Source organism: Paenibacillus barcinonensis (genome assembly GCF_003217495.1).
GTDB lineage: Bacteria > Bacillota > Bacilli > Paenibacillales > Paenibacillaceae > Paenibacillus > Paenibacillus barcinonensis.
Genome location: NZ_QJSW01000024.1, coordinates 34,457 through 82,098, shown reverse-complemented (window position 1 = coordinate 82,098; position 47,642 = coordinate 34,457). Strand labels below are relative to the sequence as shown.

The following is a 47,642-nucleotide window of genomic DNA, read 5'->3' as shown; positions in this document are numbered from 1 at the left end:
AGCTACCGTTTCCGGTAGTTGTCCCAAGCTTGAGGGCAGGTTGCCTACGTGTTACTCACCCGTCCGCCGCTAACCATCAGAGAAGCAAGCTTCTCTTCAAGTCCGCTCGACTTGCATGTATTAGGCATGCCGCCAGCGTTCGTCCTGAGCCAGGATCAAACTCTCCAATAAAGATGAATTCCGCAGCGTCGTTCAACGCTGTGCAACTCATCGGTGTATCGAAAAGAGCGATAAGCTCATTTTGAATCTGACGAGATTGTTAATCTCATTGTTGTTCCAGTTTTCATACAGCCAGATGGCTTGTATCAAAAACCTTCACGTTCATTCTGCAAGCAGAATGATTACTCACTCGTTGTTCAGTTTTCAAAGATCAAACTTCGTTCCGTTACTGATTCTCGTTCGTTTCAGCAACTTTTATATCATATCATTTCCGAACCAACTTTGCAAGCTCTTTTTTCAAGCTTCTTTGGAAGCTTTCTTATTAAGCTGCTTGCCGCACCGTGTAAACCGTGTTTTCTTGGCCGGAAATAGAATATATCACGAATCACATTCGTTTGTAAAGCATTATTTATTAGACATCCAATTCCCCATTTATCAGCAATTCATCACTACATAAAACATATGCCCCTCTCTATGCTTAACTATAATTATATAAGTTGAACTATTTATTTACACGTGAACGGAAAGGACAGAAAAAACTGAAAAAGCGGATCGGTCGCCTGAAAGCTTTCTGCAAGAAAGCTACATCAGAAGTATACGCTGTTCACTGGATTCCCCCTTTGGAAAAGGAATCAGAAAAATCTGGGGATAACAGCTGCTCTCCAGGTTATTCATTCATCGGAGTGGATTGTATAAATCTTTAGTTCAATCTTATATAGTAAGAATCCGATGAGATACAAACTTACGCAATAGAGAAAGACCCCTTACAGTCCTAATTAGCGGCTGTAAGGGGCATCTACATTCAAATATACCTTATCGTTAACAAAAACTCACTTACGTTCTACCTTATATCCCTTATCTTCAAGCAGTTTCACAATCCCGTGATCACCCAAATAGTGTGCTGCTCCAACCACGATAAAGTATTCTTCACCTTTACCATTTTTCAGATAACCATCAATTTTGTCAGCCATGCCGATATTACGGTCAATCAACATCGCTTTATTGTACTCCTCGTCATCCGAGAAGCTGTTTGTCAGCTCCAGCAATTGCTCATCATTACCTGTTTTCCACATCTCAGCCATCTGATTCACCGTGTTATCGAGTACTTCGAAGTTGTCGATTGTAGAGCGCAGCGTTTTTTCCTGCAGTTCTTTCGAGAATGTATCAAACATTCCTAGTTGAGATTGGTAAGACTCGAGTTCAATAACCGGGATTTTCCGTTCTATTGCTTTTTGAATAAAATACAAATCTATACCGGATGCTGCTTCCAGTCCAGCTGTTGATGTTTTCAGACTTCCCAGTGTGCTTTCCACCACCCAAGGCTTGAATGCGTCCAGCGCGTTAGGCTCTAACCCGTTTTTCTTCAAAATATCCCCAAGCTTGCTGTACGTCTCACTCGAAATATGATCCTTCAAGGTCGTACCATCCTGATATGATCCCAGGCTTAACACCAGCTTCTGCTGTTCCTCGTCCGCTGCTTTGCTGATGTCCACCTCTACACCGAGATAGTCGGCTTCCGCAAAGGCTTCTTCAAATTCTGGGCGTAGCGGGTAAAAGCTCTTGTCCGCCACATGCATCGAACCTACCAGATAAACGGTGTTGCCGTTAGACTGCACTTCCCACATAAAGCCACGCCCACCGGTTTGCGAGGTTCCGACCGTCCCGTCGCCTTTGGATACCAGCAGCACGGTACGTGTAGCTTTATCCCAGCGAACCTCGTATCCGGCAGCATCGCCGACAATACGAATAGGTGCATAGGTAACACCGTTGATGCGTACAAGTTTGCTTTTCAGGGTAATCGTCTTGCCATTGACAATTGCCGTAATGCTATCATCGCTCGTTCCCGCCAATTTCACATCCATAGCATCCAGCGTTGTACGCAACGGAACCAAAGTTGTTCCTTTCTGCATAATTGGTGCTCCAGTTGTATATTCAACCGCCTGATTATCGACCTTGACAGCCGTTCCCTGCGGAGCAGCCATTGCGGGTACTGCTGATGATAGCAAGCCTGCCGAGATCGTAAGCGATAAGAGTACGCGTTTCCATTGCTTCATATAATATGTAATCTCCTTTATCGTATAAAAAATTAAGCACTAGACTTGTATCAAACCGTTATGTGCTCTTCTAGTATACGGTCAAAGGTGGTTATCGTTCCATATTTTATAAACTCAAACAAATAAAAAGAGCCCTGGCTCGCGCCGGGACTTCTAGATCAATTCAGGCTATGTAATCGTTGATGGTCACGATTGTTTTTGGGTCTGATAAGCATGCATGGCCGCCTGAAATTGATTCAGCGCTTCCTGATATTCAAGGCGATCCTTGTCATTAGAGGCAAGCTGCTTACGCATCTTCAGGTCATCCTGCAATCGCTGTACCAGATCTTTGATCTGATCATTCGGATTCGAATGAGCTGGCTGGGGCAAAGCCTCCGTTCCAGTCTGCACAGTCAGTTCTCCTGTACTATCCACTTGACCAATCGCTACCTGATCCAATGTGATGTTAAGCTTGCGAAGTTCTTTTTTTACCCAATCCTCACTTACTCCAGCATCCTGAAGAGATTCGGGCAAAATATTTCCATCCATGATAATCGTTCGCGGCTCCTTTTCCGATGAAAGACGATACCCCAGCAAATCAGCGGTAAGCGGCTGATATTCCTTTTTTAACATGACACTGATATCCCCGCTCTGCTCCATTATAGCAAATTCCACATCGGCAACCCGGAACACATCTTTTTTGCGAAGCTGCTCCAGAAATTCATCAATGGTCAGCCGTTCTTTCTTCAGATTTTTTTGGATTACGGCTCCATTTTCAATAAGTATCGTTGATTTTCCATCCACAATATCTCGGAATTTTTTACTTTTCATCGTCAGAAACTCCGCGCCTGTGGAGACAGCAACCCAAACAAATACGGCCAGAAAGCCCAGATACCAGCTTGTATCTGTATCCAGTGATATGTAACCAACGAGATTCCCCAAGGTGATGCCCGTAATATACTCAAACAAAGAAAGTTCTGATATCTGCCGTTTGCCTAATATTTTGGTAATGAAAAACAACATCGTTACTGCAGAAAGTGTTCGTATCATAACCTCTAACCATTCTGGCACGCTGCATCTTCCTTTCCTGTGAGCCTTTTATTCTGATAAGGCACCATTAATGAAGGTTATAATTACCACGAACGGCAGATTGTATGCATCGAATGTTCTGCAGTAAGCCTCACTACTATTTGAAAGCAACCTTTAGGATTAGTAGCATTGTTTCAGTAGCATTTTTTAATAAATGTATATGATACCTTTTTATTACTGATTCAGTAATCGAACTATCGGTGATGGAGCTATTGTTAATATCTTAAACTAGTTGCAAGACTAAAAATTAAGCGAAAGTCTTATGTAGTGACTTATAGTTTGGTCATAGCCTTGTCAAGTAGGCAATAAAAAGAGATTCAATTAAATTCTATTAAGCAGCGACTTTTTCCCGAAATTCAATTGAGGAAAGGTCGCTCAGTTTGTTATAAACTTTTTTAATAGTGACCCTCTTCCTTAGTAAGCCCTTCGAGTGTTGCAGCAATGAGTTCTCTTGTGAAGCTGTACGGTTCATGGAAAAGCGGACCATCTGTCACAAAAAGCACAAATATGGTTACCTATACTAATAATTGGTTGACAGAGGACAATTATCGTTCTTCTGTTCCTATTAAGGTTAGCAGCACAAAACGAACAAAAATCAGCGCCACTTTGGGGTTCTCAGGCTCAATAGAAGTAAAGAATAAATTTGGTTTCAGTGGAAGCTTTACAGCTGAGCAGGAGACAACGGTATCTCAAGGAGCAGATGTTCCAGGGTGGACAGCTTGGGGCTACCGACCATATATTCGGTGGAGACACAACAGAAACAGGTGTCAATAAACGCCTGTCTGTGAAATCTAACGAGTATTGGTCAGTTGTTAACACTAATAAAAGTACAAGTGCTTCGACACCTTTGCCTCCATCCGGTGCTCCTAAATAATACAATATAATTTCGTTTCTACCTTTTTTTTGAAACGAAACAAAGGATTTGATTGTTATTAAGAAAATCATAATGGTTCTGTATATCTTATTTATCATTGTTTTTGGTTTTTTGCTTGTGCCGTTTCATTCAATATGGGGACCAGAAAAATCTATTGATTCCGCGGTATTCGCTCCTATATGGATGCTAATTGACTCAAATAGAGAAATCAATGGATTTAATCCAATATACCAACTTGATACCCAAGGTTGCTGATTATCATTTTAAACCTATCCATTGTGTTCACTGTTTCATATTTTCTTACAGGGTTTAAAAGAAAATGATTTGCACAAAAAAGCCCCTTTCTTATGGGGTCAGATTGTCGAAGAACCCTGTACTTTTTTCAAAGTATGGGGTTTCTCATATTTTAAGGGCCGGTTCAAAACGGAAACAGGGGAGATTATCCCGTTTTTCCAGGCGATCCAGGTAGATTGCTATCTTCTTCATGTTCTGCACGTTGCCTTCATCAGGGCCTGTTCCCTGACGTTTTGCAGTCCGTTCAAACGGCAATAACGAAACCCTTGGAGCCTTTGGCATCCGCGAGGCTTCGCTCAATCGTCTCTTTTCGTTTTCGGTAGAGATACATCCCTGATCAACTCAATCGTTTGCCTCTCCTTGCTTGTCCTCCCAGACCACTTTTTCTCATTCCCAATATAATTCAAAGGAATACGTATGGGTACGTAAAAACGGATGCTGATTTTGGGGATATCTTCAAAGTTATAACACATCAAAAAGACTGCAATCTAATATAAAATTGCAGTCTCATTTTAAATCTTATTTCGTTTAGCATTTCTAATAGTCTACTACTGAAACAGAATCCTTAGAACTCAGACTTAATATCATACTTAGATTGAAGCTTCTTATTTTTTCATAATACTGGCTAATTAAGTTTACAACAAATTGCTTGTTGTTTATTTTATATCTTGTATGCCTTCATCGCTTTGAACAGCTCTTTGAAGGTTGGGCGTTTACCGTACATCAGTACGCCCGTACGATAGATTTTGGCTGCCAGCCAGCCAAAGATCAGGATGGATACGACCAGAATGGCAAGAGAGAGCAGAATCTCCCAGGTTGGTGCGACCCCTGCCCCAATCCGTACCAGAATCGCCGTTGGCGAGGTGAACGGAATGAAGCTTGCGATTTTTAACAACAAAATATTCGGTGTCGAGATGCTGAAAATCGCAATATAGAAGGACACCAGCGAAAGCATTGTGATGGGCAGCACCGCCTGACCAAGCTCTTCCGTCCGGCTTACCATCGAGCCGATGGCGGCAAACATAACGGCATATAGGAAGTAACCCAGGATGTAGAAAATGAGTCCATACACGATCACTGCCATATTAATGTCGTTCACACTCATATTCAGATCACCCAGCACTGCACGGTTGTGCGGCAGCATGATGTTACCGGCTACAACGGCTCCGAAGATACCGATCTGCAACAGACCAACCATGAAGATACCGATGATTTTGCCGAACATCTGACTGAGCGGAGATACACTCGTAATCAGAATTTCCATGATGCGCGAGCTTTTCTCAGCTGTAATCTCGGAGGCAATCATATTACCTGTCATCATCGTGGATGTGAACAGCAGAATGATTAACAGATAGACCACGATATAATTGATAGGACTCATCGCTTTTTCCGAGCCTGCTCCAGCTTCTCCTTCATCCGCGCTTAAACTCTGAGCAGTCAGCTTCACAGGTGTGGTAATCAGCGCCTTTTGCTCAGCGGTCAGCACATCCTTAGCAACCACATCCAGCTTCACACTCTGCAAAGCCGCTTCAAGCGAAGTCACAATCTGCGGTGAAATATCGTCCGAGGAATAAAGCACAGGCTGCGGGAATTCCTGTCCTTGTACCGTTGCAAGCTTCAAATAACCGTCGATTACACCCTTCTTCACGTCCTCTTTCAGCGCCGCTTCATCCTTATCTCCACCCATAACCAGACGATAAACCTGATTCCCCTGTGCAGAAGAGAAGGCCTCCAGCTTCTGTGCCACGTCCTGCTGCTCTGTTGTCAGAATTCCAATGTTTACGGGATTACTGCTAGAACCTCCGCCACCAATAGAGCCACCATTAAATAAAGTAATGAAATATGGAACATTGAGTCCAATCGTAATTAAAAGTGCAAGTACAATGGTCGTGACCATAAACGACTTTGTTTTTACTTTGTTTTTGAACGTAAAGCCTGTAATTGTGCCCATTTTATTCATTCGACTCACCTACCTCACGAATAAAGATTTGGTTAAGCGTTGGTTCCTTGATCTCAAAATGCTCTACGGTCGTCTGACTCATCGCCGTCTTCAGAATTTCCTGAGCCGCCTCGGCCTGATTAATATGGATCAGATATCCGCGTTCGTTGTGCTCCACGTGTTTTACACCTGCCAGCTGATCCAGACCCTCCACCTGTCCAATCGTGCTGAGATACACCTGTTCACGCGGATAACGGCTTTTAATTTCCTTGATTTCACCTTGCACCACTGTGTTAGAGCGATGCAGTATTGTGATCTGACGACACAGCTCCTCAACATGCTCCATTCGGTGTGTAGAGAACAGGATCGCCGTACCTTCATCACGCAATTCCTTCACCGTAGATTTAAGCAGCTCGACGTTAACCGGATCAAGTCCGCTAAACGCCTCATCCAGAATCAGAATCTGAGGTCTGTGCACCACTGCTGCAATAAAACCCATCTTCTGCTGGTTCCCTTTGGATAACTCTTCAATCTTTTTGTCGTAATACTCAGGTACCTCAAACCGCTTTAACCAGTATTTCAAGCTCTCATCGGCATCTTTGGCTTTCATACCGCGCAGGCGTGCCAGATAATTAATCTGTTCACTCACCTTTACTTTTGGATACAACCCTCGTTCTTCAGGAAGATACCCCATGATCTGCTGCAGCTCCGTGTTATAAGGCTTGCCGTTGTAGAGAATGTTTCCGCCATCCGGGTGAATCAGGCCGAGCACCATGCGCATTGTAGTTGTTTTGCCAGCACCATTAGCTCCGAGCAGCCCGTAAATCTCCCCTTCTTTTACATTGAGCGTGACTCCATTCACGGCTGTTTTGTCTGCATATTGCTTGACGACTTGCTTCAATTCCAATCGGTTCATCATTTATCGTCTCCCTTCGGTTATCTCCACTGTACGGGTGCATACCCGGCAATCCAGTATTCCAGCACTTCACCTAACTCCAAATTACGAATCTGAAGCACCCGATGATTGGACAGCTCCAGTCTTTCCTGCGCCTCACTCACCCGGGTAGTTATAACACGAATCAGGCCATTCTCTTCCCGAAAAGACTCCACCACCCCTGGAATACTCTCGGGGCGCAGCTCCCCTTCATACCAGATTTCCTTCCACTGTTCGAGCACGAGGTCTTTCTCCGCCATGCCCAGCACTTGCCCGCGGTGCATCAATACAATATAGTCCGCGAGCCGCTTCACTTCATCTGCAATATGTGTGGCAATCAGTATGGTCGTATCCCCGCCTTCCATATAGTCGCGGAACTGTTCAACCATGACCTTCCATGCAAAAGGATCAAGACCGGATGAAGGTTCATCCAGAAGCAAGATCTTCGGACGGGCCGCGAGCGCTGCGGCAATCTCGAATTTCCTCCGCTCTCCCTTGGACATCTTGGTCAGCTTCACATCACTTGGTACATCCATGTCTTCCATTAGCTGTCGGAACAGCTTCATATCCCACCTCGGGTACCAATGTGATCGAAAATCAGCTGCCTCCTGTGGTGTCATCCGGTTCTCCTCTAGCCCACTGTCATCGGCCACAAAGCCAATCTGTTGCCTCAGCTCAATTGGAAGCAGTCCCGAATGCTCCTGTCCAAACCATATGATCTCTCCGCTGTCCGGCAGTACAATTTGCTGCAGCATGTTCAACAGTGTGCTTTTGCCAGAGCCGTTATGCCCCAGAATCGCCACCACATACCCCTCCGGGATGGTCAGATCAATCGGTCCGATGACCCTGCGCTTACGCATCTTGGATACCCCATTTAACTGAATCGCTATCGGTTCTGCCATATGATTGCCTCCCTCCTTTAATTGGAATAGATCGCTCTCAGCGCTTCCCGGAACAAGCTTTCCATCTCTTCTTCTGTACATCCAACAGCTTTGCCGGACTGAACGGCAGCCTGCATTGCTTCCTCCGCCGCCTTCAGCCTGTAATGTTCCCGATCTCCTGCCTCAACCTGGGCCACAAATGTACCTGTCCCCTGCTTCGTACGAAGCAAACCTTCATTCTCCAGATCCTGATAGACCCGTCTAACCGTAATTACACTGCAATTCAGTGCCCCGGCAAATTCACGAATGGACGGCAAATGTGTCCCCTCCCCCAATTGACCCGTTATAATTAACGACCTTAACTGATTCTCAATCTGGTGATACAAAGGTTCAGCGCTATTTTCATTGATTTGAATGGGTATTTTCACAATATGCACCTCGCCCTCCGGTACACTTCATTCACTTACCTGAATGTGCCGGCTTCATCCATATTCTTCTCTTAATTCAATTCATCCCAACTGTCTCTAATTCAGATCCCTTACGCTCAGCTTCCTCAGTGTTAATCGACTGAATCCCCACAACACTGCCAATCCCGCAACCATTGCAATCCACATCATCGGAGATAACAAGCCCCAGGCTTTACTATAGTGAATGACATACCAGAATCCATAGTTGCCCGACATACGAATCACCAAGGATATAACAATCGTCATTGGCAGAAACAAAAAGCTGAGAAGCAAATATTTTTTTCCACTAAACAAAAACTCCCCGTAAATATACAAGCCCGTAATCAACAGCCCATATCCTGTGCAGCTTAGCGCAAAGGCTAAATACTGATCCCATGTGAAGTTCTCCGTATGCAGTCTGACAGCATATAGTGATCCGTAGAAAAAGAATCCATTGTACGCAAAGGCAATCAGAGATTGCTGCAGTCTTGACCACATCACTGTCTCATTCGGGATCGGAAGTCTGCGGTAATAGGCCAGCATCTGTGTGTAAGAGTCCTCCTGTATATATCGGAAGGAACGTCTGCTAAAGAGAAATCCTTGAAACGGCAGCATAATCAAAAAAAACGCATCCACCACCGGATTAAAAAGATTGCTTTCCTGTTGCCCAATCAACATTACACCACTCATACTGCCCGTATAAATCATAAATATGGCGGACCATAACCACTGCAGCTTATCCTTCTTGAACTCATTGCGGGTCAGCCACCACGACTGCTTCCATGCATCCATATACATGCCCCTGCCTTTCAACTGTCTTACATTATGTTCATTGCTCTACTGTGCTTTTAATTGTTTCACTGTGCCTACTGTATATATCAATATACACAGTATACAGACCTAACCTGAATTTCGTCAACCTCTTTTTTCCTGAATCAGGAAAGCGGGATAGGAAAAGCAAGCATTCTGCGATAAAATAAACATAGCAATTTAGATGAGAGGAATGATCCCCTATGGGGTGGCTAATTGAGCCCATACTTGTTTTTATTTTTATCATTGCAATGATCTGGCTTATCATCCGAAGTGATTCTGATCGGGATCACACCCAAGGAAACAAACGACCCTCTAAACAGAACAACCGTCATTCAGATGCCGCTGCATCCTCTTCGATGATCGCTTCTGACTCTTCGACAGACGCTCATCATCCCAGGCATACTCACGATCATCGACATCATCATCACCATGATCACCAACATCACGATACGAATTCTTCATCGGGGTCTCATCACCATTCCAGCAGTGATCATGGAAGCAGCGACAGCGGCGGGGACAGCGGTGGCGGAGGAGATAGTGGCGGAGGTGGAGGGGATTAACGCACCTGTTGCAGCCAGAAAAGAGCCATACCCTGTACTGTGAATGAATCACAAAGGGTATGGCTCTTTTGCTTTTTCATGGTTCTAACAATCCGATCATCTTATCGCAGAAGAGGCTTGGGTTTTATACGAGTGTGTGGCCTGTGGGTAGGCTGCGGTTATGACGGATGGCCCGAATCTCGGCCAGCGTGAGACGCTCGTTGGTGGAGATCAACGATTCTACATCATTCCCGCGGATCAAGTCATCCAAATCTCTCAGGTTCGTGTTCCCTCGTAGACTCGGAAGCTCCCCTGAAAATTCGGACGTGTAAACAGCACAAGCGTGGCATTGGAACTCGTTGAAAAGAAGCGCAGACTCTCCACCCCGTCCAAAATGTTGTCCAGGTTGCGAAGGCCTGTATTACCAAGGTAAATATGGCTTCTTCCTCTGTAGTTCTCTTCCGCTTACACGGTAAGTCGAGGAACCGTTTGGCTGATGCTCCCCGCTTGTTTCATTCGTTGTTTCCCTCCTCTCAAACTCATTCTATGAATGAATAAGAGAGAACGTATGGACCAATCATCTGCAAGAATCGTCTATTTCATATGTTCACCGCAAGAAGAGCGTTACACCGTCCTCTCACCCTTACACCCCAAGAATCGCTTCCCACACCGGACGTGTATGTCCACCCGGATATAGAATGTATAACAGCACATACACCACAACCCCTGTCAGAGCTGAACCGAACCAGATCATAGATGTAAATCGGCCCCAGCGACGATGTGTTTTGAATTTCTTTTTGAAGCCAAGCACCAGAGTTGAGATACCAAATACAGCGGCCACCGTCGCCAGAACAATATGAAAGATTAGAAAAATCCGGTAAAAAATCTCCATATCGGGGTCTCCACCCCAAGCTGTATTGCCTACAAATACCGTGCGGGACGTGTAAATTACAAAAAAGATCAGAGCCGCAATCGCTCCCGCTACCATAGCAGACTGGTGTGCCTCACGTTTGCCCCGTATGATCAAAGCCCAACCAATTGCCACAAGTACCGCACTAATCACAATGAAAGAAGTACTGATCGTAGGCAGCCAAAAATACATATCCATCGTGTGTTCCCCCTTTTGTCATCACATTGTGCTCACGATACATTTACGATTTTGCAGCCGGATTGAGCGGATTCCGTTCTTCATTGCCAGAAGGCACAAGATCATCATCCTCTTCCTGTCTCTCCTTCCGATACCACTGTGCAAATACATAGGCCAGCATCGAGACAAATATCCCCTCCTGGATAAATTTCATCAGGATTCCCCCCACCTGCTGATCCTCCTTCGCAGAAGACAGAAAGTTAAAGAAGGCTGGCCCACCAAACGAACGAAGAAGCGTCGAGGAGTCGCCGGATACACAGTATCTCATCGCCTCAGCCCATGCAGCCGGATTACTGTAAGTCTGATACAGTGGTTCGGAGGCAAAAATAATTAATCCGCATGCAGGTGTCAAGAGCACCATATTCAAAAAGATAAAACCAACCTTCGACAAGCCCGATGCTTGTCTGCCTTCTGGCAAAGGATTGAGCAGCGTCCACCACATCAGCATGGATGTAATAAACAGCACGATATAGTACAACCGATGAACGGTAAAATTCAACATGACATAATCATGCACAACCGGCAGATGGTACAGAGAAAACAATCCGTTAAACAGCACAGCCGCTACAATCGGATGTGCCAGAAACGAAAGTCGGCGCCTCGGAAGCCAGCGCACAATACTGCGCCACACCCAGACAGGCAAACCCTTCATCATCAAAGGCGGCGCAACAAGGTAAGACAGGGCCATGCTCACCATATGGAAGCTGAACATCACATGCCCTAACAGATTGAAAGGCCCAGCCTGAGCCAGATAGAGGAAGGTCAGACCTGAGAGAAACGTGATCTTCTGCCCGGCTGTAGCCGGCACAGCCCCCTGCACTCTTTCACTGAACGGTCCTACCAGCACCAGATAAGCTGCCGCGATAATCAGAAACAGCGCAAGCACAAGCGGACTCCATAAATCATCGAAACTAAAATACTGCAACCCGAGCATACGGGAAACCTCCCCGTGAACCTGTTTTGGTGAATATTGATATCAATCATTGTACTGTGTTCATATAAAAGGGGAAAAGACGGCGGCAATTCGCCGCCGCCATCTCTCTTACCACCAGACCCAGTAAAGAGCCATAATAATACCTGTAAAAGCTACGAAAAACCCAAAGGCCATAAACAAGATTGGTATCAAGTGACCTTTGTCTTTCAAGTGCATCCAGTAACCGAGCTGCACAAATACCTGCAAGATAGCCATAACAACCATAATAATAATGGTGAAGGTCGTATTAACCCCTCCGGCTGAAGCTGCCGCAAATGCAATCAACGTGAGTATAATCGAGAACACAAACACGACGATATGCTTCTGTGGCCCTTCCGCCCGGTGGCGATGCTTCACCGGCTGTTGATCACTTTGATCCTGAGCGGACATGTGTTATCCCACCTTTCCGAGCAGGTACACGACCGTAAAGATGAACACCCACACAACGTCGATGAAATGCCAATACATGGCTGAGACATAGACTTTCGGTGCGGTTACGACCGTTAATCCTTTTTTGAACAGCTGCCCGATAATGATTCCGATCCACACAATACCGAATGCAACGTGAGCTCCGTGGAACCCGACCAGCGTATAAAATGCCGAACTGAAAGCACTCGTGGTCATACCAAACTCTTTATGTTTCACATACTCATAGAACTCGTAAATTTCCAGACCAAGGAATCCCAGACCCAGAACAACGGTAATCCCCAACCATAAAGCAAGCGCGTTACGTTTCCCTCTGTGCATCGCCTGAATGGCGAATACACTCGTCAAGCTGCTGACCAAGAGAATAAACGTAGCCGCCGCTACAAGCGGCAAATGGAACAATTCATTGGCTGTTGGTCCTTCGTTGGTCTGCCCGCGGAGTGCAAGGAAGGTGGCGAATAGTGTACCGAACAGTACCGTCTCGCCGCCAAGGAACAGCCAGAAGCCGATCAGCTTGTTGCGTCCCTCCAGCGTTGCCTTCTCCGGTTCATGCGGCAGCTTGCCGTTTACCGGCTCGGCGTGTGAGGTTGTCATGTTCTCGCCCCCTTCTCGTCCTGATCCTCCGGTTCAATGTGCCAGCCATGATCATCATATAAGGAGCGCAGAGCCATCGCACCAAATGTAATGACAAGCCCGACAATCACAACAATATAATTGTTAAAAATAAAATTCATGAATTCCAATTGAAATGTATCCTTGCTGAACATGAACCCCAGTCCAGCGATGAAAATACCTACAGACATCACAAACGGCAAAGGTGTTGCAGATGGCATATGAATAGAACCTACAGGTTCTGCCGGAGTCATCTCCTTATTACCAGCCATCTTCTCTTTCCAATATGCATCAATACCGCGTACAAGCGGTGTTTGCTTGAAATTGTACTCTGGTGGCGGTGATGGAATAGCCCATTCCAACGTACGACCATCTTCCCAAGGATCATTTGGTGCATCAACCGGTTTTCTCATTGTAATCACAACGTTCACCAGGAAAATAATAACCCCGACACCCATCAGGAATGCACCAATAGAGCTGACCAGATTGAGAAGGTCAAAATCCTGATTCGGCAAATATGTAACAATCCGGCGCTGCATCCCCATAAGACCGAGGAAATGCTGTACAAAGAACGTTAACTGGAATCCAATCATAAATGTCCAGAATGTCCACTTTCCAAGGGATTCACTCAAGATACGACCAAACATTTTTGGCCACCAGTAATGAAGTCCGGAAAATAAGCCAAGCACCAGTCCGCCCACGATAACGTAGTGGAAGTGAGCAACGACAAAGTAAGTGTCATGGAACTGAAAGTCTGCCGGAGCAGAAGCAAGCATAACACCTGTAACTCCACCCATAACGAAGGTTGGAACAAATCCGACAGCAAAAAGGTTTGCCGCCGTAAAGCGAATCTGTCCACCCCACATCGTGAAGAGCCAGTTGAAGATTTTGATACCTGTCGGTACGGCAATCAGCATTGTCGAGATCGAGAACAACGCGTTTGCGACAGTACCAAGCCCTGTAGTGAACATGTGGTGCGCCCATACCATGAAGCCAAGGAAGGCAATCAGGATCGTAGCAAACACCATAGAGCTGTATCCAAACAGTCGCTTACGTGCGAAGGTTGGAATAACTTCTGAGATAATACCAAAGGCAGGCAGAATCAGAATGTACACCTCAGGGTGTCCGAAAATCCAGAAGATATGCTGCCATAACACGGGGTTACCGCCATTCGCAACATCAAAGAAATTTGCTCCCAGAACCCGGTCAAACGTAAGAAGCACAAGACCTACCGTAACGGCTGGAAAAGCAAACAGGATAATAGCAGACGTAATAAATGTGGTCCACGTAAACATCGGCATCCGCATGTAGGACATACCTGGCGCACGCATCGTAATAATGGTAGCCAGGAAGTTAATGCCGCCAATGAGTGTTCCCAAGCCAGCGATCTGCAGACCTATCGTATAGAAGTCCACACCATGCGTCTCGCTGTACTGCGTGCTGGAAAGTGGTGTATATGCAGTCCAGCCAGCGTCTGGCGCACCCCCCATAACCCAACTCAGATTAAGCAGCAGGCCGCCGAACAGAAATGTCCAGAAGCCCAAAGCGTTAACAAAAGGGAAGGCTACGTCACGTGCTCCGATCTGCAAAGGAATAACCGCATTCATAATGGCAAAAATAATCGGCATGACACCAAGGAAAATCATTGTAGTTCCGTGCATCGTAATCAATTCGTTAAACACTTGCGCCGATACAAAATCATTCATCGGCTTCATCAGTTGAATCCGAATCAAAATAGCTTCAATCCCGCCAATGCCGAAGAAAAGTCCGCCCGCAATTAAGTAAAGAACGGCAATTTTTTTGTGATCGACGGTGGTGATCCAGTCCATCAAGCCCCTGTACCGCTTGACGCTATGCGCATGAGCCAAGGTTGTGTACCCCCTTCTTCATCCTTGCTGTTCTATTCATAATTCAATTTGTAGTTGGCCAAATACTCGGCAATACCATCAATTTCTTCATCCGTCAGTCCCAGACTCTTCGGACTTGGCATCGTATTGCCCGGCTTCACAGATTGTGGATCATGAAGCCATTCTTTCATATTGTCCAGTATTGGCTTGCCTTCTTCCTGACCTTCACGCTGATTCAGCAAAATGCCTGCAACGGATTCCTTGCCGCCAATGCCTGTAAGGTTCGGAGCAACAGGTCCGCCTTGATCGCCTACTGCGTGGCAAGAAAGACAGTTGGTTTTGAACTTCTCGGCAAGCTGCGCATCCTCAGGCAGGACAGCAGGAGCCTTCATCTCGTTAACCCAGCGATCAAAGGACTCCTGGCTAACGGCCTTAACCTTGAACTCCATGAAGGCATGTGATCTGCCGCATAACTCGGCACATTTACCACGGTAAACGCCTTCATTCGGTGCAGAGAAGCTGAATTTGTTTAATGTTCCATCCGGGTTTGTGTCCATTTTGCCCGCAAGTGACGGCACCCAGAAGGAATGAAGCACGTCAGCGGTTTTCAATTCGAATGCAATTTTTTTTCCGGTCGGGATGATGAGGTCTTGAGCGGTGGTAATGTCGTACTGAGGATAAGTAAATTCCCACCAATACTGATGTGAGGTAACTTGGACCTTAACTGCGTTCTTGTCGTTTGACAGATCTTCACCGTGGGCAAAAATCGTCTGTACCGTCGGCACAGCCAAAATAATTACAAGCAGAAGCGGAATGGCTGTCCATATTACTTCCAGCTTGAAGTTTCCTTCAACCTGCTCAGGCATTTCGTTCTGCCCGGCTCGTCTGCGAAACTTGATCAGGACATAGGCAGCAATAGCAAATACAATGATGAGCACCACGATCATAATCGCAATAGACAGCTTCATCAGATCTAATTGGTCTTGTGCCACAGGACCCTGAGGTTTCATTACCGACAAGTCTTCCCGCCCGCATGCGGATAGCAGCAAAGAGAACACCGCCAGCAAGGGGAGGATTCGCTTTGCAACCTGCCACTGTTTCATCATTGATCTACCCCACTTTTTTACGTTTTCGTAGATTACGGTTGTCGCTCGGTACAAGGATAGCGCGTGTACGTTACAGTACGATAAACATAATCCTCTTCTTCATACAGAACGCTTACAAAAATAACGCTTCCAGTACTCCCGTCATTTCCTGCCCAGGGCATGTCTGCGCATTCTTCCAATTCATTCTATATGCTTCAATCACTTATTAAATATAAGTTGAGGGTATGATTTTGTCAATCTTTGGACACATGTTCACAAATTGTTCACTTTATGTACAAAACCGCTCTGTAACTTACTTTGTAAACGATTTCACTTAAAAGTATTACTCTTTTTACCTGAAAAAATTTGCCAAATTTCGGTGATGATCTAACGTTTCTTAGCGATTTTTATCACAATTAAAACATGCGGTATTATGCAAAAAGAAGTCACCTCATCTAAAGGAAATCGTTACCACATGAGCTGGAAATGAATGAAGCTGCTCCATGCCTGTTTACTCCCGTTTTTGGTATGGAGCAGAATTCGTTTTTTCTATTAAATGACTCCAGTGATACATCCCCTTATGATCCATCTGTCAAAATTAGCGGCCCCTCCCCCGTGATCGCTATCGTATGCTCATACTGCGCACCCCAGCTTCCATCCAGCGTTCGGACAGTCCAGCCATCCTCATCCCATAGGACGGCACCTGAGCTGCCTTTCGTGAAGATCGGCTCGATGGTGATGACCATACCTTCTGTAAGCATCATTCCTGTTTTGCGTTTTCCGTAAGGCAGCACATTAGGCGGCTCATGGATATACTGACCGATACCGTGACCGATAAGCGGCTTCACAATGCCGTAGCGATACAACCTTGCGGTTCGTTCAATCGCATTGCCGATGTCTCCAAGCGTGTTGCCGGGAACGGCCTGAGCTATCGCTTTGTAGAGTGCTTTCTCGGTACGTTTCATTAATCGGCGAATGGACCTGGAGGGTTCATCAATGGCATATGTCCAGGCCGAGTCGGCAAGCCAGCCCTCCTTGTTAACCACCATATCAATCGTCACTATATCCCCGCTACGGAGCGCAATACTTCCTGGGAAACCATGACAAACCACTTCGTTTACCGAGGCACAGGTAGCATACGGATACCCTTTGTAGCCTTTCTGCTCCGGTGTAGCACCATGATCGGCAAGAAAATCTTCTACCCGCTCGTCAATCTCCGCTGTGGTCATGCCCGGAACCATCCATTGTTCGATGTGCTGATGACAGCTGCGCAATATGCGTCCCGCTTCCCGCATGTAGCCAATCTCTTCTTTCGTTTTCAAAATAGGGTCCACATGCCTTCATCCTTCCTGCTGTAAGTGTACTTCCATATATATGCATGAAGTTCAGAACAAAGCCCCTAAAGTGACGAGGAACAGAATAAGCCCGGTTATCTTCTGGGTTTCTGATTGAATCGAAGCGTGAGCGCAAAAAAAAAACCGTCTACCGGAGCCTTGAAGCCCGAGAGACGGTTCTATTCATATCGGAACAGTATAATCAGAGTTGGTGTAGTTTCAGGACACGGAAGAATCCATCTTGACAAGCTCATGCTCAACCACAGAAGTCAATTCTTCCTCATATCCACCCGTAATCCGGTATTTTCTCACATACTCCTTCACGAATTTTTTTGGATCCTTAGGACGGAAAATCCGAGTCATTTCCCTCAAACTTTCTTTGACCTCATTGTGACCTTTCGTTGCCATTGTAATTCCCTCCCAAAACGTTGAAAGTGAATGCTCCGTTTAGAGAACGCCGAATAAGTCTTAAATGCCATTCATGAAGTTGTGTGCGCGGCTTAAAGCAAGCTTTAGGTCGGGAACCTCGCCGAATAGCAAGTACCTGACACTATAAATACCCGATATGATTCAGATTGAATCATAATCTTATTGTATCATATTCGGAACCTCGTTACGACTTGACGATTTTTCCTAATATATATAACGGTTTTATTGCCCAAAAAGTTTAATTCCGAATCATTTTTGCGAAAAAATATATTCTATACGGATTAATCTGTCCAGCATAACACCCAACTATTCGGGGGATATTATTTTGGATCACCAATTCAGTAAATGATCTGGAAATTAAAGGAGGAGCTGTTATGGAGCGCAAAGAACAGGATATGCTGCCCCTTTCGCATGAAATAGTCGAGGTTGACGGAGTTTATGTCAATGAAGCAGGGCAGGAGGAGCATCTGCACCGAGGGCAGCATTTCCCTGCCGATCCGATACTCGGCAAGACCGAATGGAAGCTGACTGAATATTCTTTTGATAACCATCACGAAGGACGTACCGACAAACGTCTGATCCCCAAAGAAGATGATGCCGATAAGCAAGGAAAAATCACCAATCCTCGCAGACAAATCGAGGGCGGATAACGTATCGCTCATATGAGCACATTAAAAAATACACAACACAAGGACAGATTGGGCTGTACCTAGGCTAGCTTTCTGTCCTTGTCTCATGTTAATGCCCGCCTAAGCACAGGCAAAATGGATGCAAGCCCCCTCCCACTCCTCACTCTCATGATGTAAAACTTTATATAAATCGGGATTTAATGAACACGCCTTGGTCAAACTGGTTCAATTCTGTCCTTGTCCTTCATACCTTAGTTAAAAAGGACAAAGGAGGCTGGGCCGGATGTCCCCCATGAAATCGTCTAGTGGTCTTAATGAAAATATAGCCGGCATGCTGTGTTATCTCTTCACCTTCATAGGTGGCATCATCTTTCTCGCTGTGGAGAAGCGCAGTCGGTTTGTGTTATTCCATGCCCTGCAGTCCGTAACCGTTTTTGGCCTGATTATGGTCGGGCATGTGCTCTCTGCCTTCCTCCCCCTGTTCGGCCCGCTGGTAGCATCCCTGCTATCTCTACTTGGCATCATTGTATGGCTCCTGACGGTCATTTCCAGCTTGCAGGGAAAATGGCTCAAGCTGCCCTGGGTCGGGGACTTTGCCGAGAAACAGCTGCGGCATCTATAACACCTTCATAGCTAAGCAAAAACACCGAAACATCAGGCCCCTTGGGTCCTATGTTTCGGTGTTTCCTGTGTGTATATTATGTTAACCGGCCTAAAGACATACATTTAACCTCATTGATATTTTAACGCATGAATGATAAAGCTCATGAATTATTCATGCCCTTGGTCCAACTAGGTTATGTCGTGAATGATTCATCATATACAGTTTACATAATGATTGCACTGACCAACCTCAGTCCGCAAGCAAGCGGCAACGAGCACTTTACTACTCAGCCAGCCTGTTCTATGCTGACTTGCCCGCAGCCTCAACTATGTCGCCTGTATGCGACTCAGCCAGCTCAGCAGCGGTATGTTTACTGCCAAGACCATTAAACAATAGATTCATAAAGATTGCTGTAAAGCTGCCTGCGATGATCCCATTGCCCAACATAATCTGAGCCCAAGCTGGCGCACCCGCGAACAGTTGAGGTACAACGGTTACGCCCAGCCCCATACCAACAGAGCAAGCAATAATGAACAAGTTCTCATGACGGCTCAGATCTACCTGCGTGCCAATAATACGCATGCCGGAAGACACCACCATACCAAACAAGGCCACCATGGCACCTCCGAGCACTGAACCAGGCACAAGCTGTGCCAGCGCGGCAATTTTCGGTACAAAACCAATCACAATCAGCAAACCGCCCGCAACAACAATGACATCACGTGTTTTGACACGTGTCATCTGTACCAGACCTACATTTTGCGAATACGTTGTATATGGGAAGGAGTTAAAAATCCCGCCAAGTACAATAGCCAGTCCCTCTGCACGATATCCGCGCGCCAGATCCTTGGAAGTCAGATCCTTGTCCATGATTTTGCCCAGCGCCATAAATACGCCCGTAGATTCTGCAACACTCACAATAGCGACCAGAATCATCGTCAGAACCGGTACGATCTCGAAGGTCGGTCTTCCGAAGTAGAACGGCTGAATCATATGGAACCAGCTTGCATCACGAACCGGAGCGAAATTCACCTCGCCCATAAAGCCGGCAGCTATTGTGCCAATAAGCAAACCTATTAAAACAGAGATGGAGCGTACAAACCCCGTGGTGAAACGTGTCATCAGAATGATAAAGATCAGCACACCGAAACCAAGCAGCAGATGCACGCTGCTACCAAAGTCCTCAGCACCTTGACCACCGCCCAAATCATTAAACGCCACCGGAATCAGCGTCAAGCCAATAATAGTGACCACGGAGCCTGTAACGACTGGCGGAAAGAGCCGAATCAGCTTGCCAAACAAGCCTGAGAAAATGAGCACGAACAGGCCGGAGGCAATAATAGCACCATAAATAGCAGACACTCCACTGCTCTGGCCGATGATAATCATCGGGGATACCGCCTGAAATGCACAACCCAGCATAACCGGCAGTCCGACACCGAAATATTTATTCCCCCACACCTGTAGCAATGTCGCCACACCACAAGCGAGCAAATCAATCGCAATCAGATAGGTCAGCTGTTCTGTTGTAAAGCCCAGCGCTTTGCTGACAATGAGCGGCACAACAACTGCACCGGCATACATCGCCAGCACATGCTGAAGTCCAAGCGAGAAGGTTTTGACCGGGTGGCGGTGACGCTGAAAAATACGTTCCCGTGCCATATCAGTTCGTGCCCTCCTCATCCGCAAAAGTCACTTGTCCATTAGACAATGCCCCGATGCGAACCAGCGATTCCACACGATAACCGGCTTCCTTCAGCAGACGACCTCCAGGCTGGAATGCTTTTTCAATGACAATTCCGATACCGACCACTTCTGCACCAGCCTGCTCTACAATACGTGCCAGACCAAAGGCTGCTTCTCCGTTCGCCAGAAAATCATCAATGATCAGCACGCGATCCCCAGGATTCATAAACTTTTTGGCAACAGTAATCTCATTTGTCTCCTGCTTGGTAAACGAGTACACCTTCTCCACCAGAATATCCTCAGTCAGCGTGAGAGACTTCTGCTTCCGGGCGAAGATTAACGGAACGTTGAGTTCAAGTGCAGTCATAATGCCCGGCGCGATGCCAGACGATTCAATCGTCAGCACCCGTGTGATGCTCTCACCCTCAAAACGGCGAATAAACTCTTTCCCGACCTCCTTCATCAGCACCGGGTCCATCTGGTGGTTCAGGAATGAGTCTACTTTCAGCACCTGCTCGGACAGAACAATGCCTTCCTGTCTTACTTTGTCTTTTAACAATTGCATCATTTTTTCCTCCCCAGTAGCCCTTACCTGCAAGTACAGTCGGTTCATGCCTCTATCCCTATGTTAAAAAAGCAAAAAGCCCGCCTTTTCACACGCTACGGCATCGACCGGCGGGCGGGAAAGACGGACTTGTTCCTCTATGGACAAGCCGCGTGAACACTGCAAACGCCTTGGCCAAGGCTCGGCATACAGAGGTATACCTGACCTTCGTCCGCACAGAGCGTTAGAAGCATTCTTCCCGTAGTCCAATCATTCCGGTGATCGGGTAGAGACATGCAGGCCTATTCCTGCACATATACGAGTAACGGCATATTTAATTCATTTTAGCTCCATCATTCGATCTCAATTGTATAATTGCGAACCTGAATGTAAAAAGTTAAATATAACGAACAATGTTAGAAGTATACCGAATCTGGGGCTTGAAATAAAGTAGTATTTTCATGGAATTTGCGGAAAATATGTTTTATTTGCAAACAGGGGATGATTGATTTTCATTTTTTATGTACAATATGAGAACAAAAGCGCGTCCTTGACAGAAAGTATAGAGAGGCGTCGACTTGAATCTAGTGGTTAAAGGAGTTTGTCATGAAAGGAATATTGAAAGAATTTAAGGAGTTTGCCGTTCGCGGCAACGTCATTGATCTGGCGGTCGGTGTAATTATCGGAGCAGCTTTCGGAAAAATCGTAACCTCCCTCGTCAATGACATCATCATGCCTCCAGTGGGGAAATTGCTCGGCGGGATTGATTTCAGCCAGAAAATCATTAATCTCGACCCTGACGTGAAAACAGCGAGCGGACAAGATATCACAACACTCGCTCAAGCGAATGAAGCGGGCGCTACGGTCATTGCGTATGGCCAATTCATCAACGTATTGATTGATTTCATCATCGTTGCATTCTGTATTTTCATGCTGGTTAAGGGCATTAACTATCTCAAGCGCAAAGAGCATACCAAGCCAGAACCAGAAAAGACGACCAAAGCATGCAAGTATTGTCTGTCTGAAATTCCGGCTGCAGCTACCCGCTGCTCCCACTGTACTTCACAGCTGGAAGCGGAAGGCAGCAACGCTCCGGCATAGTTAAAAGCAGGTTATCTCGAGGCCAGGATATGTAGTCGGACCTGCCGATATTCAGGTTCCACCTTACAAGGTGGGACCTTTTTTTATTCCACGGGCTCATCCTTGTTCATTATGTTTATGTCTCGTCATTGCGGCTGCAAGGTCAGTAGAAGACACAAACTTAGAAGCGTCGTGGCAGCAGGTGCTCCAAAATCGCTTTGAGGTCCTTGTCTTCCTTGTATACCTCTTCCCCGGTGTCCAGCTCAGTTACCCGAATAAACTCAAAATTCGCGCTTGCATCGGTTGGCTTGAACAGCAGTTGTGCCTCGTCCTCCAGACGAACATGAAACCCCATGTCTTTAAACATGGCTATAAGCTGATTGTTCGCAGGCTCCTGACCTTGCCCTACAAATATAAGACCCCGAAGGGTTTTACGCTCCTGAGGTTGCGGATAAATCACCTGAAAGTGTACAATGCATTCCATACAATCGTTCCCCTTTCGTTAAAAACAGGCTTCTTTGAACCATTTTTTTTGAGATCTGCTTAAAATAAAAACTTTGTGAAATTTTGAACTTTAAATTCTGCTATATAAGGAGATACGTTTCATGACCCAAGAACGTTTCGACATTTATGACGATCAGCAGCAATGGATCGGTACAGCGCCACGAAGTGAGGTGCATGCCCATGGATATTGGCATCGTTCCTTCCACTGCTGGATCGTCCGCGATGAAGGTGACACGCGCATGGTTCTCTTTCAGCGGCGACGGGATATTAAAGACACTTTCCCCGGCTATTATGACATCACCGCTGCGGGACATCTTACCGCGGGCGAACAGCTCCAGGATGCAAGCCGCGAACTGGAGGAAGAGCTTGGTGTACGTGCCTCCTTTGATGCGCTGACGTATCTGCTTACAGCTGAGCAGCAGCTTCAAGGGCACGTACGGGGAGTTCCGTTTATAGACCGGGAGATTAGCTCCGTCTACGGCTTGTGCCTGAACCAGCCTCTGGAGTCTTATATCCTTCAGGCAAGCGAGGTGGACAGCCTGTTCGAGACACCGCTGGATGAGTTACTTGCTCTTTTCCGCCAGGAGACAGATGTGCTTCAAGCGTCAGGTAGACGTGCGCAAGTGTCTGCCTTGAAGCCTGAACATTCAGTGGTTTCAAACGAAGTTCACTTCAATCACAGCGGTCATACGCCATTCACCAATACTTCACGGATCATTAGTGACGTACGCGCAACCGATTTTGTGCCGCACGGCACGGAATATTATATGGATGTGCTTGAAGCACTAAAACGTGTGCAAGGGACATAACTTCATTTTCTCAAAAATAGCATCAATTCATACCTCTACTATTCACCGGGCGGCAAACCGATGCTGTGATAAACGTCACAGCATCTTGTTTTACCGCACACGATAAACGATATGCGATGCACTGAACAGCTATCCTTATGATGGCATAACTGTGGAATTGGAAGAACCTGATGACGGAAGGAACCAAGCAACAACGTAGCGCAGGAACATAGAACATAGAACATAGAACATAGAACATAGAACATAGAACATAGAACATAGAACATAGAACATAGAACAGCATGGCGCTTTAGCAGGTATACAACAAGAGGGCATGCTGTCATGAGCATGATATACAGGGTGTATTTTGCACATTCCTTGTGGTGGGAAGATTGGAGGACGAGTAGAGCTGGTTGAGGTGTATGTTCAGGCTTACAAATATTCTAACGATCACACAAAACGCTATTTGCCCCATTTTGGGGTGTGGCAAAATCTAACGGTCACCAGAGACGTTATTTGGGTATAAATGGGTAGATTGGTGTTGAAAAGACTGATTTTCACGAAATAGCGTTCCTGAGGATCGTTAGATTTCAGAAGGGGCAAATTTCCGCGAAATAAGGCTTGTGGTGATCGTTAGCGCTCAAAACAGGTTCGAACTTATGCACCAACCGCTAAGCCAGATGATCTTTTTACAACTCACAATCGACAGCCAGCAACCTCCCCCTTGTCATAACGCAGGGCAACGCGTGCTGGCTCGGAGCTGCACTCGGAGCAAAAAATACCGCTGGTGCTACAGAAACTGAACACCTATAGCGGTACTCGGCCGGAACCTGCGGAATAGAGTAAAGACTGATTACTGTGAAAGAACATTCGCAGCATAGTGCGGAGTGTACATTATGGAGAGCATGCGCGGAAGAATGCGGTATGGAGGGCGTTGGGCAGAGTGCTTCATGTTGAGGGTATCGTATGTGCATCGGGTGGAAGATGCTTGAAAGTTGTTGTTGAGCAGGTCGCAGCTTGCGGTCAGGTGCCACCGGCAATAAAAACACAAAAGGACGAAGCCACAGCGAAACCACCGCTCGTGCCTCGTCCTTTTACATCCGTTATTGTTCCTCTGGTGAAAAGGAGGACCAGTATCGTGCGGCAATATCTGCATACCGCCGCCCGTAACGATTTTCCAGCTCTCTACCCATGTCCTGCTCCAGTTCATAAAGCACCAGATCTTGTGCAAAATGGCTCAGCAGCAATCCGGTCATCACCGGGTGCTCTGTCACCACCGCCTGAGTCGGGCAGGAATTTCCGCGCATGCCAAGCATGCACCAGCGGCGATCCACGACCAGCGAGAACTTGCGGCCCGTGCCACTTATCGGCAGACCCGGAAGAGGCATGGGCTGGTCCAGCGCGCCTTCCCCGCCTTCACAGGACCACAACAGGCGCACGCCCCGAGCTTCCGCACGCTGCATGTCTTCACGAAGCAGCTCGGCCTCCTCCCGCCAGACGTCCACTACAATCTCATGCTTTGCTGCGGCAAGCTCACGACCCAGGTTCTCAAACACATTTTTGTCGCCTTCAATATTGTAAAATACAGGCTTCTCCGGCTCGCTCTTTGGCATGCTTCTCTCCACATACGCCAGAGAAGAGTGCATCTGATCCGAGATCATACGTGTCATCTCTTCAGGCTTCAGCATACTGTACTTCGCAGGCTCACCGGGGCTGCACCTGAGAAATCCCCGTTGCTCCAGCCGCTGTAAGGTTGCATATACATTCGAGCGTGAGACGCCCAGCCGTTTGGCCACCTCATACCCCGAGCCTGATCCCTGACGAGCCAGCTCTACCATAATTTTAGATTCCATCTCGGTGAATCCGAGATGACGCAAATGATGCAGCAGTTGGTCCATATTTCCGTCCCCCCATGCTGTCAGCAACCAGCGCTGCCGAGTGGCAGCGCTCCTACTGCATCAAATCTGCTCGGCTCCGCAGCGCGGGCACCACTTCGAGCCTTTGGGCAATTCGGACGCACAAATCTGACATTTCACCATTTCACGCGGCACTTCGGTCTGCACATCCACTGTGTTAACAATCGGATTGTTCTCTTTCCAGTAACGAATGCGCTCATCCAGCTCCTGCTGGCGCTCACGTTCACGCTGCATTTCCTCTTCCCTGCGACGCTCCCATTCCGCATCGAACGCTTCCTTCTCTTCCAGTGTGAACTCGGTGCTGTTGAACCCCGGCTCGGTCTCCAGATCGGCAATGGACGGAATTACCGTATGGTACGGCTCATCCTCTTCATGCTCATCTACAGCGGGTCCAGTGAATATAGACTGGTCCACAGCCGAATTTTGGGCGGCAGCGGCCTCATTTCTTGCCGTTTTGGCAGCTGCCGAAGCTCCTGCTGTTCCCGATGTAGTTGTAGCTGCACCAGGCTTGAGTTCACCCAGCTTGCGCCCACACTTCGGACAGAAGTTGGCATCCAGCGAGGCAACGTGTCCGCACTCGCACAGCCGTTCATTCTTCAACTCGGCAATCTTGCCCCTCAGTCCATCAATCTCATCCTGCAGCTCGTCACACAGCTGAGACAGATCCACCATCTCTTTCTCGGCCCGTGTCATATCCTGAGCGCGATAACCTTCGTAGAAGATACGTCCCATATCGGTAAAATGGACTTCCTGTTCCTGTTGTAAGCCCACAATCTGATTGTTTATCTTGCCGATCTCAACCGCGTGCTGTGCACGCTCTGTTGCTTTGTTTGCTCCGTTTCTGATTCGCTGAAGCAGGTTCATAATCATTCCTCCTCTGTCCCGTCAAAACAATCTCATTTCATTTTTCATTCATCGTCGATCAGCCATTCTCCGGATGTGAACAGCTTGGATATATTACTTATACGATATGAAGCCAAAAAGTTGCGAAAACTTGAGCAGTTCCCCCATCGGATGCGGATTTTGGATAGAAACAGGGGCTTTCGTCAAGACCATACGTTCGGTATAATGGAACTTTGGCCCCATCGAATGGAGTTATACCAGTTGGATCATGCTTGATTGCCTGTTAACTCTATCTTACCAATTTACAATGCGATTGTGAAAAGGGCAAATGGTTTACTTTTGAAACGGGATAGTCCTATCCCTGAATGCATATAGAGGTGGATGAACTATGTTAAGTCCGAACTCAACGTTTTACCCCCGTCCACTCGGGGTGACCCCGGCTGCCTCGCTGCCCCAATCTCCATCTGCACCGCTGGAGACGAGCCGACAGCTTGTAGGTGATGATCAGCAGGATGCCTATTATTTTCGTTCGCTTGAAGAAGCAGGCATCAAGCTGAACGGTCCGCAAATCTCCGCCGTTCGCCACGGCAGAGGACCTATACTCACCCTCGCGGGTGCAGGCTGCGGCAAAACAACCGTGCTCGCGGCAAGAGCAGGCTATCTCATGGAGGTTAGCGGTGTGCACGCTGGCAGCATTCTGCTCGTCACCTTCACCAACAAGGCTGCTGCCGAGATGAAGGACCGCATAGCCGCCTTGCCCGGCATACGGCCTGCCTCCGCCAGGGCGGTGCAGGCTCGCACCTTCCACTCGTTTGCGCTGACCCTGCTGCGCCACTATGGCGTGCAGGAGGATATTTTTGGCGAACCGCGCGCACAGCACACGGTGCTGAAAATGCTGCTGCGCCAGCATGGCATGAGTGAGGCGTTTCAGCCGGAAAGCCTGCTGGCCATGCTGTCCGCGTGGAAGATGCAGGGCTCGGACACGGCGGACTTGCCCGAGCAATCCCAGGAGGAACGGGATGCGAAAAAGGTGCTGCTCGGATACGAGACCTGGAAGCAGGATCGCGGCAAAATGGATTTTGATGATATCCTGCTGCGCGCGGCTGCGCTGCTTCGTGATCCCGCGGTGTTAAAGCCGCTTCAGCGGCGTTTTCAATATATAATGGTTGATGAATTTCAGGATACCAATCGGCTGCAATACGAGATTGTACAACTGCTCGCTGCGGCCCATCGCAATCTGATGGTAGTTGGTGACGACGACCAGACGATCTATACGTTTAACGGCGCACGGCAGGAATCAATTCTCGAATTCGATAAAGTATACCCTGGCGCACGCATCGTGACGCTGGATATTAATTACCGCAGTGATGCGCGTATTCTGGGTCTCGGCAGTGAGCTGGTTGCACACAACAAACGCAGACGTGACAAGCGTCTGCGAGCGGCAGGACAGCGCGGAGATGCACCACGGTTCGCTACTCCGGCCAACGCCGAGGAAGAAGCCGCCTGGGTGGTCAATCAGATCTGCCAGCAGGTCGAGGACGGGCTGTATACCTATCGCGACATGGCGATTTTGCACCGTACTGCCAGCAGCAGCCGGGCGGTATTTGAACAACTGGTGCTGAAGGATGTGCCTTTTGTACAGCATGGGGCCTCACCCGTCTTCTATGATCAATCCCTGATTAAACCGCTGATGGACCATATGCGGCTGTCGTTGAATCCCCGGGCCATGGATGCCCTCCCTAGTGCTCTTGGGCCGCTGTATGTATCCCGGGATGCGGGGCTGGAGTGGATTCAGCGCTGTGAGCAGGAGCAGCCCAAGAAATATCCGCTGATTCATCTGAGCAAGTGGGACAAGCTGAAGCCCTTCCAACAGGAGCAGGTCAAGGAACGTATCAAGCTGATCAAATCCTTGCACAAGCTGAAGCCCATTGTCGCGATTCAGGAGATGCGCCGCCAGTTCTATGATAAATATATGGAGAGCGGCGACCCGACTATTTTCACGCATTATAAGGAAACGATGCTGGAAACGCTGGATGAATTCGAAGCGGCGGTCAAAAAGTTCGAAACGGTAGAGGAATTTGTGCAATTTGCCGATGAGCTGTCCCGCAGACATCGCGAGATGGAATCACTGCGCCGCTCGCAGGACAGTGATGCAGTGCAGCTCATGACGATTCACCGGGCCAAGGGGCTGGAGTTCCCCTGCGTCTACTGGATTGGAGCCAGCGAAGGCATCGTGCCTCACAGCACGGCTCTGCGCCAGGATATCCCCGAAGATCAGAAAGCGGCGCTCTCTGTACAGCAGACAGATGCTGAACTGGATATGGCTCTGGAGGAGGAACGCAGGCTTGCTTATGTTGCTATCACTCGGGCCAAGCGGCATCTGTATGTGACCTCGCCAGCAAGTCATCATGGCAAGCCTGCGGATGTCTCGCGTTTCCTGCTTGAAGCTTTTGGCATGGAGGTACCGGATAAACGCAAGATACGGGAAGAAGGACAAGGCAACAATCAGGCATCCTATAGAGATCATGGAAGTCGCAGCTACGGCGGACGGGACAATTACAGCCGCACCGGGAACGGAAACAGATATGAAGGCACGCGTGAACATAAGAAGAAAGCAGGGACACATTACACTGCCGATTCACAGCCAGCCAATGCGTTGATGCAGCGCCCACCCATTCAGGGTGGCACAGGTCAACGAGCCTCGCATGTACAGCATGATCGGCAGCGCAGCGCCATAAACCATAAGGATCAGCGGGAAATGGAGATGCTGGACGAGCGGGATGAGGATCGCCTGAGTGAGCAGCGCGGCAGTGGAATCATTCGAGATCATAAAGCTTTTAGTACACCAGGGCTTCATCCAAGGGCTGCCCAAGCCACCTCAACCTCAAGCCCATCACGTTCCGCCTCACACGCTGCCGCGGCAGGTGTAAGCAGAGCTGAGCGAACCGAAACCGTGGCTGTCTGGAAATGCAGCTCTGCTTCGTGCAAAGCATGGCTAAGACAAAAGCCAGCGATGCCTTCTGGTAAAGTATCGAAGAAGACTACCTCGGGCCCGCCCGCCTGTCCATTATGCTCAGGAACGATGATTGCTGGCACTCGGGAGGTTCCCGTCACCAATCGGTTCGGAAAGTAAATTAAAGTAAAGTATTCACTAGACGGTTTACCGGCGCTCCTAAAAATGGGAAGACATTCATCAGCCTCAGATCGGCTTCATAGATCGTTTCAGGGCGCTTGCTGCTGTTTATTAACAGTAGAAGCGTCTTTTTTCCAATTCAACAGTGTAACGTAACAGATTTTATTTTCAATTATCAGTGGAAGAATCTTTTTTTAATGAACTGTGTTAACGACTTTTTCAATAATGAAATGGGGGTTGGATGATGCAGGACGATAAACAGCATCTGTATGTATCGGTAACTCATAACCTTATTGAGCAGACGAGGAACGAATCTACACCGTTTGAAGTGCTTGTGGATGATGGACAGTTAGCCACGCTGCAGGATTTAATGAAAGTGCTGGAGGATGGCGACGACTACGCTTTACAACGAGCACCCTTACCTTACAAATCGGCAGATCATGATGAGGGGAATGCGCATTTTACCAACGGTGTGACGATGCTGTATACCTTCCTTTATGATCATGGCACCCCCGAGACCAGACAAGCGATAGAGGGGATGAACGTACTGCCTAAGCTACAGGATACAGATTACGATGACCCCGGATACGAGGCTTCACCTATGAATAAATGAAATTGCACCAAAAAGCATGCATCACCGCACCACAAGCGGACAACGCATGCTTTTTTTTACTCACAATAAGCAAGCATATCTACATCATTTTTACAATAATAAGGAGCTGTGTAGCATAGCCTTCTGTTCATAAAGGCCCCGTTCTAAACGGCTCCCTCTCTACATCCTCACTCTGCTTGCAGTTCATCGTAGGTCAAAACAGTCTGTCTTACAGTGCCCAAATGCTTTACAGGCTTATGCTCTGCTCGGTCAAAAGATAGAGAGAGAAATCCCGGAGTGGAGTAATGTCCCGCTGGATCAATAAGGTATTTGCCCGGAATGATCTGCTCCAGATCAATGTCAGCGTAGGTAATGCCTTCCTCATCATGAGCAAGCTGATTACCAATCTCTAACCCGTTAGGGGCAATGATTTTGGAAAACCCGTGACCAACCTTCATCACATTCCTCTGTTCTTCCGTCTCACAGATCCGATCCTGCTGCTCCTGAGTCCATATTTGCGATGATAGTAAACAGAATACCTGATTCGTAAGTGCATAATATTTGGTTGCAATGACGCATTGCTCTACCGCAAACAGATGAGCTTTATTCGGCAGGCCGATTGGCCAGGATGCTACATGCACTTGTTCATTCATCGAGCTCATGGCAGCAACATTGAGTGGCAACATGTGCTCCCAGCATTGCAGTCCACCCAGATTACCGTATTCTGTTTTGAATACAGGCATCATGCTTCCATCTCCATCACCCCAGATGGTCTTCTCAGCACTCGTGGCCTTTAGCTTGCGATGCTTTCCAATCAAAGCCCCGGCTGGATTGAACCATAATTGAGTGAGGTAAAGTGACGCCCCATCCTTCTCCGTAACCGAAACACAGAAATACACTTCATTCCTTTTGGCTGCCGCACTGAGCTTTTGCACAGCTGGACCCGGAATCTCCACAGCATTTTTATATAGATCTATATAATATTTCATACCATAATCAGCATTTCCCATCCATATCCACCATGGATATCCCGGAATAAACGCTTCTGGAAAAGCAATCACTTTGGCACCATTAGCTGCTGCTTCATCTACAAGTCGGCATGTCTTCTCCACTGTAGCATCCAAATCCAGCATGACAGGTGACGCCTGAACAGCAGCAACTCGATATTTAGGATAATTTGACAAGTTGAATCCCTCCAATGTAAATTCATTTATTTGTTAAACGAATTGTACATCATTCAAATGTCATTTTATGTTCCATAAGAGAATGAATTATTGCTTATTTGTGCACTGAAACAAAATAATTTTATTCATAAAACGGAATGAAACCTAACATTTAAACATGAATACAAACGATATGCATTGAATAAATGCTTGATTTACGTCAATATGTTACTCCATATGTAATGTATTGTATTGACTCCTTCTACACGTTGAGTATAATTTGCTTTATCTATGAGTCTTCTAACCGAGGAGGTGCTGAGCTATGCAAACGATATTATCTACGGAGCAGGTTCCCGAAAAAGAAGGTTTTGCATATTGGCGTGAGAGTATATGTGATGTTTTTGTACAATTGGAGGCTACCCCTCTTACGAACAAGCCATTCAACGGCAGGATGGAAGTTGGAACGATGGAGAACATCAGTATATCTGCCGTATCCTCAGACCCTCAATGTGTTTCCCGAACCCGGCAACAGATCAGCAAAGCTTCCGAAGACTTTTTTCTCTTAAGCCTGCAGACTGCCGGGAAAGGATATATCGAGCAGGATCAACGCACAGCAAACATTCTGCCAGGAGACTTCGTTTTATACGACAGCACGAGACCCTATGTACTACAATTCGGCCAACCCTTTCAGCAGGTCGTATTCCAGTTCCCTCGTTCTGCATTATTATCACGATACAAACAAGCTGAGCAAATGACCGCCATACGTATAGCGGGGAGCGGCCAGCCCGTGCACTCCATGGTATCCGCTTTGTTACGAACCATCCATGTCGCTTATCCCTACTTTGATACTTTAACCGAAACACGAATGGCCGAAAGCGCTATGGACTTACTTGCAACCTCTCTGGGAACGATATCAGGTATAGAGCTTAATGAACTACACTCCACTAAAAACATACATTTAACGAGGGCCTATTCCTTCATATCAGCTTCTTTAATGAATCCGGAGCTTACTCCAGAGCTCATTGCGTCAGCACAAGGAATTTCAACCCGTTACCTGCACAAACTGTTCCAAACGGAGGGATTGTCGGTCGCTGCCTATATTCGCGATCTACGTTTGGAACAATGCTGCAGGGATATGAGAGATGTTAAACAGGCTCATCTCAGTGTGATGGATATCGCTTTTAAATGGGGGTTTAACAACGCCGCTCATTTCAGTCGCATTTTCAAGAAAAAATATCAGGTCAGCCCAACCGATTATAGATATATCCTTTCTTCTACCGAATCACTTGATCATCCAAGCGGACTTCTCTCCCGCTCTCCGCAGATTCGTAAATAGCACACAGCATACGGGTAGAGGCCACACCATCTGCAATCGGGCTGATTGGAGGTGTGCCATTCAGGCAGCATTCTACAAAGTGGTCGATCTGATTCTGGAATGCACCGTGAATGTCCAGGCCCGTATGGTCTGTTTGAGGTTCAATGTTCATGATCGTGTCATGCTTCTCCGTAACAATCAGCGTTCTGGGCTCCAGTTCAAATCCCCCGCGTTCTCCATACAGCTTAACAAAGGACTCATCCTCTCGGGCATGCAGGGTGAAGCTCACATCCACCGCCAGTGATGCCCCATTCTCAAAACGAATCAGGGCATTCGCCATGTCTTCCACATTGTTGATGGCTGCGCTGTAATCGGCCGCTTTATAAAATGAAAGATGATCAATATTCGCACGATTGCCGAGCTTTCGATACGTATTGCCGCTGACGGACACAGGCTTCGGTCTGCCCATCAGATACCAGCATTGGTCAATGATATGTACACCCAGATCAATTAACGGGCCGCCGCCGGAACGGGCTTTGTCTGCGAACCAGCCGCCCGGATTCCCCAGTCGCCGCAGAATGGACGCTTTTGCGTAATACAGCTCGCCAAACTCCCCTGCATCAATAAATCTGCGCAGCATCTGCATATTGTTATCGTAACGGCGCACAAAGCCGACAACAAACGTGCGGCCGCTCTTCTTCACAGCTTCCTCAATACGCAATGCGTCCTCTACATTGGTAGCGACCGGCTTTTCCAGCAGCACATGCTTGCCTGCCTCCAGTGCAGCAATAGCAAATTCCGCATGGGTGTTATTCCATGTGCAGATACTGACGGCATCCACATGCGGGTCTTCCAGCATCTCGCGATAGTTGGTGTACACGGACTGGGCATCATATTTCTTCGCAGCTGCCTTAGCTCTCTCTTCATTCAGATCACAGATGGCATAGATGACCGCATCCTCATTTTTGGCATAACACCTCATATGAAGATCCGAGATGGAGCCTGTACCGATCATACCGATATGCAGCATTTGTCTGTTGCTCATCTTTGTCATCCCTTCCTTTTCCAAAAGATTGTTCACACTTATTCTGCCCGCAGCATGCCTTCATAGATACCTGGTGTTGAATTTTCAATCTCCACCGCTCCCAGCGTTCGTTTGTAGAAGTCCACCGGCCCGGCCGAGCCGATAATGGCGTAGCCGTATCCATCCGCTCTCATTGCATGCATACAGGCCAATAGCAAAGCAGTGCCCACCCCCTTCCCCCTGGCACCCGGACTAACTCCTGTCGGGCCAAAGAAATTGCGGCAGGTTGCTTCATAACAGGCAAAGCCGATCATTTTCCCATGCTCGAGCGCAATATAACAAGTCACGGGCTGACGTGCAAAAGCAACATCACATTCATCCACCCAGGGCTGGCTAAAATGGGATCTCACCCAGTCCAGCACCTGCTGCTTCTCCGGCGCAATCGCTCTGCGAATGACAATGGAACTTGCCTTCAGCTTCTCCAGTCCGCTATTCTGCTCCGGTAAACGATAGAGCGCAACCAACATATCACTCATTGCTTCGTTTCCTCCCCTACGTCTGAAATACGATCTTGCAACTATGTCCACACATCATGAAATTAACCTGTTCCCACTGCCGATAACCCGTTCCATACGCATTCATTTCAAATATCAAACCGATATCCTTGTTCCATTTCGTAAATCAACTGCAACACTAAGACAATGGTTCACGTCAATAATGATGAGATGCGGACCTCTGTATAAGAGTTTACCGCGACACAACGCAGATGAGAAGGGATGAACATAATGAAAAACAACATGAAAAAAGTCAGCACCCTGATGGCCCTCTCCATGGCGCTAAGTGGCGGAGCCGCTTATGCTGCATCAATGGATCACACAGCTCAGTCTGTGAAGCAAACTATCGTTTCTACTGACAGTAGCACGTCTGGAGCGGTTCAAGTGTCCATTAATGGAGCAACGGTCGCAAACGGATACTGGAGCGAGAGCCATAACACGGCCATGATTCCGCTTCGCGCCTTGACCGAGGCTCTCGGAATCGAGCTGAAATGGCACAAAGAGGACAAGTCAGCAGAGCTGACTCGTGACGCACTGTGGACTCAGGTTTTTACAGGCAAGGATCGTTATTCTGTGAATAAAATGCTGCTCACGCTTGGTGCAGCTCCCGAGATCAAAGACGGAACGCTGTACGTGCCTGCTGCTTTTGCAGAGAAAGTACTACACGCACAATTGACTACAAACGGGAATCAGGTGAATATTACGAGCGAGGAGCAAGTGAAGACGGTTACCGAGCGCGGTGTAATTACTCGTATCTCCAACCAGGAGAAGTACCCATCTATTCAGATTGGCGGTGCTGGTCTGGATGGAATCGTGCTGAATCTGAGCAAGGACAGTCAATTGCTCTCTGCAGAGGGAAAAGAGCTTACACTGGCCGATCTGTCTATCGGCATGGTGGTAGAGGCGGAGCATTCCCTGATGACCACGCGTAGCCTGCCACCGCAAACGCCGACGTATAAAGTAACGGTGCTGGATAAGGCCGCTGAACTAGCAGCACAGCCCAAAGAGCTTTTTGGTACGGCAGGTACGGTTGAAAATGTAAATATTAAAGACGGTGTAGTGTCCCAGATTGAGATTATCGGTACACGCTTAGCTGAAACTGCTCCTGACCATGTCGTATTGAACATCAACAAAGACACGTTGCTGATGGATCAGAAGGGCCAGGCGGTAAAATCCGAGCAGTTGACCAAAGGCGCCAAAGTTATGGGCTTTTATAGTCCTACACTGACTCGTAGTCTTCCACCCATTGGAACTGCATGGAGAGTGGTTGTAGAGCTTCCGGGCGATTCACTTCAGCCTAAAGCAGAGTAAGACAATATAACCAGCGCAGGGCAAGCGATTGTTGTATGAAATACAAAAACCTTACTCTCCTGTCATCGGACAAGGCGGGTAAGGTCTTTTGTTCGTTTTTAGGCCTATAGATTATTACTCATATTCAAAGACATGTCTCTATCATTCCGTATCAATAGTGGCCTCAGCCTCAATCTCGACCATAAGCAAGGGATCAATGAGCGCGCTCACTTCGACCATGGTAGCCACGGGTTGAATTTCTCCGAAAACCAGCTACAACACCCTCCTGCATTGCAAAACTAAATTTTCCGTTAAATATGATTAAACTCAAACATCCCCTGAACAGCTCACTTTTACCTTGAGTATGGTCGAGTGTTCAGGGGATATGAGTGTATTGAGACACGTCTATTACAGTTTAATATTAGCCTCGTCAAAGTAGTCTTCCAGCGTCAAACCACTCTTCACGACATCGGGTGCAATATCTGTGCCAACATAGCGGATATGCCAAGGCTCATATACGTATCCCGTCTTGCTCTCCTGGCCTTTCGGGTAACGGATAACAAACCCATACTCGGCCGCGTGCTCATCCAGCCATTTGCCTTCCTTGGACGAGCCAAACACCTCTTCCAGCACATTGCCCACACTTGGACTGGATACATCTATTGCCAGCCCTGTCTGATGCTCGCTACGTCCCGGAACGGCACTTACGCGAGAAGCATATTCTTCTCCTTTGGTTTTGACATTGTTGTTGTAGATGGCGACCTGACGCTTGTAGGACCGATAACCGGACACGGCACGAAGCTCAATCCCGTCTGCCTTGGCACCGGCAAACAGCTTCTCCAGCGCTTCAGCCGCTTCCTTGCGCATATGCCGCTTCTCATGCGGTCCCTCGAAGGAGAACGGTACGTCAGGCTCAACCAGATCACTCGGCTCATATCCCTCCGGCAGACTGCGCTGCTTGTTGACGATGACCGTCATTGCCTGCGCGTTCGTCACAACGGACTGAGAGTCCACAGTGGTTTGCAGCGCACTCACGCTGCGTTTCTCCTGTAGCGGGTCTTCTGACGTCGCCCCATTTCCATTGCTCGAGGAGCCCTTTTCCTCTCCAGCGGATGCAGCGTCCGAGCCTTGGTCTGCACCTTCATTACTGCCCGGCTTGGATGTCTGCTCTCCTTCCGCTCCACCCTTGCCATCCGAGTCAGATTCGTCGGTTAAATGCACGGTGGTGCCGTCGGCTCCCTGCTCCGTGCCGGAGGCTGCATTCGCGTTTGCATTATCGTTTGAGCCGGAGCCGTTCTGGCACGCAGCCAGCAAAGCTCCACATATCATAAGTGAGGACAGCAGAACCACAATCCGGCGCTGTCTTCCTGTTCCTGATTTCATCGTAAAACTCCCATCAACGTAGTATTAAAACGGATAACTGCTATTTCTTTTTCGCACCAATGGCGACAATGTTCACTGCGACAGTATACCTTAATTGCGTACAAACCTCCACCAGCAAAGACAGTCATCTCCCGGACTCTGCCCAAGCGTATTCCCTGAATACAGCCTGTAGGTTGGTTTTCTTTCATTTTCAGCACAAACATACATGCCTTCACTTCGCCGTTTGGAAAAAGAACCTCCGGGCAGCTCGCGTAGGGCACGCCCTGCTTGGCTACATAGATCTTTCCTTGCAGTGAACCCAAACAAGCAGGGGCGATCTGAGATCACCCCCGCTGTATTGGTACACTGCATTTATTTGGCGGCCGGGCTGTCCTTGCGCTTCTGGACAGCCGACCACATCCGCGCTGCCACGCGCTCGCGGATCAGATCCAGACCCGCCGCTGCAGGCACTCCCGGCAGCAGCGCGGTCAGCTCGGGCAGCGCAGGCGGCTTGCCCGGCGGCGCGAGCTGCACCTGCACGGCGCCGAAGCCCGGCCCGGGCTGGTGCATGGCGCCGTCCGCGGCGGCCTCGGCGATCCACTCGCCGATGGCTGCGCCGCCTTCGCCAGCCCGCGCCTGCGGGCGGCCCGCCGTCTCCGCGGCGCGGCCTGCGCCGCTGGGATCATGGGCAAGCTCCGCAGCCCACGATCCCAGCACGCCGGCGAGCAGCGCTTCGCGCGGCAGGCCGGCGTGCGCCAGCTGCAGCAGCGGCTCGGCGGCGAGGCGCGCGGCAACGGCGCGCTCCGCCGCTGCGGCATGCGCGCAGCCCGCACGGCCGCAGGTGCACGCCGCGGGCGCAGCAGCGCTGGGCACGTCGGCGCCCTGCGCGCCAGCGGGCGCGGGCAGCAGCCCGGCAAGCTCCGCTGGCGCCGGGCCGCCGCGCAGCAGGGCGTACAGCGCCAGCGGGCGCTTGCGCAGCTGCGCGAGCACGGCCTCGCGCTGCGCCTCGCCGAGCTGCGGCAGCGAGCCTGTGACCGTGAACACGCCGGAGTGGGCGGTTCCGGTCTGGAACACATCGGCGGCTTCGGGTGCAGATGCGCCCGGTTCCGTGGATGTATCTACCTCTACTGTCCATCCCCCGGGGGACATATGCAGCTTTATTTTCCAATTATGGCTCATCATCATGCCCCTCTCTGTTGCTCATCCGAGCTTTCCTTGGTTACGATCTAATGGATAAACCTCTGTCTGCACATTACACCTTAGACGATCTCAGGCTACGCCACCTGCTACAGCCACGTTTCCCCCTGCAAAGAGATCAGGCTACGCAGCTCGTCATCCGACATCTCGGTCAACCAGTTCTCCCCTGATCCAACAACCTGCTCGGAGAGGGCCTTCTTGCTCTCGATCAATTCATCAATTCGTTCCTCTAACGTGCCCTGGCAGATGAGCTTGTGTACCTGTACGTTACGATTCTGTCCGATGCGGAATACACGATCCGTTGCCTGGTTCTCCACCGCCGGATTCCACCAGCGGTCATAGTGTATGACATGACTTGCTCGTGTGAGATTCAGGCCAACCCCGCCAGCACGCAGGGACAGTACAAACATCGACGGGCCTTCACCCTTCTGGAACGTCTCTACCATCTCATCCCGCTGCGCCTTGGACACCCCACCATGCAGGAAATAAGGCTCCTCCTCATAACGCCGGGCCAGTCTGGAAACGAGCAGCTCACCCATCGACACATACTGAGTAAATACGAGCGCAGATTCTCCATTGTCCCGAATTGCATCCAGTAGCTCCAGCAGCCGCTCCATCTTGCCAGATGCTTCCGTCTTGCCATGATCCTTCCGTGTGCTGTCCGCCAGTACAGGATGATCACAGATCTGCTTCAGCTTGGTGAGAGAGGATAACACGATGCCCTTGCGTGCAATGCCATTTCGGCCATCCAGACCACCCATCAGTTCATCTACTACACGCTGGTACAGTATGGCCTGCTCCGGCGTGAGCGAGCAATAGGATTTCAGCTCCAGCTTCTCCGGCAGATCCTTGCGGATATCCGGGTCACTCTTCAGCCTTCGCAGCATAAACGGTGACACCAGACGATGCAGCTCACGCAGTGAGGCCGCACTTTCTTCCGACGGGCCCAAGCCTGTATAACGCTGACGAAATGATGATGATGTGCCAAGATATCCCGGATTGAGAAATTGGAAAATGGACCACAGCTCACTTAGCCGGTTCTCTACCGGCGTTCCTGTCATCGCAATACGATGAGAGGTAGACAGCCGCATCACACTCTGCGCCTGCTTTGTGCGATAGTTTTTAATGTACTGTGCCTCATCAAGCACCACCGTTGACCAGTGCAGCGAAGCCAGATCGGGACCGTCACGACCAGCCAGATGATACGTGGTGAGCACGACGTCATGCTTCCGGGCTTCTTCCTGAAATGTATCCCCGTGCAGCCGCTGTCCACCGTGATGAATGTACAGGGACAGGTTTGGCGCAAAGCGCTTCAGCTCCCGCTGCCAGTTCCCAAGCAGCGACGTAGGGCAAACAATCAGCGCAGGCCATTGCTCCTCTGGAATAACGGCAGAGTTATGTGATGCACCCGCCTTGAGAGAAGCATGGGAATCGCCGGATTTGGACAATGTGTGCAGTTCAGACACTACACCGCCAGCTCTTTCAGCTATCCATGCCCGAGCTGTTGCCTGATCAGCAGCAGCCTCTTCTAATCCTTGCACCTCTTGCGCTTCCATAAGTGCAGCCTGCCGATCCTCCTGCATGCGATCCAGCAGGCAGGTAATAACCTGAATCGTCTTCCCAAGACCCATATCGTCGGCGAGACACACACCAAATCCCAGCTCGCCCATAGCGGATAACCATTGAAAGCCGCGTTCCTGATAAGGGCGCAGTTCACCGTGTAGCTCCGCTGGCACAGATCTCGGCTGAATGCTGCGGAGCACTTGCCCATCCAATAGAAAAGCGAGCATGCCTTCGGATTCCGCTCCGAAAACGGACATACCTTTCCAAATAGAATCTTCTCCTTCATCTGCGGCCAGATGAAGCCACTCGGAAAGCGGCATGTATTGCTCCTCTTCTTTTCTCATATAACGCAGCACTTGGCGAATCTCTTTTGTGTCTACCTCAATCCATTCCCCGCGAAACATCACATAAGGAACCGTCGATTCAGCCAGTGCAGCCAATTCCTCGGCCGTAATCGGTTTGCCATCCAGCATGGGCTCGGCGGTAAAAGCAACGAGCTGCTCCATACCTAGCGCAGAACCAGCACCCGGCTGACGCTCCGGGGCACCATTGCTCATCTGCAAGCGCAGACCGGCACGACGTTTACCCGCACGGCTCCATCTTGACGGCATCAGCACCGTGATGCCCGCCTTCTGCAACCTGGGAACTGCATGTGTCAGAAATTCAAAAAAGCTCTGCTGCTCCAGCTGTATTTCTTCAGGACGGGCATGCAGTAAAGCAGTCTCCAGTTCCGGGGCCAGCTCCGACGCTTGACCGATGGCCATCAGCAGCTGCTCGGCGGCGGAAACATAGAGCACCTTGCCCCGGTCCAGATCACGCTCCGGGTGCGCCCATATGCTTCGAGCAGGCAATCTCAGTCCAGACTCCTGATCACTATCCACCCAGAAGCTAATACCCCAGGTAGAATCCTGTTCCCCTAGCGGCGGCTCCAGACGCAATACCAGCTTGAATGTGCCTGACGCGGGCGGTGTCTCTTCAATACCAAATGCAGGCATCATCGTGCCCCCTGCTTCATGAAGTGTATCCACGAAGTCGGCCATTTCCTCGGTCGGTCCCTGCACGGTGACTGGACGAAACATCGAGATCAGGCTGTTCCACCAAAGCTCCGACACAGGTGAGGAGCCGCGCCGGAACGATGTCCGATAACGAGACAACACGCTATCCATGCCCTCCAGCTCACTTGTCACCACTGCATGAATGATTCCGCTCATAAATGAAAACAATACCACCCCAGCCGCTTCCTCGCGTGTCTCCGGCTCTGTGGAGGCATACGCTCCCGGAGCAGATAATGCGATTGGCGGCATGGATTCTGCAAGACTTCTAAAACGCTCCTGATCCTCTTCGAGCTGCAGTCTTGGCCTCCATACACCTGTCAAAGTCTCTTGCCCGGTTCTGCGTCTTGCACCGGTCTTGGCCGCAAACGCAGCCGCAGGAGCAATCGCTCCGCGGAGCAGCAGTTCCTGAGTGAACTGTGCCGCCTTGACCCAATAGCGCATCTCTTCCCCCGCTTGAATTCCGGCCGCATGTAACATCTGATCGTCCCACTGCAGCAGTAGCCTGAAGGCATCCTTCGGGGAAACTGCAAGCCCTTCCAGAGTGCGACCAAGCAACTGCCGCCGTTTCGTATTTTTGGTTTCTGCCGCATTCCGAAGCGGATTCGGCCAGCGCAGCTCTGCAAGACGCAGTGCGGCAGGCTGAAACAGACGACCCTCGTCGCCAAATTGCAGCCTTCTCACCACGTGGCTCCAAGCATCTACACGCGGTTCCGATGTCTCACCGGAAAAACAAAAAAATACGTCTCCAAGCCATACTCCATACAGCGATTGCATCATTACAGTCTCCCGTCATCCCTTCGCATTGTTACTCTCCATCATATACGAAAATGAACGGATTTAAAAACCTTTACACTTAAAAAATGCGGATGCTCCTGTTTTGCTACATAAAAAAATGCCCCTGATCCAGAAAACGGATGAGGAGCATTTCATTATTAAGATAAAGAATAGAGCAGCAAAGCCGCCGTTATATTTTATCCATGATTAAGATCTGACCAGACTGCCCAGCAGCACATCCAGGTTCAATATACCCGCGCGATGATCTGCACAGAAGCCGATTTTATCGAAAACACCGATCATAAAACGTCGATGCTCCTCAGCAGGCTCCTCGAAGCGATCATACGTCACAACCGAATCCACCATATCCACAACCAAAGGTACAAACCCGTTCTTGTAAGGAACAACGATAATTCGTGTAGATGACGTATCCTCCTGCTCCGGCATGCCCAGCAGCACACGAAGACTCACGACTGAAACCACCTTACCGTACAATGAAGCAAATCCTCTGATCTCGGGACTGCCAAAAGGAACCGTTGTAACCTCTACCATTCTGATAATTTCATGTACCTGATCAATACGAAGTGCAAAAATCTGTTCTCCGACCGAGAAATTAATATATTGCATTACTTCATCTTCATTCATAATTGTCCCCCATACCCTCTCATTCCGTAAAATCAGAATCTTCAATATCCTTTTGGCTGTCGTCATGAGACGATTAGTCGTTACATGTTGTATCGGCAAATTTGGTGTAAATGTTTAGACTTTACACAACAAGAATCGCGTTCATGATCCGTTTTCATTTCTTGCTGCCGAGTACGATACAACACATTCTATTTTCTGTGGACAACTCGCCAAATCCTGCTTTGATTTTGCTTTTCACAGATGAAAAGAGTGAGTTATACCAGTTTTGTGGATAAGTTGTGCACATATTGCACACAACCTGTGGATATTCACGTTGTTTTATGTGGATATTCGCAGATTTAATGTGGACATGTTGTGTATTTGTTTGTAAATCTAACGTAAACTTTGTCTTTTTTCGTCTGCTCATCCTCTACTGTGGACATATTGTGGAAAGCCTTTCAATTACAGTACTGGATCACAGGCTTCCTAGCTAATATTATTCACATGTGTGCCATCAGCCCAACCAACGAGGATTTCTGCTGTCTGTTCAAACTGGAATACTGGAAAATAGTGCCCGAGCGGCACATCTATCTTCTTGTAGCCGCTGTGTAATGCAGTTGGAAATTGATATTCCTTATCCTTGTCAGCCCAAACAACCAATTGATCCTGTTCATCATCCATTCCCTGAAAGCTTCCGTATTTCTCCCAAAAGCTGCCCGTCTCCTTGGTGTGCCCCAAGTGAATCCACCTCAGCAGATCCAGATGTGCGCCCGCTATGCGAGGTGAGCGAAGATAGGAATGTACCCTCTGGGCTGTTCCTGTCACCATGCTCTCGTCATTATCACCTGATTTGCTGCTACCCTCACGGAACATTCGTGCCCAACTTTGCTGAGATCTGGAGCGAAGCAACGCGCGCCCCACACGACGCGGCAGGCGAAGCATGTGTTTTAAACGTGCATCTCTCCCATTGTCCGCAGCAGGCTGGAGCAAGGCGAGACGAATATCGGTGCGCCCGCTCCGCTTCAATGCTGCTGCTGCGACAGCGGCACCTACAGAATGACCAACAAGTTTGATGGGAACCGGCATTTCTACCAAAGCATGCACAAGTGCATTCACCTGGCCGTTAAATGCATCTTGTTCCTGATGAACAGGTGAGCGACCAAACCCTGCGAGATCAACAAGCCAGACAGGATTGCCCGTAAGTTCCCTCAGCCGTGATCCCAAGGGAAGCAAGTCATCGGCACTTTGGAGCAAACCATGAACAATCACCCACGGCTCCCCCTCACCTTCCCAGCCTAACCTTGCCAGATTGCCTAATCGTGAACGAGTATAACGTTCTGGATAAGCCTTCATTTCGTGCTTGGGCAGAAGCCGGTAGTCCAGATCCGCAATAATGAACGGGAGCTGCTCCCGAATATCGGGCCAGCTGCTCCCCATTCGCTTCAACAGCACCTCTGTCTCTTGTACCGGAAATCTCCTGTCTGTAATAAAAGCCAGTGACTGTGCGGGAATACCACTGATGCGACTTCCCCCAAGCTTCATAAGGCGTTGAATCCAAGATAGCGGTAATACTCCCGCTGGTCTGGGCACATCCAGCTGCTTCGTGATCAGATTCAGCATATCCTTCATGTTCGGACTATCCTCTTTACGCGCCAACAGCGGATAAGTCCCCCCAAGAGGAGCCTCATCCTGCGTCAAAAACACCAGTGTCTCTGCCACCACATCATTCTCGACGAGTGGCAGCCAGTAAGAGGAACCACCAGGTACAACCGGCATGAAACCTCTCTGCACAGCGCCAATCAGCAATCCAATGCCTCCTGTCTGCTCCGTCTCCCCCGTCGGACGGGGTCCAACCACTGTACTGGGATTTACGACAGATAAAGGGTAGCCATAGGTCTGCGCATGTGTTCGAATAAACCCATCCGCTTGAAATTTCATCTCTTCATACGCGCTCTCCTGGCTGTCTGCATGTTTCACCTTCGTCTGTTCTTGTTGCTCGCCTTCCTGCCCATAAGGACTCATATAACCTACGACATGAATAAAATGCCGCAATCCTCCGTTATCCTGGATATCCTGTGCTAACTGCGCTAATTCTCTCGCCCCATGCATAAATATTTTGTTCGCTGTCTCTCGTCCCAGTGTAATATCCATTGTGCCGCCTGCATGAAGTATGACATTCGCCTTCCTGATGCGTTCACGATCCGTTTGAACAAGCCCCAAACCTGCCAAAGATAAATCGCCTACGATAAACGTAATTTGTTCAAAGCTGCTCACTCCGTAGCTCTCCAGTACGATTCTGGCCCGCTCCGCGGAGCGAACCAGCAGCAGCATATGTACATCTGTCTTCTCCACAAGTTGTTTGACGGTTTCCCTTCCAATAAAACCTGTGCTGCCTGTCATCAGCAGAACGGTTTGTGCCAACGCTGTTTGATTCATCTATTAAACCTCCACACTATTTAATCTATTTTTAGTTTTAATTCCATCTTTATCTCGTATTAGCCTCATATAACATCATCTTATTAGTACTATTTAGTACTAATAAGACTCAAAAAAAGAGCCTCGCTTAGCGAAGCATCTGACAAAACGTTTGTGCCGACTGTTCAATAATATCCAGATTACGAGAAGTTCCGGCTAGAATCAGCGAACCTTCAAGTGCAGCAACGAACAGAGCAGCTGCCGCTCCCGGCTCAATACCCTTGCGGAATTCTCCGCGTTCCACCCCTTGCTGGAGCAGCTTCTCCACCATAGGTATAAGCTCCCGGAAAAAGTTCGAGATGCTTTCCTTCGCATGGGAGGCATGATCGGGTGCATGCATGTAAAGGGTAACAAACGGACAGGTCCCTTCAAAGTTTCGACTTTCTATGCCTGCCGAGAGCATGGCCAGGAAGGAGTTCATTCGTTCCTCCACGCCCCGTTCACGCTGGCTGAGCAGCAGATACAGCTGTGATTCGTATTGGGCAATCCAGAACTGAACCACTGCCTGAAGCAGTTCCTCCTTGTTTTTAAAATGATAATAGATGTTGGATTTGGAAACGCCACTGACTCGCACTACCTCATCCATGCTGACATAAGCATAACCTTGCCTTAGAAAAAGCTGCGCCGCCACTTCAACCGCTTTGGTTCGGTTCACCGGACTAGAGCCTCTCGGTTTGGACATTTTAGATTGATTTTGATTCGATATATCGTTGTTGTTATTCATAAATAGAACTATATAGTACTATTTTAACAAATGCAAGCACATTCGTTGATAAACACATATTCCCTGAGCAGTTGTCCACATTTAGATGATATACACACAGGATATCCACATATAGTATGAAGCTGATGTAAAATTATATTTTATAATTTGTAAGACATGAAGTTATCCACACTTTCAGGGAAGCAAAGAAGCCAGCTGCAAAAGATGCAACTGACTTCACATATACATATGTTTTTATTTTTTCAAACTATCCCAGTTCTGCTGCAGGCCATCAAGCAACGCCTTTTTGTCGGACTTCCCTGCTACATACGCTTGAATTGTGCTACCGAACTCTTGTGGAACCCCTTCTGGGAAACGGCTAAAGTTCCAGCTCAACGTTTTGTTTGCCTGACTGTACTTCATAATATCTGTCGCCAAGTCACCCAGCTCTTCCTCGGAAGCCTGAATCGAACTGAATGCCGGGATAAACTTGAATTCCTTCGTCATATACTGCTTACCAATGTCGGATGTGACAAGCCATTCCAGAAACGCTTTGGCCTCGGTTTTCACTTGGGAGTTTTTGTTCACAACCCAGTTGCTTGGTACGCCTACAAACAGCTTGTCATTGGGTTCGTTCGTGATCGGCATTGGCAGAATGCCCAGGTTCAAGTCCGGGTTGATGCCGTCAATCTGTACCTGTGTCCAGTTCCCCTGCTGCATCATCGCCGCATCACCACTGGCAAACAACGTTACCTGTGTGTTGTAGTCCGTCGTGAGCGGATTTTTGTTGCTGTATTTCAGCGTCAGGTCCAGCAGATTCAACCATTCGTTAAACACCGGGTTGCCTGGAATCTTCTCTGTACCTTCATTCAGCCCTTGAATGAATTTAACCGGGTCAGCCTGATTGGCAAATGCTACATTGACGTTGTGATTGCCCAGTACCCACCACTCCTGATAACCGTTGGAGAAGGGTGTAATGCCTGCGTCCTGCAGCTTCTTCGCTGCTTGATCCAGCTGCTCCAGTGTTGTCGGGATTTCGGTAATGCCCGCTTTGGCAAACAAATCCTTGTTATAAATAAATCCGTACCCTTCCAGCGCGAGCGGCTGTCCATAAAGCTTGCCATCCTTGGTCATCGGCTCTTTGGCAACTTCCAGCACATCCTTGACCCAAGGCTCGTTAGACAGGTCTTCCAGATATTCAAGCCAGGTATCCAGTTCACGGTATCCACCCACGTTAAAAATGTCCGGCTGTTCGCCTGCGGCAAATTTGGCCTTGAGTGCAGCACCGTAATCACTTCCTCCCCCTACTGTCTGAATATCCAGCTTGATGCCTGGATGGGAAGACTCATACTCAGCTTTAAGACGGTTTAGCGCTTCTGCAATTTCAACTTTGTATTGGAAAATTTTTATCGTTTTGGTGCCAGCCGCATTTCCACCGCCGCCATTCTGAGCATCTGTATTTACTGGACTACCGCTCTTGTCACCATTCCCGCACCCTGCAAGCATCACTGAAAAAGCAATTAACATTAGCAGCGTTAACTTTGTCATTCTTTTCATAGATACACTCTCCCCTGTCTCTTAGTTTCAGTATAACCGCCTGTATGCTCTTTCTTCCTCTCTTGCTTTTCATCCGCCTTGACTTAACATGACCCATTTCTTACGCTCATCTTCTTTTTCTTACTATATAGATGAACTAGCACATTCACACAACGTGTGCATGCGTAGCTGATCTCAGATTAAATCCATTGCTCTTTGATACTCGGGGGCTTCCTTGCTTTCATACATTCAGGCCCCTGAGGAGCAACAGCGACCAGAAGCGCACATAAAGCCGGAGCGACCAGCCCTTGTGTTTCACCTTTTACGAACCTCATTCTGTTTATCCCTTGCTTTGGTCCTTCCCCGCTCTGCTCTGGCGGTATCTGCCCAAGCCCTGCGGGCAGATACGCCCTTTGCCACCTTCGTGCGAGGCACGGAGCGGAGGCTTTATGATGCGCTGGAGGAGCGGAGCGTTCGCCTTTGATACTCAGGGGCTTCCTTGTTCTAGTACATTCAGGCCCCCGAGGAGCAACAGCGACCGAAAGCGCACATAAAGCCGGAGCGACCAGCCCTTGTGTTTCACCTTTTACGAACCTCATTCTGTTTATCCCTTGCTTTGGTCCTTCCCCGCTCTGCTCTGGCGGTATCTGCCCAAGCCCTGCGGGCAGATACGCCCTTTGCCACCTTCGTGCGAGGCACGGAGCGGAGGCTTTATGATGCGCTGGAGGAGCGGAGCGTTCGCCTTTGATACTCGGGGGCTTCCTTGCTTTCATACATTCAGGCCCCCGAGGAGCAACAGCGACCGAAAGCGCACATAAAGCCGGAGCGACCAGC

Annotated in this window: 40 protein-coding genes, 1 rRNA gene, 2 pseudogenes and 1 riboswitch; of the genes and pseudogenes, 8 read left to right on the top strand and 35 right to left on the bottom strand. The window is 48.7% G+C overall.

Going from position 1 to position 47,642, the window contains the following annotated elements; translation table 11 throughout:
* From DFQ00_RS24380 to DFQ00_RS24300, 19 genes and pseudogenes are all read right to left on the bottom strand, one after another.
* Positions 1 to 171, bottom strand: a 16S ribosomal RNA gene (locus tag DFQ00_RS24380); the annotation flags it as partial.
* A gap of 818 nt (positions 172 to 989) precedes the next feature.
* Positions 990 to 2,213, bottom strand: coding sequence for a TraB/GumN family protein (locus DFQ00_RS24375; RefSeq protein WP_110899068.1), 1,224 nt, complete (start codon positions 2,211 to 2,213; stop codon positions 990 to 992).
* 186 nt (positions 2,214 to 2,399) lie between these two features.
* Entirely contained in the window at positions 2,400 to 3,263 is an 864-nt protein-coding gene (locus DFQ00_RS24370) for a DUF421 domain-containing protein (protein WP_110899067.1), read from the bottom strand.
* Positions 3,264 to 4,554: 1,291 nt separating this feature from the next.
* Positions 4,555 to 4,786: pseudogene (locus DFQ00_RS29995) on the bottom strand (transposase); the annotation flags it as partial.
* 324 nt (positions 4,787 to 5,110) lie between these two features.
* On the bottom strand, positions 5,111 to 6,409 hold the full coding sequence (locus DFQ00_RS24365; RefSeq protein WP_110899066.1) for an ABC transporter permease: 1,299 nt from the start codon (positions 6,407 to 6,409) through the stop codon (positions 5,111 to 5,113).
* Positions 6,402 to 7,304 (bottom strand): ABC transporter ATP-binding protein, encoded by a 903-nt coding sequence (locus DFQ00_RS24360; RefSeq protein ID WP_110899072.1) that lies wholly within the window; start codon positions 7,302 to 7,304, stop codon positions 6,402 to 6,404. Before DFQ00_RS24360 ends, DFQ00_RS24365 begins: the two co-directional genes overlap by 8 nt.
* A 20-nt stretch (positions 7,305 to 7,324) precedes the next feature.
* Positions 7,325 to 8,224, bottom strand: coding sequence for an ABC transporter ATP-binding protein (locus DFQ00_RS24355; RefSeq protein WP_110899065.1), 900 nt, complete (start codon positions 8,222 to 8,224; stop codon positions 7,325 to 7,327).
* A gap of 17 nt (positions 8,225 to 8,241) precedes the next feature.
* Positions 8,242 to 8,631 carry a GntR family transcriptional regulator gene (locus tag DFQ00_RS24350; protein WP_110899071.1) on the bottom strand — a complete coding sequence of 130 codons (390 nt, stop codon included), beginning with the start codon at positions 8,629 to 8,631 and terminating at the stop codon, positions 8,242 to 8,244.
* A gap of 96 nt (positions 8,632 to 8,727) precedes the next feature.
* Positions 8,728 to 9,441: a hypothetical protein gene (locus DFQ00_RS24345; protein ID WP_110899064.1), complete on the bottom strand. Its 714-nt coding sequence runs from the start codon at positions 9,439 to 9,441 to the stop codon at positions 8,728 to 8,730.
* 333 nt (positions 9,442 to 9,774) lie between these two features.
* Positions 9,775 to 9,924 carry a hypothetical protein gene (locus DFQ00_RS29300; RefSeq protein ID WP_167433827.1) on the bottom strand — a complete coding sequence of 50 codons (150 nt, stop codon included), beginning with the start codon at positions 9,922 to 9,924 and terminating at the stop codon, positions 9,775 to 9,777.
* A gap of 222 nt (positions 9,925 to 10,146) precedes the next feature.
* Positions 10,147 to 10,272, bottom strand: a complete 126-nt coding sequence (locus DFQ00_RS30385; RefSeq protein WP_425271055.1) for a hypothetical protein — start codon at positions 10,270 to 10,272, stop codon at positions 10,147 to 10,149.
* Between the two features lie 372 nt (positions 10,273 to 10,644).
* Complete coding sequence (locus DFQ00_RS24335) at positions 10,645 to 11,109, bottom strand: DUF420 domain-containing protein (protein WP_110899063.1); 465 nt, start codon at positions 11,107 to 11,109, stop codon at positions 10,645 to 10,647.
* 43 nt (positions 11,110 to 11,152) lie between these two features.
* On the bottom strand, positions 11,153 to 12,082 hold the full coding sequence (gene ctaG / locus DFQ00_RS24330; protein ID WP_110899062.1) for a cytochrome c oxidase assembly factor CtaG: 930 nt from the start codon (positions 12,080 to 12,082) through the stop codon (positions 11,153 to 11,155).
* A 108-nt stretch (positions 12,083 to 12,190) separates the two neighbouring features.
* The gene (locus DFQ00_RS24325) at positions 12,191 to 12,511 is read right to left on the bottom strand and encodes a cytochrome C oxidase subunit IV family protein (protein WP_110899061.1); all 321 of its coding nucleotides are present in this window, start codon (positions 12,509 to 12,511) and stop codon (positions 12,191 to 12,193) included.
* A gap of 3 nt (positions 12,512 to 12,514) precedes the next feature.
* Positions 12,515 to 13,141, bottom strand: coding sequence for a cytochrome (ubi)quinol oxidase subunit III (locus tag DFQ00_RS24320; RefSeq protein WP_110899060.1), 627 nt, complete (start codon positions 13,139 to 13,141; stop codon positions 12,515 to 12,517).
* Positions 13,138 to 14,988 (bottom strand): cytochrome c oxidase subunit I, encoded by a 1,851-nt coding sequence (gene ctaD / locus DFQ00_RS24315; protein WP_425271056.1) that lies wholly within the window; start codon positions 14,986 to 14,988, stop codon positions 13,138 to 13,140. The genes DFQ00_RS24320 and ctaD overlap by 4 nt, the downstream gene beginning before the upstream one ends.
* A 71-nt stretch (positions 14,989 to 15,059) precedes the next feature.
* Positions 15,060 to 16,112, bottom strand: coding sequence for a cytochrome c oxidase subunit II (gene coxB, locus DFQ00_RS24310; protein ID WP_110899058.1), 1,053 nt, complete (start codon positions 16,110 to 16,112; stop codon positions 15,060 to 15,062).
* Between the two features lie 557 nt (positions 16,113 to 16,669).
* Positions 16,670 to 17,425, bottom strand: a complete 756-nt coding sequence (gene map / locus DFQ00_RS24305; protein ID WP_110899057.1) for a type I methionyl aminopeptidase — start codon at positions 17,423 to 17,425, stop codon at positions 16,670 to 16,672.
* 219 nt (positions 17,426 to 17,644) lie between these two features.
* Positions 17,645 to 17,833, bottom strand: coding sequence for a hypothetical protein (locus DFQ00_RS24300; RefSeq protein WP_017690840.1), 189 nt, complete (start codon positions 17,831 to 17,833; stop codon positions 17,645 to 17,647).
* Between the two features lie 395 nt (positions 17,834 to 18,228).
* Between DFQ00_RS24300 and DFQ00_RS24295 the strand changes: the two genes are divergently transcribed.
* Together DFQ00_RS24295 and DFQ00_RS24290 are read left to right on the top strand one after the other, a co-directional pair.
* Complete coding sequence (locus DFQ00_RS24295; protein WP_110899056.1) at positions 18,229 to 18,504, top strand: transposase; 276 nt, start codon at positions 18,229 to 18,231, stop codon at positions 18,502 to 18,504.
* Positions 18,505 to 18,766: 262 nt separating this feature from the next.
* Positions 18,767 to 19,105 (top strand): DUF4870 domain-containing protein, encoded by a 339-nt coding sequence (locus DFQ00_RS24290; RefSeq protein WP_110899055.1) that lies wholly within the window; start codon positions 18,767 to 18,769, stop codon positions 19,103 to 19,105.
* Between the two features lie 282 nt (positions 19,106 to 19,387).
* Here the strand turns inward: DFQ00_RS24290 and DFQ00_RS24285 are convergent, their stop codons facing one another.
* On the bottom strand, positions 19,388 to 20,749 hold the full coding sequence (locus DFQ00_RS24285) for a nucleobase:cation symporter-2 family protein (protein WP_110899054.1): 1,362 nt from the start codon (positions 20,747 to 20,749) through the stop codon (positions 19,388 to 19,390).
* Position 20,750: 1 nt separating this feature from the next.
* Complete coding sequence (locus DFQ00_RS24280; protein WP_110899053.1) at positions 20,751 to 21,338, bottom strand: xanthine phosphoribosyltransferase; 588 nt, start codon at positions 21,336 to 21,338, stop codon at positions 20,751 to 20,753.
* A 221-nt stretch (positions 21,339 to 21,559) separates the two neighbouring features.
* Positions 21,560 to 21,659, bottom strand: a riboswitch (purine riboswitch).
* Between the two features lie 264 nt (positions 21,660 to 21,923).
* Here DFQ00_RS24280 and mscL point away from each other — a divergent pair.
* Positions 21,924 to 22,418, top strand: a complete 495-nt coding sequence (gene mscL, locus DFQ00_RS24275) for a large conductance mechanosensitive channel protein MscL (RefSeq protein ID WP_110899052.1) — start codon at positions 21,924 to 21,926, stop codon at positions 22,416 to 22,418.
* 160 nt (positions 22,419 to 22,578) lie between these two features.
* Here the strand turns inward: mscL and DFQ00_RS24270 are convergent, their stop codons facing one another.
* Entirely contained in the window at positions 22,579 to 22,881 is a 303-nt protein-coding gene (locus tag DFQ00_RS24270) for a hypothetical protein (protein WP_110899051.1), read from the bottom strand.
* Positions 22,882 to 23,002: 121 nt separating this feature from the next.
* On the opposite strand from DFQ00_RS24270, the gene DFQ00_RS24265 reads away from it, so the two are divergent.
* A complete protein-coding gene (locus tag DFQ00_RS24265; RefSeq protein ID WP_110899050.1) occupies positions 23,003 to 23,710 on the top strand; it encodes an NUDIX hydrolase in 708 nt (235 codons plus the stop codon).
* Between the two features lie 1,082 nt (positions 23,711 to 24,792).
* Here DFQ00_RS24265 and DFQ00_RS24260 read toward each other — a convergent pair.
* Together DFQ00_RS24260 and DFQ00_RS24255 are read right to left on the bottom strand one after the other, a co-directional pair.
* On the bottom strand, positions 24,793 to 25,587 hold the full coding sequence (locus DFQ00_RS24260; RefSeq protein ID WP_110899049.1) for a TrmB family transcriptional regulator: 795 nt from the start codon (positions 25,585 to 25,587) through the stop codon (positions 24,793 to 24,795).
* Positions 25,588 to 25,647: 60 nt separating this feature from the next.
* Positions 25,648 to 26,469 (bottom strand): zinc ribbon domain-containing protein, encoded by an 822-nt coding sequence (locus tag DFQ00_RS24255; protein WP_110899048.1) that lies wholly within the window; start codon positions 26,467 to 26,469, stop codon positions 25,648 to 25,650.
* A 367-nt stretch (positions 26,470 to 26,836) separates the two neighbouring features.
* On the opposite strand from DFQ00_RS24255, the gene DFQ00_RS24250 reads away from it, so the two are divergent.
* Both DFQ00_RS24250 and DFQ00_RS24245 read left to right on the top strand, forming a co-directional pair.
* Positions 26,837 to 29,581 (top strand): UvrD-helicase domain-containing protein, encoded by a 2,745-nt coding sequence (locus DFQ00_RS24250; protein WP_244213988.1) that lies wholly within the window; start codon positions 26,837 to 26,839, stop codon positions 29,579 to 29,581.
* Positions 29,582 to 29,825: 244 nt separating this feature from the next.
* Positions 29,826 to 30,194: a hypothetical protein gene (locus DFQ00_RS24245; protein ID WP_110899047.1), complete on the top strand. Its 369-nt coding sequence runs from the start codon at positions 29,826 to 29,828 to the stop codon at positions 30,192 to 30,194.
* A gap of 167 nt (positions 30,195 to 30,361) precedes the next feature.
* Here DFQ00_RS24245 and DFQ00_RS24240 read toward each other — a convergent pair whose 3' ends face one another.
* Positions 30,362 to 31,357, bottom strand: coding sequence for a carbon-nitrogen hydrolase family protein (locus tag DFQ00_RS24240; RefSeq protein ID WP_110899046.1), 996 nt, complete (start codon positions 31,355 to 31,357; stop codon positions 30,362 to 30,364).
* Between the two features lie 301 nt (positions 31,358 to 31,658).
* Here DFQ00_RS24240 and feaR point away from each other — a divergent pair, with 301 nt between their 5' ends.
* Positions 31,659 to 32,672, top strand: coding sequence for a transcriptional regulator FeaR (feaR, locus tag DFQ00_RS24235; RefSeq protein WP_110899045.1), 1,014 nt, complete (start codon positions 31,659 to 31,661; stop codon positions 32,670 to 32,672).
* Here the strand turns inward: feaR and DFQ00_RS24230 are convergent.
* Together DFQ00_RS24230 and DFQ00_RS24225 are read right to left on the bottom strand one after the other, a co-directional pair.
* Positions 32,611 to 33,696: a Gfo/Idh/MocA family protein gene (locus tag DFQ00_RS24230; RefSeq protein ID WP_110899044.1), complete on the bottom strand. Its 1,086-nt coding sequence runs from the start codon at positions 33,694 to 33,696 to the stop codon at positions 32,611 to 32,613. The genes feaR and DFQ00_RS24230 overlap by 62 nt on opposite strands.
* A 38-nt stretch (positions 33,697 to 33,734) precedes the next feature.
* Positions 33,735 to 34,211 carry a GNAT family N-acetyltransferase gene (locus DFQ00_RS24225; protein WP_110899043.1) on the bottom strand — a complete coding sequence of 159 codons (477 nt, stop codon included), beginning with the start codon at positions 34,209 to 34,211 and terminating at the stop codon, positions 33,735 to 33,737.
* A 249-nt stretch (positions 34,212 to 34,460) separates the two neighbouring features.
* Here DFQ00_RS24225 and DFQ00_RS24220 point away from each other — a divergent pair, with 249 nt between their 5' ends.
* Positions 34,461 to 35,540: a copper amine oxidase N-terminal domain-containing protein gene (locus DFQ00_RS24220; RefSeq protein WP_167433826.1), complete on the top strand. Its 1,080-nt coding sequence runs from the start codon at positions 34,461 to 34,463 to the stop codon at positions 35,538 to 35,540.
* Positions 35,541 to 35,681: 141 nt separating this feature from the next.
* On the opposite strand, the pseudogene DFQ00_RS29990 reads toward DFQ00_RS24220, so the two are convergent.
* The 8 genes and pseudogenes from DFQ00_RS29990 to DFQ00_RS24175 all read right to left on the bottom strand — a co-directional run.
* A pseudogene (locus DFQ00_RS29990) lies at positions 35,682 to 35,786 on the bottom strand (RidA family protein); the annotation flags it as partial.
* Between the two features lie 141 nt (positions 35,787 to 35,927).
* Positions 35,928 to 36,902, bottom strand: a complete 975-nt coding sequence (locus DFQ00_RS24210; RefSeq protein WP_110899041.1) for a M15 family metallopeptidase — start codon at positions 36,900 to 36,902, stop codon at positions 35,928 to 35,930.
* Positions 36,903 to 37,253: 351 nt separating this feature from the next.
* Positions 37,254 to 38,060, bottom strand: a complete 807-nt coding sequence (locus DFQ00_RS24200) for a hypothetical protein (protein ID WP_110899039.1) — start codon at positions 38,058 to 38,060, stop codon at positions 37,254 to 37,256.
* A 107-nt stretch (positions 38,061 to 38,167) separates the two neighbouring features.
* A complete protein-coding gene (locus DFQ00_RS24195) occupies positions 38,168 to 41,470 on the bottom strand; it encodes a DEAD/DEAH box helicase (protein WP_110899038.1) in 3,303 nt (1,100 codons plus the stop codon).
* A 207-nt stretch (positions 41,471 to 41,677) separates the two neighbouring features.
* Complete coding sequence (locus tag DFQ00_RS24190; RefSeq protein ID WP_167433825.1) at positions 41,678 to 42,115, bottom strand: chemotaxis protein CheW; 438 nt, start codon at positions 42,113 to 42,115, stop codon at positions 41,678 to 41,680.
* A 465-nt stretch (positions 42,116 to 42,580) separates the two neighbouring features.
* Entirely contained in the window at positions 42,581 to 44,530 is a 1,950-nt protein-coding gene (locus tag DFQ00_RS24185; protein ID WP_110899036.1) for an alpha/beta fold hydrolase, read from the bottom strand.
* A 127-nt stretch (positions 44,531 to 44,657) separates the two neighbouring features.
* A complete protein-coding gene (locus tag DFQ00_RS24180; protein ID WP_244213987.1) occupies positions 44,658 to 45,251 on the bottom strand; it encodes a TetR/AcrR family transcriptional regulator in 594 nt (197 codons plus the stop codon).
* Positions 45,252 to 45,527: 276 nt separating this feature from the next.
* Positions 45,528 to 46,829 (bottom strand): ABC transporter substrate-binding protein, encoded by a 1,302-nt coding sequence (locus DFQ00_RS24175; RefSeq protein ID WP_110899034.1) that lies wholly within the window; start codon positions 46,827 to 46,829, stop codon positions 45,528 to 45,530.
* Positions 46,830 to 47,642 lie beyond the last annotated feature (813 nt).

Excerpts from the sequence above, each read along its gene's own strand:
- DFQ00_RS24375 (WP_110899068.1), bottom strand. The coding sequence starts at position 2,213 with ATGAAGCAATGGAAACGCGTACTCTTATCGCTTACGATCTCGGCAGGC.
- DFQ00_RS24365 (WP_110899066.1), bottom strand. The coding sequence starts at position 6,409 with ATGAATAAAATGGGCACAATTACAGGCTTTACGTTCAAAAACAAAGTA.
- DFQ00_RS24360 (WP_110899072.1), bottom strand. The coding sequence starts at position 7,304 with ATGAACCGATTGGAATTGAAGCAAGTCGTCAAGCAATATGCAGACAAA.
- DFQ00_RS24355 (WP_110899065.1), bottom strand. The coding sequence starts at position 8,224 with ATGGCAGAACCGATAGCGATTCAGTTAAATGGGGTATCCAAGATGCGT.
- DFQ00_RS24345 (WP_110899064.1), bottom strand. The coding sequence starts at position 9,441 with ATGGATGCATGGAAGCAGTCGTGGTGGCTGACCCGCAATGAGTTCAAG.
- DFQ00_RS29300 (WP_167433827.1), bottom strand. The coding sequence starts at position 9,924 with ATGAAGAATTCGTATCGTGATGTTGGTGATCATGGTGATGATGATGTC.
- DFQ00_RS24335 (WP_110899063.1), bottom strand. The coding sequence starts at position 11,109 with ATGGATATGTATTTTTGGCTGCCTACGATCAGTACTTCTTTCATTGTG.
- ctaG (WP_110899062.1), bottom strand. The coding sequence starts at position 12,082 with ATGCTCGGGTTGCAGTATTTTAGTTTCGATGATTTATGGAGTCCGCTT.
- DFQ00_RS24325 (WP_110899061.1), bottom strand. The coding sequence starts at position 12,511 with ATGTCCGCTCAGGATCAAAGTGATCAACAGCCGGTGAAGCATCGCCAC.
- DFQ00_RS24320 (WP_110899060.1), bottom strand. The coding sequence starts at position 13,141 with ATGACAACCTCACACGCCGAGCCGGTAAACGGCAAGCTGCCGCATGAA.
- ctaD (WP_425271056.1), bottom strand. The coding sequence starts at position 14,988 with ATGGACTGGATCACCACCGTCGATCACAAAAAAATTGCCGTTCTTTAC.
- coxB (WP_110899058.1), bottom strand. The coding sequence starts at position 16,112 with ATGATGAAACAGTGGCAGGTTGCAAAGCGAATCCTCCCCTTGCTGGCG.
- DFQ00_RS24300 (WP_017690840.1), bottom strand. The coding sequence starts at position 17,833 with ATGGCAACGAAAGGTCACAATGAGGTCAAAGAAAGTTTGAGGGAAATG.
- DFQ00_RS24295 (WP_110899056.1), top strand. The coding sequence starts at position 18,229 with ATGGAGCGCAAAGAACAGGATATGCTGCCCCTTTCGCATGAAATAGTC.
- DFQ00_RS24290 (WP_110899055.1), top strand. The coding sequence starts at position 18,767 with ATGTCCCCCATGAAATCGTCTAGTGGTCTTAATGAAAATATAGCCGGC.
- DFQ00_RS24285 (WP_110899054.1), bottom strand. The coding sequence starts at position 20,749 with ATGGCACGGGAACGTATTTTTCAGCGTCACCGCCACCCGGTCAAAACC.
- DFQ00_RS24280 (WP_110899053.1), bottom strand. The coding sequence starts at position 21,338 with ATGCAATTGTTAAAAGACAAAGTAAGACAGGAAGGCATTGTTCTGTCC.
- mscL (WP_110899052.1), top strand. The coding sequence starts at position 21,924 with ATGAAAGGAATATTGAAAGAATTTAAGGAGTTTGCCGTTCGCGGCAAC.
- DFQ00_RS24270 (WP_110899051.1), bottom strand. The coding sequence starts at position 22,881 with ATGGAATGCATTGTACACTTTCAGGTGATTTATCCGCAACCTCAGGAG.
- DFQ00_RS24265 (WP_110899050.1), top strand. The coding sequence starts at position 23,003 with ATGACCCAAGAACGTTTCGACATTTATGACGATCAGCAGCAATGGATC.
- DFQ00_RS24260 (WP_110899049.1), bottom strand. The coding sequence starts at position 25,587 with ATGGACCAACTGCTGCATCATTTGCGTCATCTCGGATTCACCGAGATG.
- DFQ00_RS24255 (WP_110899048.1), bottom strand. The coding sequence starts at position 26,469 with ATGAACCTGCTTCAGCGAATCAGAAACGGAGCAAACAAAGCAACAGAG.
- DFQ00_RS24250 (WP_244213988.1), top strand. The coding sequence starts at position 26,837 with ATGTTAAGTCCGAACTCAACGTTTTACCCCCGTCCACTCGGGGTGACC.
- DFQ00_RS24245 (WP_110899047.1), top strand. The coding sequence starts at position 29,826 with ATGCAGGACGATAAACAGCATCTGTATGTATCGGTAACTCATAACCTT.
- feaR (WP_110899045.1), top strand. The coding sequence starts at position 31,659 with ATGCAAACGATATTATCTACGGAGCAGGTTCCCGAAAAAGAAGGTTTT.
- DFQ00_RS24230 (WP_110899044.1), bottom strand. The coding sequence starts at position 33,696 with ATGAGCAACAGACAAATGCTGCATATCGGTATGATCGGTACAGGCTCC.
- DFQ00_RS24225 (WP_110899043.1), bottom strand. The coding sequence starts at position 34,211 with ATGAGTGATATGTTGGTTGCGCTCTATCGTTTACCGGAGCAGAATAGC.
- DFQ00_RS24220 (WP_167433826.1), top strand. The coding sequence starts at position 34,461 with ATGAAAAACAACATGAAAAAAGTCAGCACCCTGATGGCCCTCTCCATG.
- DFQ00_RS24210 (WP_110899041.1), bottom strand. The coding sequence starts at position 36,902 with ATGAAATCAGGAACAGGAAGACAGCGCCGGATTGTGGTTCTGCTGTCC.
- DFQ00_RS24200 (WP_110899039.1), bottom strand. The coding sequence starts at position 38,060 with ATGAGCCATAATTGGAAAATAAAGCTGCATATGTCCCCCGGGGGATGG.
- DFQ00_RS24195 (WP_110899038.1), bottom strand. The coding sequence starts at position 41,470 with ATGCAATCGCTGTATGGAGTATGGCTTGGAGACGTATTTTTTTGTTTT.
- DFQ00_RS24190 (WP_167433825.1), bottom strand. The coding sequence starts at position 42,115 with ATGAATGAAGATGAAGTAATGCAATATATTAATTTCTCGGTCGGAGAA.
- DFQ00_RS24185 (WP_110899036.1), bottom strand. The coding sequence starts at position 44,530 with ATGAATCAAACAGCGTTGGCACAAACCGTTCTGCTGATGACAGGCAGC.
- DFQ00_RS24180 (WP_244213987.1), bottom strand. The coding sequence starts at position 45,251 with ATGTCCAAACCGAGAGGCTCTAGTCCGGTGAACCGAACCAAAGCGGTT.
- DFQ00_RS24175 (WP_110899034.1), bottom strand. The coding sequence starts at position 46,829 with ATGAAAAGAATGACAAAGTTAACGCTGCTAATGTTAATTGCTTTTTCA.